The 56,391-nt window shown below is 72.0% G+C and carries 45 protein-coding genes and 1 pseudogene (2 of these 46 only partly in view); 14 read left to right on the top strand and 32 right to left on the bottom strand.

Going from position 1 to position 56,391, the window contains the following annotated elements; all coding sequences use genetic code 11:
• Positions 1–14, bottom strand: partial view of a hypothetical protein gene (locus ACZ6I3_RS26675; RefSeq protein ID WP_469417975.1) — the 5' end (the start) only. It extends 370 nt beyond the left edge of the window; only the first 14 of its 384 coding nucleotides appear in the window; its start codon is at positions 12–14; its stop codon lies off the left edge, out of view.
• A gap of 19 nt (positions 15–33) precedes the next feature.
• The gene (locus ACZ6I3_RS26670) at positions 34–852 is read right to left on the bottom strand and encodes a GAF domain-containing protein (RefSeq protein ID WP_469417973.1); all 819 of its coding nucleotides are present in this window, start codon (positions 850–852) and stop codon (positions 34–36) included.
• A gap of 171 nt (positions 853–1,023) precedes the next feature.
• Here ACZ6I3_RS26670 and ACZ6I3_RS26665 point away from each other — a divergent pair, with 171 nt between their 5' ends.
• Positions 1,024–1,755 (top strand): SIR2 family NAD-dependent protein deacylase, encoded by a 732-nt coding sequence (locus ACZ6I3_RS26665; protein WP_469417972.1) that lies wholly within the window; start codon positions 1,024–1,026, stop codon positions 1,753–1,755.
• Here the strand turns inward: ACZ6I3_RS26665 and ACZ6I3_RS26660 are convergent.
• Positions 1,752–2,234, bottom strand: coding sequence for a methylated-DNA--[protein]-cysteine S-methyltransferase (locus ACZ6I3_RS26660; protein WP_469417970.1), 483 nt, complete (start codon positions 2,232–2,234; stop codon positions 1,752–1,754). The genes ACZ6I3_RS26665 and ACZ6I3_RS26660 overlap by 4 nt on opposite strands.
• 18 nt (positions 2,235–2,252) lie before the next feature.
• Positions 2,253–3,722 carry an AlkA N-terminal domain-containing protein gene (locus tag ACZ6I3_RS26655; RefSeq protein WP_469417969.1) on the bottom strand — a complete coding sequence of 490 codons (1,470 nt, stop codon included), beginning with the start codon at positions 3,720–3,722 and terminating at the stop codon, positions 2,253–2,255.
• A gap of 131 nt (positions 3,723–3,853) precedes the next feature.
• Between ACZ6I3_RS26655 and ACZ6I3_RS26650 the strand changes: the two genes are divergently transcribed.
• Complete coding sequence (locus ACZ6I3_RS26650) at positions 3,854–4,216, top strand: ArsR/SmtB family transcription factor (RefSeq protein WP_189726259.1); 363 nt, start codon at positions 3,854–3,856, stop codon at positions 4,214–4,216.
• 35 nt (positions 4,217–4,251) lie between these two features.
• Here ACZ6I3_RS26650 and ACZ6I3_RS26645 read toward each other — a convergent pair whose 3' ends face one another.
• A complete protein-coding gene (locus tag ACZ6I3_RS26645) occupies positions 4,252–8,148 on the bottom strand; it encodes a glycoside hydrolase family 2 TIM barrel-domain containing protein (RefSeq protein WP_469417967.1) in 3,897 nt (1,298 codons plus the stop codon).
• A gap of 387 nt (positions 8,149–8,535) precedes the next feature.
• Here ACZ6I3_RS26645 and ACZ6I3_RS26640 point away from each other — a divergent pair, with 387 nt between their 5' ends.
• Both ACZ6I3_RS26640 and ACZ6I3_RS26635 read left to right on the top strand, forming a co-directional pair.
• Positions 8,536–10,581, top strand: a complete 2,046-nt coding sequence (locus tag ACZ6I3_RS26640) for a SpoIIE family protein phosphatase (protein ID WP_469417965.1) — start codon at positions 8,536–8,538, stop codon at positions 10,579–10,581.
• Between the two features lie 258 nt (positions 10,582–10,839).
• Positions 10,840–12,504 (top strand): ABC-F family ATP-binding cassette domain-containing protein, encoded by a 1,665-nt coding sequence (locus ACZ6I3_RS26635; protein ID WP_469417963.1) that lies wholly within the window; start codon positions 10,840–10,842, stop codon positions 12,502–12,504.
• 442 nt (positions 12,505–12,946) lie between these two features.
• Here ACZ6I3_RS26635 and ACZ6I3_RS26630 read toward each other — a convergent pair whose 3' ends face one another.
• The 3 genes and pseudogenes from ACZ6I3_RS26630 to ACZ6I3_RS26620 form a co-directional block, all read right to left on the bottom strand.
• The gene (locus ACZ6I3_RS26630) at positions 12,947–13,396 is read right to left on the bottom strand and encodes a DUF7144 family membrane protein (RefSeq protein ID WP_469417962.1); all 450 of its coding nucleotides are present in this window, start codon (positions 13,394–13,396) and stop codon (positions 12,947–12,949) included.
• A gap of 25 nt (positions 13,397–13,421) precedes the next feature.
• Positions 13,422–13,862 (bottom strand): SHOCT domain-containing protein, encoded by a 441-nt coding sequence (locus ACZ6I3_RS26625; RefSeq protein WP_469417961.1) that lies wholly within the window; start codon positions 13,860–13,862, stop codon positions 13,422–13,424.
• A gap of 80 nt (positions 13,863–13,942) precedes the next feature.
• Positions 13,943–14,104 (bottom strand): annotated as a pseudogene (locus ACZ6I3_RS26620) (HdeD family acid-resistance protein); the annotation flags it as partial.
• 139 nt (positions 14,105–14,243) lie between these two features.
• On the opposite strand from ACZ6I3_RS26620, the gene ACZ6I3_RS26615 reads away from it, so the two are divergent.
• Both ACZ6I3_RS26615 and ACZ6I3_RS26610 read left to right on the top strand, forming a co-directional pair.
• Complete coding sequence (locus ACZ6I3_RS26615) at positions 14,244–14,855, top strand: potassium channel family protein (protein ID WP_469417960.1); 612 nt, start codon at positions 14,244–14,246, stop codon at positions 14,853–14,855.
• Positions 14,856–14,858: 3 nt separating this feature from the next.
• The gene (locus ACZ6I3_RS26610; protein WP_469417959.1) at positions 14,859–16,265 is read left to right on the top strand and encodes a DUF2252 domain-containing protein; all 1,407 of its coding nucleotides are present in this window, start codon (positions 14,859–14,861) and stop codon (positions 16,263–16,265) included.
• Positions 16,266–16,317: 52 nt separating this feature from the next.
• Here ACZ6I3_RS26610 and ACZ6I3_RS26605 read toward each other — a convergent pair whose 3' ends face one another.
• The 3 genes from ACZ6I3_RS26605 to ACZ6I3_RS26595 all read right to left on the bottom strand — a co-directional run bounded on the left by ACZ6I3_RS26605 (position 16,318) and on the right by ACZ6I3_RS26595 (position 19,833).
• Complete coding sequence (locus ACZ6I3_RS26605; protein WP_184588589.1) at positions 16,318–16,515, bottom strand: hypothetical protein; 198 nt, start codon at positions 16,513–16,515, stop codon at positions 16,318–16,320.
• A gap of 115 nt (positions 16,516–16,630) precedes the next feature.
• Entirely contained in the window at positions 16,631–17,161 is a 531-nt protein-coding gene (locus tag ACZ6I3_RS26600) for a hypothetical protein (RefSeq protein WP_469417957.1), read from the bottom strand.
• Positions 17,158–19,833: a winged helix-turn-helix domain-containing protein gene (locus tag ACZ6I3_RS26595; protein WP_469417956.1), complete on the bottom strand. Its 2,676-nt coding sequence runs from the start codon at positions 19,831–19,833 to the stop codon at positions 17,158–17,160. The genes ACZ6I3_RS26600 and ACZ6I3_RS26595 overlap by 4 nt, the downstream gene beginning before the upstream one ends.
• A gap of 239 nt (positions 19,834–20,072) precedes the next feature.
• Here ACZ6I3_RS26595 and ACZ6I3_RS26590 point away from each other — a divergent pair, with 239 nt between their 5' ends.
• On the top strand, positions 20,073–20,909 hold the full coding sequence (locus ACZ6I3_RS26590; protein ID WP_469417954.1) for a class II glutamine amidotransferase: 837 nt from the start codon (positions 20,073–20,075) through the stop codon (positions 20,907–20,909).
• A 13-nt stretch (positions 20,910–20,922) separates the two neighbouring features.
• Here the strand turns inward: ACZ6I3_RS26590 and ACZ6I3_RS26585 are convergent, their stop codons facing one another.
• The 4 genes from ACZ6I3_RS26585 to ACZ6I3_RS26570 all read right to left on the bottom strand — a co-directional run bounded on the left by ACZ6I3_RS26585 (position 20,923) and on the right by ACZ6I3_RS26570 (position 25,815).
• Positions 20,923–21,432: an O-acetyl-ADP-ribose deacetylase gene (locus tag ACZ6I3_RS26585; RefSeq protein WP_469417952.1), complete on the bottom strand. Its 510-nt coding sequence runs from the start codon at positions 21,430–21,432 to the stop codon at positions 20,923–20,925.
• Positions 21,429–22,838, bottom strand: coding sequence for a phytoene desaturase family protein (locus ACZ6I3_RS26580; RefSeq protein ID WP_469417950.1), 1,410 nt, complete (start codon positions 22,836–22,838; stop codon positions 21,429–21,431). Before ACZ6I3_RS26580 ends, ACZ6I3_RS26585 begins: the two co-directional genes overlap by 4 nt.
• A gap of 183 nt (positions 22,839–23,021) precedes the next feature.
• Positions 23,022–23,867 carry an inositol monophosphatase family protein gene (locus ACZ6I3_RS26575; protein ID WP_469417948.1) on the bottom strand — a complete coding sequence of 282 codons (846 nt, stop codon included), beginning with the start codon at positions 23,865–23,867 and terminating at the stop codon, positions 23,022–23,024.
• A gap of 121 nt (positions 23,868–23,988) precedes the next feature.
• Entirely contained in the window at positions 23,989–25,815 is a 1,827-nt protein-coding gene (locus ACZ6I3_RS26570; RefSeq protein ID WP_469417946.1) for a gamma-glutamyltransferase family protein, read from the bottom strand.
• Positions 25,816–26,088: 273 nt separating this feature from the next.
• Between ACZ6I3_RS26570 and ACZ6I3_RS26565 the strand changes: the two genes are divergently transcribed.
• The gene (locus ACZ6I3_RS26565) at positions 26,089–26,763 is read left to right on the top strand and encodes a hypothetical protein (protein ID WP_469417944.1); all 675 of its coding nucleotides are present in this window, start codon (positions 26,089–26,091) and stop codon (positions 26,761–26,763) included.
• Between the two features lie 25 nt (positions 26,764–26,788).
• Here ACZ6I3_RS26565 and ACZ6I3_RS26560 read toward each other — a convergent pair whose 3' ends face one another.
• The 9 genes from ACZ6I3_RS26560 to ACZ6I3_RS26520 all read right to left on the bottom strand — a co-directional run bounded on the left by ACZ6I3_RS26560 (position 26,789) and on the right by ACZ6I3_RS26520 (position 37,914).
• Positions 26,789–28,315: an NCS1 family nucleobase:cation symporter-1 gene (locus ACZ6I3_RS26560; RefSeq protein WP_469417943.1), complete on the bottom strand. Its 1,527-nt coding sequence runs from the start codon at positions 28,313–28,315 to the stop codon at positions 26,789–26,791.
• A gap of 142 nt (positions 28,316–28,457) precedes the next feature.
• Positions 28,458–29,480, bottom strand: coding sequence for a TIGR03842 family LLM class F420-dependent oxidoreductase (locus tag ACZ6I3_RS26555; protein WP_469417942.1), 1,023 nt, complete (start codon positions 29,478–29,480; stop codon positions 28,458–28,460).
• Positions 29,481–29,491: 11 nt separating this feature from the next.
• Positions 29,492–30,892, bottom strand: a complete 1,401-nt coding sequence (gene hydA, locus ACZ6I3_RS26550) for a dihydropyrimidinase (RefSeq protein WP_469417940.1) — start codon at positions 30,890–30,892, stop codon at positions 29,492–29,494.
• 64 nt (positions 30,893–30,956) lie between these two features.
• The gene (locus ACZ6I3_RS26545; RefSeq protein WP_382486888.1) at positions 30,957–31,799 is read right to left on the bottom strand and encodes a nitrilase-related carbon-nitrogen hydrolase; all 843 of its coding nucleotides are present in this window, start codon (positions 31,797–31,799) and stop codon (positions 30,957–30,959) included.
• 155 nt (positions 31,800–31,954) lie between these two features.
• Positions 31,955–33,523 carry a PucR family transcriptional regulator gene (locus tag ACZ6I3_RS26540; RefSeq protein ID WP_469417938.1) on the bottom strand — a complete coding sequence of 523 codons (1,569 nt, stop codon included), beginning with the start codon at positions 33,521–33,523 and terminating at the stop codon, positions 31,955–31,957.
• 36 nt (positions 33,524–33,559) lie between these two features.
• On the bottom strand, positions 33,560–34,846 hold the full coding sequence (locus ACZ6I3_RS26535; RefSeq protein ID WP_469417936.1) for an aspartate aminotransferase family protein: 1,287 nt from the start codon (positions 34,844–34,846) through the stop codon (positions 33,560–33,562).
• Positions 34,843–35,685, bottom strand: a complete 843-nt coding sequence (locus tag ACZ6I3_RS26530; RefSeq protein ID WP_469417934.1) for a nitrilase-related carbon-nitrogen hydrolase — start codon at positions 35,683–35,685, stop codon at positions 34,843–34,845. Before ACZ6I3_RS26530 ends, ACZ6I3_RS26535 begins: the two co-directional genes overlap by 4 nt.
• Positions 35,686–35,855: 170 nt before the next feature.
• Positions 35,856–37,550, bottom strand: a complete 1,695-nt coding sequence (locus ACZ6I3_RS26525; protein ID WP_469417932.1) for a hypothetical protein — start codon at positions 37,548–37,550, stop codon at positions 35,856–35,858.
• Positions 37,551–37,662: 112 nt separating this feature from the next.
• A complete protein-coding gene (locus ACZ6I3_RS26520) occupies positions 37,663–37,914 on the bottom strand; it encodes a helix-turn-helix domain-containing protein (protein ID WP_184588664.1) in 252 nt (83 codons plus the stop codon).
• 32 nt (positions 37,915–37,946) lie between these two features.
• Here ACZ6I3_RS26520 and map point away from each other — a divergent pair, with 32 nt between their 5' ends.
• Complete coding sequence (map, locus tag ACZ6I3_RS26515; protein WP_469417931.1) at positions 37,947–38,714, top strand: type I methionyl aminopeptidase; 768 nt, start codon at positions 37,947–37,949, stop codon at positions 38,712–38,714.
• A 188-nt stretch (positions 38,715–38,902) separates the two neighbouring features.
• On the top strand, positions 38,903–41,440 hold the full coding sequence (locus tag ACZ6I3_RS26510; RefSeq protein ID WP_469417930.1) for an ATP-dependent Clp protease ATP-binding subunit: 2,538 nt from the start codon (positions 38,903–38,905) through the stop codon (positions 41,438–41,440).
• 77 nt (positions 41,441–41,517) lie between these two features.
• Here the strand turns inward: ACZ6I3_RS26510 and ggt are convergent, their stop codons facing one another.
• Positions 41,518–43,323 (bottom strand): gamma-glutamyltransferase, encoded by a 1,806-nt coding sequence (gene ggt / locus ACZ6I3_RS26505; RefSeq protein ID WP_469417929.1) that lies wholly within the window; start codon positions 43,321–43,323, stop codon positions 41,518–41,520.
• A 105-nt stretch (positions 43,324–43,428) separates the two neighbouring features.
• Here ggt and ACZ6I3_RS26500 point away from each other — a divergent pair, with 105 nt between their 5' ends.
• Both ACZ6I3_RS26500 and ACZ6I3_RS26495 read left to right on the top strand, forming a co-directional pair.
• Positions 43,429–44,187: a hypothetical protein gene (locus ACZ6I3_RS26500; RefSeq protein WP_469417927.1), complete on the top strand. Its 759-nt coding sequence runs from the start codon at positions 43,429–43,431 to the stop codon at positions 44,185–44,187.
• Positions 44,188–44,303: 116 nt separating this feature from the next.
• The gene (locus ACZ6I3_RS26495) at positions 44,304–45,872 is read left to right on the top strand and encodes a CocE/NonD family hydrolase (protein WP_469417926.1); all 1,569 of its coding nucleotides are present in this window, start codon (positions 44,304–44,306) and stop codon (positions 45,870–45,872) included.
• A gap of 223 nt (positions 45,873–46,095) precedes the next feature.
• On the opposite strand, the gene ACZ6I3_RS26490 is transcribed toward ACZ6I3_RS26495, so the two are convergent.
• Both ACZ6I3_RS26490 and ACZ6I3_RS26485 read right to left on the bottom strand, forming a co-directional pair.
• Positions 46,096–46,839, bottom strand: a complete 744-nt coding sequence (locus tag ACZ6I3_RS26490; protein WP_469417924.1) for an amino acid ABC transporter ATP-binding protein — start codon at positions 46,837–46,839, stop codon at positions 46,096–46,098.
• Between the two features lie 164 nt (positions 46,840–47,003).
• Positions 47,004–47,411, bottom strand: a complete 408-nt coding sequence (locus ACZ6I3_RS26485; protein ID WP_184588678.1) for a DUF6278 family protein — start codon at positions 47,409–47,411, stop codon at positions 47,004–47,006.
• Between the two features lie 180 nt (positions 47,412–47,591).
• On the opposite strand from ACZ6I3_RS26485, the gene ACZ6I3_RS26480 reads away from it, so the two are divergent.
• A complete protein-coding gene (locus tag ACZ6I3_RS26480) occupies positions 47,592–49,361 on the top strand; it encodes an SGNH/GDSL hydrolase family protein (protein ID WP_469417922.1) in 1,770 nt (589 codons plus the stop codon).
• A gap of 26 nt (positions 49,362–49,387) precedes the next feature.
• Here ACZ6I3_RS26480 and ACZ6I3_RS26475 read toward each other — a convergent pair whose 3' ends face one another.
• Genes ACZ6I3_RS26475 through pcaDC form a run of 3 tightly spaced genes read right to left on the bottom strand, consistent with a single transcriptional unit; the run spans position 49,388 to position 52,198 of the window.
• Positions 49,388–50,167: an exodeoxyribonuclease III gene (locus ACZ6I3_RS26475; protein ID WP_469417920.1), complete on the bottom strand. Its 780-nt coding sequence runs from the start codon at positions 50,165–50,167 to the stop codon at positions 49,388–49,390.
• 56 nt (positions 50,168–50,223) lie between these two features.
• The gene (locus ACZ6I3_RS26470) at positions 50,224–50,859 is read right to left on the bottom strand and encodes an MBL fold metallo-hydrolase (RefSeq protein WP_469417918.1); all 636 of its coding nucleotides are present in this window, start codon (positions 50,857–50,859) and stop codon (positions 50,224–50,226) included.
• A gap of 34 nt (positions 50,860–50,893) precedes the next feature.
• Positions 50,894–52,198, bottom strand: coding sequence for a bifunctional 3-oxoadipate enol-lactonase/4-carboxymuconolactone decarboxylase PcaDC (pcaDC, locus tag ACZ6I3_RS26465; RefSeq protein ID WP_469417916.1), 1,305 nt, complete (start codon positions 52,196–52,198; stop codon positions 50,894–50,896).
• Positions 52,199–52,423: 225 nt separating this feature from the next.
• On the opposite strand from pcaDC, the gene ACZ6I3_RS26460 reads away from it, so the two are divergent.
• The gene (locus ACZ6I3_RS26460; RefSeq protein WP_469417914.1) at positions 52,424–52,801 is read left to right on the top strand and encodes a VOC family protein; all 378 of its coding nucleotides are present in this window, start codon (positions 52,424–52,426) and stop codon (positions 52,799–52,801) included.
• 74 nt (positions 52,802–52,875) lie between these two features.
• Here the strand turns inward: ACZ6I3_RS26460 and ACZ6I3_RS26455 are convergent, their stop codons facing one another.
• On the bottom strand, positions 52,876–54,987 hold the full coding sequence (locus ACZ6I3_RS26455) for an acyltransferase family protein (protein ID WP_469417912.1): 2,112 nt from the start codon (positions 54,985–54,987) through the stop codon (positions 52,876–52,878).
• A 170-nt stretch (positions 54,988–55,157) separates the two neighbouring features.
• On the bottom strand, positions 55,158–56,391 hold the 3' portion of the coding sequence (locus ACZ6I3_RS26450) for an SWIM zinc finger family protein (protein ID WP_469417911.1). It continues 962 nt past the right edge of the window; only the last 1,234 of its 2,196 coding nucleotides appear in the window; its start codon lies beyond the right edge, outside the window; it ends in the stop codon at positions 55,158–55,160.

Raw genomic sequence — 56,391 nt, 5'->3', positions numbered from 1 at the left:
CGGGCGGGCATCATCGGTTCTCCCCCTCCTGACCTAGGTCAGCGCCAATGCGGCACCGAGCACGTCAGCCAAGCCCTGCACCAGTCGGACATGATCCACCGTCAGGTCGGTGTCGTTCGGGGCGTCGACTGCCAGCACGCCGAACTCCTTGCCGCCCGCCATCACCGGTACGGCGATGACCGACCGGTAGTCGGTGCTGCCCTGGTCCACCTTGCTGACGAGCCCGGTCGCCGCGCCCGCGTGGTAGGCGCTCCGGGTGTCCAGGATGTCATGCACGAAGTGGCTGCCGGCGGCTCCGTCGATCTTCGCCCGGGGAGCGGAAGGACGGCCCGCCCAGTCGTCGAGTACGAATTCGTGCTGGGCACGGTTGTCCAGACGGTAGTAGGCGCTTCGGGCGGTGGGAAGCCCGGCGGAATCGAGTCGGGCGGTGAGGGTGGCCGCGCCGACGAGTGCGGAGCGGCGGATCGTGGTCGACTCCGTGGAGCGGGTGGTGACCAGGCCCGCGGGCGGCGTCGCGCCGGTGGCGCCGTACGCGGCCGCGTGCTCCTGCGTGAGCCTGCCCAGCGGTTTGGACAACTGGAGCAGGACGTCGTTGTACCAGAGACGGAGCTGCGCCGCCGTCTGACTGGCCTCCTCGCGTGCCTTGACCCGCTCTCTCTCGTTGAGGGCGGTTTCACTCGCGGTGACCAGAACGACCATCAGGGCCAGCGCGGCCCCGGTCCACAACGCTGTGTGCCGGTACTCGCTGTGCTCGTCGCCCGCGACGACCGAGGCGACGAAGGCCCCCGCTGCCAGGAAGCTGGCCAACGTCAACAGGAAGATCTTTAACCAGTACTTGCGGAGCCATGCCATCCCGCCCCATCACCTCGGTCCCGAGTTCGAACGCTGCGCTCCGGGGCGACCGAAGCCGCGCCCGACCTGCACAGACGCCGCGGCGGGTGCGCCGGTTCCCGCCAGGCCCCGAAGGCTTCTCCTGTCGCATATCCGTTCGCCTCGATCGGCCCGGCGTCCTACCCTCGGCTCATGGCCAAGCCTCTAGTCGCCCTCCTCACCGGTGCGGGTATCAGCACCGACTCCGGGATCCCGGACTACCGCGGGCCGAACGGACTGTGGCGGCGGGATCCGGAGGCCGAGAAGCTCGTGACGTACGAGTACTACATGGGCGATCCGGAGATCCGGCGGCGGTCGTGGCAGATGCGGCGCAAGAACCGGACGCTGCAGGCCGAGCCCAACGCCGCCCACCGGGCCATCGCCGACCTGGAGGGGTCGGGAGTACCGGTGCGGGTGATCACACAGAACGTGGACGGGCTGCACCAGCTCGCCGGGATGCCGGCCCGCAAGGTCCTCGAACTGCACGGCACGGCACGGAGTTTCGTGTGCACCGGCTGCCACACCCGCGGCCCGATGCGGGACGCGCTGGCACGGGTCGAGGCCGGTGAGGACGATCCGCCGTGTCTGGAGTGCGGCGGTGTCCTGAAGTCGGCGACGGTGATGTTCGGCGAGCGGCTCGACCCCGTCGTCCTCGGCGAGGCGGCCGCCATCAGCAAGGCCTGCGAGGTGTTCGTCGCCGTCGGCACGAGCCTGAAGGTCCAGCCCGCCGCCGGTCTCGCCGGTGTCGCCGCCGACCACGGAGCCCGTCTGATCATCGTCAACGCCGAGCCGACGCCGTACGACGAGCGAGCCGACGAGATCGTGCGGGAACCCATCGGCACGGCCCTGCCCGAACTGCTGCGCCGCCTCGGCGACGCCGCCTAGAACAGCGCGGACCCGCTCTCGAACTCCAGCAGCCTGCGCTTGCGGTCCAGGCCGCCGCCGTAGCCCGTGAGGCTGCCGTTGGCGCCGAGGACGCGGTGGCAGGGGAGGATGATGCCGACGGGGTTGCGGCCGTTGGCGAGGCCGACCGCCCGGGAGGCGGTGGGGGTGCCGAGGCCGGCGGCGAGTTGGCCGTAGGTGCGGGTCTCGCCGTACGGGATGCGGCTCAGCTGCTCCCAGACGGTGCGCTGGAACGGGGTTCCTGTCAGGCGGAGTTCGACGGTGAACTCCTTGAGGTCGCCCGCGAAGTACGCCTCCAGTTGCTCCTCCGTCTCCGCGAACAGGGTGTCGTCGCGGGTGCCGAAGGTCTCCTCCGGCGGGCGGTGGCGCTGGTCGGTCATGTAGAGGCCGCACAGCACTCCGTCGTCGGCGACGAGGGTGAGGGGGCCGTAGGGGCTGTCGGTCACGGTGTGGTGCTTCATCGAACGTCCTTGTGGTCCTTATACCGGGAGGAAGTTGATCGGGTGGCTGTCCGTCGCCCAGAGGTACTGGACGGCGTAGGCCCGCCAGGGGCGCCAGGCGGCCGCGCGTGCGGTGAGCGCCGCGGGCGTGGACGGCAGGCCGAGTTCCCGGGCGGCGCGGCGGATGCCGAGGTCGGTGGGGAGGAAGGCGTCCGGGTCGCCGAGGGCGCGCATGGCGATGACGTCGGCCGTCCAGGGGCCGAAGCCGGGCAGGGCGAGGAGCTGGGCGCGGCTGCGCGGCCAGTCGCTCTCCACTCCCAGGTGGAGTTCGCCTTCGGCGAGTTGCCGGACCAGGGTGGTGAAGGTGGTGCGGCGGCTGCGCGGCATCGCCAGCGACTCGGGGTCCAGTGCCGCGAGGGCCTCGGGGGCCGGGAAGAGGTGGGTGAGGCCGCCCTCGGGGTCGTCGACCGGTTCGCCGTGCGCGGTGACCAGGCGGGCCGCGTGGGTGCGGGCGGCGGCGGTGGAGACCTGCTGGCCGAGCACGGCCCGGACGGCGAACTCGGCCTCGTCCACCGTGCGCGGGACACGCCGGCCGGGTGCCTTGTCGACCAGCGGCGCGAGGACCGGGTCGGTGCGCAGCTGGTCGTCGATCGCGACCGGGTCGGCGTCCAGGTCGAGCAGGCGGCGGCAGCGGCTGATGGCGACGGTCAGATCGCGCGGGTCGCTGAGGGTGAGGCGGCAGGCGATGTGGTCGGGGGTGGGGGTGAGGGCGACGATGCCGTGGCCGTACGGGAGGCGCAGCGTGCGGCGGTAGGAGCCGTCGCGCCACTCCTCCACCCCGGGTACGGCCGTCGCGGCGAGGTGGCCGAAGAGGTTGTCGGGGTTGAGCGGGGTCCGGAACGGCAGTCGCAGGGCGAGCGCGCCGGGTGTGCTCGTGCCCTGGCGCTTCGGGGCCCGGGTGCGCAGCTCGCTCGGGGACAGGGCGAAGACCTCGCGGACGGTGTCGTTGAAGGTGCGGATCGAGGCGAAGCCGGCGGCGAAGGCGAGCTGCGCCATCGGCAGGGTCGTCGTCTCGATGAGCAGCCGGGCCGTCTGGGCGCGCTGGGCGCGGGCGAGCGCGAGAGGGCCCGCGCCCAGTTCGGCGAGCAGCTGCCGTTCGACCTGCCGGGTGCTGTAGCCGAGCCGGCCGGCGAGGCCCGGCACGCCCTCGCGGTCCACGACGCCGTCGGCGATCAGCCGCATGGCGCGGGCCACCAGGTCGGCGCGCTGGTTCCACTCCGGGGAGCCGGGGCTGGTGTCGGGCCGGCAGCGCTTGCAGGCCCGGAACCCGGCCTGCTGGCAGGCCGCGGCGCTCGGGTGGAAGACCATGTTCTCCGGCTTGGGCGGCACGACCGGGCAGCTGGGACGGCAGTAGATGCGGGTGGTCAGGACGGCCGTGAAGAACCAGCCGTCGAAGCGCGCGTCCTTGGACCGGACGGCGCGTACGCAGCGCTCGGTGTCGGTGTGCATCCCCATCTGCATACGTCCAGCATCGGTCACCACGCGCGGGCGGGTCTGGCGAGAATCCGACATCGACCTGGCCCGACCGGGACAGATGAAGATTCATTCATGTGTTCGTGTGTGCCCGGTACGATGACGTCATGGGTCATGGAGCCGTCACCACCGCGCAGGACGCCGGCGAGCGCGTACGTCTGGACGCGGACAACGTCGCGAAGGTGGCCACCACGCTCCAGGCCCTGTCCACGCCCTCCCGTCTGCTGATCCTCGCGCGCCTGCGGGAAGGCCCGCTGCCCGCCACGGAGTTGGCGGCGGAGGTGGGCATGGAGCAGTCGGCCTGCTCGCACCAGCTGCGGCTGCTGCGCAATCTGGGTCTGGTGGTGGGCGAGCGACAGGGCCGGTCGGTCGTGTACGCGCTGCACGATCACCATGTCGCCGAGCTGCTCGACCAGGCCGTGTACCACGTGGAGCATCTGCGGCTGGGGATCAGCGACACCGCCGACTGAGGCGGCGCCGCTGTCCCACCGTTCGTTCCGTGCGGCTATTCAGCCGCCGTGGGCCGGCGTGAGGCCTCCATCGCCTCGCTCACCCGCGCCAGCGGACGCAGCCGGTAGGTGAACGCGTAGTCGCGGTTCGCGAGCAGCTTGAACTCGTCGTGCGTGTGCGCGCCCCAGCTGTTGTCGCCGCCCACGCCCATCTGGCGGTGGTTGATCCGCAGGACCACCGCGTCCCGCGGGGTGAGCTGGTAGTCGTGGCGGGCGCCGACCGACAGGTCCTCCGGGGTGAAGCGCGAGGCGTTGACCTCGAGCAGCGGCTCGGCGGAGACGAGCAGTCCCCGTCCGCCGCCGTCCGTCAGCGCCGCCCAGCGGACGTCGGTCTTGTTGCCGTTCTCCTGCGGGCGCAGATAGGACGTCCACTGCCCGGAGACGGTGCCGGAGTACAGGCCCACGTCGGTGCTGTTGTTGCGGTCCCACATGTTCTCCTCGGGGCCGCGGCCGTAGTAGTGCAGCCGGTCCAGCCGGCGCGGCAGGAACAGCAGGGTGCCGACCTCGGGGATGTACGGCAGGTTCGAGGCGCCCGGACGCAGGGTGTTGTCGACCTTGATCTCGCCGTTGCCGAAGACCGTGTACGTGGTGGAGTACGTGGACTCCGTGCCGGTGGGCAGCGTGCCGCTGACCGTGACCTCGACGGCCCGGTCGCCCAGGGGCCGCACCCGTACGTCCGTCACCTTCCGCTGCGACCCGGCGTCGCGCCACACCTGGTTGCGGGTGTGGTGGCCGTTGCCCCGGTCGTTGTCGGTGGGCGCCCGCCAGAAGTTCGGGACGGGGCCGGAGGTGATCAGAGACGTGCCGGCCGCCTCGTACGACGTGATGGTGCCGGTGCTCTTGTCGAACGTGACCGAGAAGTTCTTGCCCTTGACCGAGAGGGTCTTGTCCCCGTCCGTGTGGCGCAGGGTGGGCACACTGCCGAGCGGGGCCGGTTTCACGACCGGGCTGCCCGCGTGGAGGGCCAGTTGCTGCTTGGCCACCTCGAAGCCGGCCTTGGCCCACTTGGTGCGTTCCCTGGTGGTGAAGGAGAGCTGGAGGAAGTACTCCGTGCCCGGCTCGGGCTTCGCCGGCAGCCGTACCGGCAGCTTGATGTCCTTGCTGGTCAGCGGTCCGACATCGAGCTGTTCGCGGGTCAGCCGGCCCCGCTGGACGACCTCGCCGTCGGCGACGAGGGACCAACGGCCGTCGAACTCACGGAGGTTGGTGAAGAGGTACTCGTTGGTGAGCTTGACGGCGCCGGGGCCGCCCGAGGCCGGGGCGGCGTTGATGGCCTGGTAGATCTGCTTGACCTCGGCGGACTTGCCCGTGAGACCGCGGTCGGCGGTGATGATGCCGTCACCGGCGAAGGCTCCGTCGTTGGGGTTGTCGCCCCAGTCGCCGCCGTAGGCGTAGAAGGTCTTGTCGCGCGGGCGCTTCTCGGTGAGTCCGGCGGTGGCGGCGTCGAACCAGAACCGCACGCCCTCGTCGCCGGGCTTCCGGCTGTCCGAGGCCAGCTCCGCGGCGCTCAGCGGGCGGGCGTACACGCGAGCGCGCCGGATGGTGCCGCTGAACTCCCGGGTCGGGTTGTCGACGTCGGTGGCGAGCGCCAGGGACGCCGTGTTGTCGCTGGGGCGCCGGGTGGTGGTCCGGGTACCGCGGACCTGGCCGTCGACGTACAGGGTGAGCGTCCCCGCGTCCGCGTCGAAGACACCGGCGATGTGGTGCTCCCTGCCCGTCCAGTCGTCGGGCAGCGCCCAGCTCGCGGTGACCCACTGGCCGCCGCCGTGGATGAAGAACTCCAGCGTCCTGTCTGACTGCTTGAGGGCGTACTGGGTGTCGCCCTTGGCGATGATGGGCTGGTGGTAGCCGGTCACGTGCGGGGTGATCCAGGCCTCCAGCGTGAGGGAGCCGGTGAGGTCGAGGCGGGCGTCGCGGGGGAAGACGGTGCCGCCGGAGACGCCCTTGGCGCGGTCGAAGGTGCCGGCGGGCGCGATGATCTCGCCGCGCAGCGCGCCCGGGCCTGACTCGGTCAGCAGCTTGCGGGTGGGGGTGGGCCAGCGCAGGGCCTGGTCGACGAAGTCCCAGATCCAGCCGCCCTGGAGGACGTCGTGGCGGCGGACGATGTCCCAGTACTTCTTGAAGTTGCCGTTGGAGTTCCCCATGCCGTGGGAGTACTCGATCATCACGTACGGCCGTTTGTCGTTCGTGTCCTTGGCGCGGGCCTCGACGCGCTGCGGGCTGTCGTACATCTCGGAGCGGATGTCGCTGATGCCCGGCCGGTCGTCGCCCTCGTACTGGATGACGCGGGTGGGGTCGTAGCCGCGGATCCAGTCGTACATGGCGTTGAAGGTGGTGCCGCCGCCCGCCTCGTTGCCGAGGGACCAGATGACCACCGAGGCGTGGTTCTTGTCGCGGTGGACCATGTTCTGGGCGCGGACCACGCACGCCTCGGTCCACTCGGGGTGGCCGCTGCCGGGGAACTTGTCGCGGATGCCGTGGGTCTCCAGGTTGGTCTCGTCCACGAGGTACAGGCCGTACTCGTCGGCGAGCTCCAGCCACAGCGGGCTGTTGGGGTAGTGCGAGGTGCGGACGCTGTTGATGTTGAGGCGCTTGATGATCTCGATGTCCTCGATCATCTGGGCCCTGGTGAGCGCCGAGCCGGTGACGGGGTGCATCTCGTGCCGGTTGGTGCCGCGGAAGGACACCGGTTTGCCGTTGATGCGCATCAGGCCGTCCTTGAGCGCGAACTCGCGGAAGCCGACCCGGTGCGAGAGGGTCTCGACCACCTTGCCTGCCGGGTCGCGCAGTCGCAGCACCGCGGTGTAGAGGTCCGGGTGCTCGGCCGACCAGAGTTTCGGCGAGGGGACGGCTCTGGACGCCTCGGCGGTGGCCTCGGCGCCGGCCGGGACGTCGACGGACTGCTGGAGCGGCCGGGACCAGACGGCGTGGCCGCGCGCGTCGTAGAGCTGGGTCTCGACGGTGTAGCGGCCCGCGCCCTCGCCGCCGTAGTCGCGGACGTGCGCGGTGACCTTGAGGTCGGCGGAGGTGTGGTCGTCGCCGAGCGGGGTGTCCAGCTTGAAGTCGCGCAGGTGCACGGAGGGCGTGGAGTACAGGTGGACCGAGCGGAAGATGCCGCTCAGCCGGATCATGTCCTGGTCCTCCAGCCACTCGGCGTCGGAGTAGCGGTACACCTCGACGGCGATCTGGTTGGTGCCCGGCTTGAGGTGGCGGGTGATGTCGTACTCGGCGGAGGTGTAGGAGTCCTCGTGGTAGCCGGCCAGCTCGCCGTTGATCCACACGTAGTGGGCGGACTTGACGCCCTCGAAGTGCAGGAAGGTGCGCCGGCCGGACCAGTTCTCCGGGACGGTGAACGTACGGCGGTACTGGCCGACGGGGTTGTAGCGGGTCGGGGCGGCCGGTGGCTGGGCGTTCTCGCCGCCGCCGTTGGGGCCCCACCAGGGGTAGGTGATGTTGACGTAGATCGGGAAGTCGTAGCCGTGCAGCTGCCAGGCCGAGGGCACGGGGATGGTGTCCCAGCGGGAGTCGTCGACGTCGGTGCGGTAGAAGTCGGTGTCCCGGTCGTCGGGCCGGTCGGCGTAGGCGAACTTCCACTTGCCGTCGAGGCTCTGCCGGTACGGCGAGCGCGTGCGGTCGGCGTCCAGTGCCTGCCCGAGGTCCGCGTACGGCATGAGCGTGGTGTGCGGTGGCTCGGTGCCCACCCGGTACACGGCCAGTCCGTCGTTCCACTCCGGAGGACCGTCCGCCGCCGGGCGCCGGCCGGCCGCGTACGAGGCGGTGGGCGACGCCGAGAGGGCGAGCGCGCCGAGCACGGCGGCGCCCCCTTCGAGCAGACGGCGGCGGCTGACTACGGGACGGTCGGCGGGAGACGGGAGCGGGTGCGGGTGCGGCATGACCGTGGCCTTCCTCGGTTCGACAGGGTGCTGCACGGACTGAGGGCGCGTCAGACGCGATCCTCAACTGCACATCCTTGATGGGTGTTTCTGTTGGGATGCGTGTCAACTGACGGTGACGGAGCAACTGCTGAGCAGGCACACCCTAGGACTCGCACACAATCGAATCAATGACCCCGTCGGACTTTGTGCGGTCCTGATGGTTCAGCCTCCGAGGGAGGCGAGCGGTGCAGGCCGTCCCCTGCGGAAGCCGCGACCGGCTCGCCCGCGATTTTTTGCCATTTCGGCGCGACAGTGTCGCTTCACCGAACGTACTGTGACCTCATCGGACAACCTGTGCAACGGATCTTGGCCGGACCTTTTGCCGCGCCGGAAGGAGCGGCTCGCATGAACGGGTATGCGACCTCGGATCGCGACTCCGTCACGGCCGCGCCCGGCGGACTTCTGGACCTGCTGAAGGTCGCGGCCGTGGTCCTGGACGCGGGCGGGCACATCGCCCTGTGGAGCCCCGAGATCGAGCAACTGCTCGGCTACACCCCGGCGGAGGCCCTGCGCCGGCGCGCCGACACACTCCTGGTCGCGCCCGAGAACCGGACCCGGGGCAGGGAGCTGTTCGCCCAGGTCAGCTCGGGGGCCCGCTGGGCCGGTGTCTTCCCGCTGCGGCACAAGGACGGCACGGACCGCGCGGTGGAGTTCCGCACGATGCGTCTCCTAGACCCCGAAGGGCAGCCCCATCTGCTGGGCCTCGCCACGGACGCGACGACCGTACGGATCGTGGAGCGGGACCTCGCCCTCTCGCACAGCCTCGTCAACCAGACCCCGCTCGGCATCGCCGTCTTCGACAACGACCTGCGCTGGGTCGGGGTCAATCCCGCGCTGGAGCGGATCAACGGCGTGCCCGAGGAGGCCGTGCTGGGGCGCCGGGTCGGCGAGGTGCTGCCCGACCTGGACGTGGCGGCCATCGAGGGCCGGATGCGGCACGTCCTGGAGACCGGCAGACCCCTGCTCGACCAGCAGACCGTCGGCCGTACGGCGGCGGACGTCCAGGACCGCGCGTACTCGGAGTCGTACCACCGCATCGAGGACACCGACGGGCGGGTACTGGGCCTCGCGATGGCCGTTCTGGACGTCACCGAGCGCCAGCAGGCCGCGGCCGAGGTCGCCCAGGCCCGCCAGCATCTGTCGGTGATCGCCGACGCCGGGGTGCGGATCGGCACCACGCTGGACCTCCAGCAGACCGCCCGGGAACTGGCCGACGTGGTGGTGTCGCACCTCGCGGACCTGGCCGCCGTGGACGTGCTGGAGTCCGTCGTGGCCCACGGCACCATCGCGCCGGTGTCGGGCGGCGCGCCCGCCGAGTTCAGGGCGCTGGCCGTCGCGGCCGGCTACCCCACCGACGCCATCCACGCCGCCGACCCGGTCGGCGAGCTCGCCACCTACGGTTCGTCACGGATCATCACGCAGTGCGTCCGCAATGCCCGTCCCGTCCTGGTCGAGCGCGTGGACCCGAAGATGATGCGGCGCATCGCCCGGGACGCGCGGGCCGCCCAGACCCTGCACGAGGCCGGCGCGCATTCCTATCTGGCGGTGCCGCTGATGGCCCGGGGCAAGGTGCTCGGCACGCTCACCCTGTACCGCACGGTCGACGAACGCCCCTTCGACGACCGGGACCGGGTGCTCGCCTCGGAACTCGCGGCGCGTGCCGCCATCTGCATCGACAACGCCCGCCTCTACGGACGCGAGCGCGGCACCGCCCTCACGCTCCAGCGCAGCCTGCTCCCCGCCGCGCCCGCCGAGCAGGAGGGGCTCGACATCGCCGCCCGCTACCGTCCGGCCCTCAGCGAGGTCGGCGGCGACTGGTACGACGTACTGCCGCTGGGCCCGGGGCGCACCGCGCTCGTCGTGGGGGACGTCATGGGCAAGGGCGTCCAGGCCGCGGCGATCATGGGGCAGCTGAGCACGGCGACGCGGGCGCTGGCCCGGCTGGACCTGCCGCCCGCCGAGCTGCTGCGGCACCTCGACGACATCGCCGGCTCGCTCGGCGACGCGATCGCCACGTGCGTGTACGCCGTGTGCGACCTGCGGCGCGGCACCTGCGCCCTGTCCAGCGCGGGGCATCTGCCGCCCGTCCTCGCCGGGGCGGACGGCAGCGCGAAGCTCGTAGACGTGCCGGGCGGTGTACCGCTCGGGGTGGGGGGCGTGGAGTTCGGCACCGTGGAGGTGGAGCTTCCCCCGGGCTCGCTGCTCGCCCTGTACACGGACGGGCTGGTCGAGAAACGCGGGGAGCCGATCGACACCGGGCTCAGCACGCTGACCCACCTCCTGGGGAACGCGGGCCCCAACCTGCAGCGGACCAGCGACAGCCTGCTCAGCGCGCTGAGCCCGGAGCCCGACGACGACGTGGCGCTGCTGCTGGTGCGCACGCGCGTCTGAGCGTTCGCGGCCGAGCTCTCGGGGCTGAGCTCTCGGGGCTGAGTTCTCGCGGGGGCAACTGTTAGCATGTTTGTGTGAGTTACGTTCTCTACCTCTGATCCGGGCCACCGGCTCCGCCCTCGCACGGGGCGCTGAGAGCCGCGACGTCGCCCACGGCCCGCCCTGTTCTGGGCCCGGCCGTCCGTCGGATCCGATGGCCCGCTCGCATCCCCGCCCTTTGCCGGGGGTGAAGTGTGCCTCCTCACGGAGGAAGAGAACGTGACCACCCTTGCTTTGCCTGCCCGCGACCGGGCCCAGCTGACCTGCGCCGCGATCCGCGTCGACCGCGGCGGCCGTACCGTGCTGCACGACGTCGACATGAAGGTCTCCCCCAGGTCACGCTGGGGCGTCGTCGGCGAGAACGGCCGCGGCAAGTCGACCCTGCTGCACGTCCTGGCCGGCCTCCTGGCCCCGGACGAGGGGACCGTGCGCCGCGTGGGCACCCTCGCCCTGGCCGAGCAGGAGATGCCGGCCGAGGACGAGCGCACGGTCGGCGACTTCATCGACTCCCAGCTGGCCGACGCCCGCGCGGCCCTGCGGGAGCTGGACGCCGCGGCGGACGGGCTCGCGGCGGAACGCCCCGGTGCCGAAGGGGCCTACGCCGATGCCCTGGAGGTGGCGCAGGCGCTGGACGCCTGGGACGCCGACCGGCGGGTGGACGTCGCCCTGGACGGACTCGGTGCGGTGAGCGACCGGGCGCGTGCGCTGGCCACGCTGTCCGTCGGCCAGCGCTACCGGATCCGTCTGGCCTGTCTGCTGGGTGCCGAGTACGACTTCCTGCTCCTGGACGAGCCCACCAACCACCTGGACCTGGCGGGACTCGAGTACCTCACCGCCCGGCTGCGCACCCATGCCGGAGGCGTCGTAGTGGTCAGTCACGACCGGGCGCTCCTCGCGGACGTGGCCACCACGATCCTCGATCTCGACCCCACCCGCGACGGCCGGCCGGGCGTGTACGGCGGCGGCTACGCGGGCTATCGCGAGGGGCGGGAGGCCGAACTGGTCCGGTGGGAGGAGGAGTACGAGCAGCAGCGGACCGAGCACGTCCGTCTGAGGCAGGCCCTGTCCGAGGCGCAGAACCGGCTGAGCACCGGCTGGCGCCCGGACAAGGGCACCGGCAAGCATCAGCGCGCGACCCGGGCCGGTGCGCTGGTGCGTTCCGTCCACCGGCGCCAGGACGAACTGGACCGGCACGAGGTGACCGCGCCGGTGCCGCCCCAGCGTTTCTCGCTGCCCGAGCTGCCCGCGCGGCCGGGTGTCGTCCTGCTGCGGGTGGAGGAGGTGACGGTCGGCGGGCGGCTGCACCACTCGACGAGCCTGTCGGTGACGTCCGGCGACCGGCTGGCCGTCACCGGCCCGAACGGGGCGGGCAAGTCGACGCTCCTGTCCGTCCTGGCCGGGCGGCTGGCCCCCGGCTCGGGCCGGGTGCACCGGGCGCGCAGGGTGCGGCTGCGGCTGCTCGGGCAGGAGTCGCCGCGGGCGACGCACCGGCGGGCCCGTGACCTCTACGAGGCGCACACCGCCGGGCTCGTCACGGCGGGCGTGCTGAAGGAGGGAGAGGTGGTGGGGCTCGGCTCGCTGGGCCTGCTCACCTCACGCGACACCGACAAGCCGGTGGCCGAACTGTCGATGGGTCAGCAGCGACGCCTCGACCTGGCCCTGGCCCTCGCGTCCCGCCCCCACGTCCTGCTCCTGGACGAGCCCACCAACCATCTGTCCATCGCCCTGGTCGACGAACTCACCGAAGCGCTGCACTCCACCGAGGCGGCCGTCGTCGTTGCCACCCACGACCGCCAACTGCGACGCGACATCGCGACCTGGCCGCACCTCGCGCTCTCGCAGCGGCGGCCGGCGGGGACGGGGGTGGGTACGACGACCCGCTGACGCACGGCGTCGCGCGGGCGCGGTGCGTGTGGCCCCGGCGGGCGCGGCGCAGCGCGGCTCCGCCTGCCCGAGCAGGCGCGGGCGTGGCCCGGCCGGCACGCCCGAGCGGCTCCGCCTGCCCACGCGGGGCCGCTCGGGCCGGGAGCGTCAAGCCGCACGGCACGAGCCGACGCACCCGCACAGGCGCGACCACCCACCCGAACCGCCAACCCGTCCGCCCAGGCCGGTGCGTCGGCCCACCCGGGCCGATCCACCCGCCCAAGCAGCCCGACGCGGCCGGCAAACCCGAGCAGGTCCGCCAGCCCGAGCCCATCCACCAGCCGGAGCACCAAACCGCAGCGCACAAGCCCACGTATCCGGGCGGGCCCGAAAACCCGCCCGGAGTGCGAGGGCGGCGACCGGGCGGGGGCTCAGCCCGCTGCCCGGGGTGCCGAGAGGGGGCTCACGAATTGCTCGGGGTCTGTTCGAACGGCTCCCAGGCGTCGTCCTTCTTCACCGTGCACAGGGCCCAGATGATGAACCCGGAGATGGCGATCATCACGACCGACCAGACCGGGTAGGACGGCAGGGAGAGGAAGTTGGCGACGATGATGAGTCCGGCGATGCCCACGCCGGCGACGCGTGCCCACGTCGACCCCTGGAACAGCCCCATGCTGACGAGCACGGCGACCGCTCCCAGGACCAGGTGGATCCAGCCCCAGCTCGTGAGGTCGAACGCGAAGACGTAGTTGGGGGTGGAGAGGAACACCTCGTCCTCGGCGATCGCCGCGATACCGCGCATGACGCCCAGGATCCCACCGATCATGAGCATGACGGCCGCGAAGACCATCAGACCGACGGCCCATTCACGTTTCGCCGTCGAGCGCGTGTGCGTAGGGTGTGTGGCGGTCATCCTGCTGCCTCGTTTCTGTCGGGGGCTAGGGTTCCGACGGACCGGAGCCGCTCAGGACCAGCTCCTTCGCCCTGCGGAACTCGTCGTCCGTGATGTCGCCGCGGGCGCGGATCTCGGACAGCCTGGCGAGTTCGTCGACGCTGCTCCCCCGTCCCTCGCCGCCCTTGGCGGTCTCCCGTATGTAGCTGTCGAAGGCCTCCTGCTGAGCGCGGGCCTGGGACACCTCCCGGCGGCCCATGTTCTTGCCGCGCGCGATGACGTAGACGAACACACCGAGGAACGGCAGGACGATGCAGAACACCAGCCAGCCGGTCTTGGCCCAACCGCTCAGTTCGTCGTCACGGAAGATGTCGAAGACGACCCGGAAGAGCAGCACGAACCACATGATCCACAGGAAGAACCACAGCATCGCCCAGAAGGCGCTCAACAACGGAAAGTCGTACGCCAGGTAGGTCTGCGCACTCATGTCACTCCTCCGTCCCGGGCACACGCCCGGCAGCCGTTCCGTGCCGTTCTCAGCGTGCCCATGTCCGGGACGGGGCTGCCTCACCCGGGACGGGTGAGCGTGCCGGTCCCGCGGAGCGCCGCCCGCCTGGCGAAGGCGAGCCCCGCCTCGGCCGGCCCGAGCAGCACGAGCCGCAGACCGAGCAGCCGGGTCAGCGCACGGGCCGACTCCGCCGGCAGGGCCGGCACCACGAAGGTCTCCACGAAATCGTCCGCGATCCAGCGCCGACGCGGCCGGCCTCCCGTGTCCCGCCGCCCGCCGGGTCACCCGCGGCGGGTGATCCGCACCCGGCGCCGTGGCGGTGAGGTGGAGAGCGCACCCGACAGGATCGAGAGACATGAGATGAACGATCCAGCGGCCGCCCGGACCGAGCCCGCCCCTCGGCAGGTGCCGGAGCGGCACCCGCAGCAAGCGGGCCGGAGGCGGCGCGCGAGGGGCGCCGTCCTGGCACGCGCGGCGCTCATCGCGACCGGCCTCATCACCGTCTACTACGTGCTGCCGCTGGACGGGCACAGTACGAACCACACCTCGGCGCTGCTCGCCTGTGGCCTGCTGCTGGTCGTCCTGGTCTTCTGGTGGGAGGTACGGGCCATCACCCACTCGCCCTTCCCCCGGCTGAAGGCCGTCGAGGCCCTGGCCGCCACACTCGTCCTGTTCCTCCTGCTCTTCGCGAGCACCTACTTCCTGCTGGAGCACGCCACCCCGGGTTCCTTCAGCGAGCCGCTGACCAAGACGGACTCCCTGTACTTCACACTCACCACGTTCACCACCGTCGGATACGGCGACATCGTGGCCCGTTCCCAGACAGGACGGGTGCTGACGATGCTCCAGATGATGGGCGGTCTGCTCCTGGTGGGCGTGGCGGCACGGATCCTCGCCGGCGCGGTCCAGGCCGGGCTGCGCAGGCGGGGCGACGAGCAGCCGGAGGACTTCTCCTCACGGCCGGAGGGCTGAGCCATGACCGTAACGAGCCCACTCATGACGTTCCTGTCCCCGGCCGAGCGGGCGGAGTCGGGCCGGGCCGCGCGGCGCCGGGTGCCGCGTTCGTCCCACAGCCGGTTCGAGCCGGGGCCTGAGCGGCCCGACCCGGTCGAGGTGGTGGAGCGCCAGTCGGCCACCCGGGTACAGGAGTTGGTGCCGGTCCGCTACGGCCGCATGCTCGAGTCCCCCTTCCGCTTCTACCGGGGCGCCGCGGCGATCATGGCCGCGGATCTCGGCGCCGCCGCGGACACCGGGCTGTGGGTGCAGCTGTGCGGAGACGCCCATCTGCTCAACTTCCGGCTGCTGGCCTCGCCGGAGCGCCATCTGGTCTTCGACATCAACGACTTCGACGAGACCCTGGCCGGTCCCTTCGAGTGGGACGTCAAGCGGCTGGCGGCCAGCTTCGCCATCGCGGGCCGGGCCAACGGCTTCGACACCGCGGAGCAGAACGCCGCGGTGGAGACGTGCGTACGCGCCTACCGGCGGCGGATGCGGGAGTTCGCCGGCATGCGCACGCTGGACATCTGGTACGCGCAGGACGACGCCGACCACATGCGGGAGCTGATGGCCGCGTCGATGACCAAGGAGGCCAGACGGCGCACCGCCGAGGCCACGGCGAAGGCCCGCACCCGCACCGGCCTCCAGGCCTTCGCGAAGCTCACCGGGCCCACGGCGGAGGGGCGGCGGATCACGCCGGACCCACCGCTGATCACCCCGCTGCGGGATCTGGTCTCCGACTCCTCGCCCGACCAGGAGAAGGAGCTGCTCACCGTCCTGGAAGGCTACGCGGGCAGTCTGTCGTCCGAGCGCCGGCACCTGTTGCGCCGCTACCGCATGGTGGACATCGCCCGCAAGGTGGTGGGGGTCGGCAGTGTCGGCACCCGCTGCTGGATCGTGCTGCTGCTCGGCCGGGACAACGACGATCCCCTGCTGCTCCAGGCCAAGGAGGCACAGCATTCGGTGCTCGCCGCGCAGACCGGCGGGGACAGCTACGACAACCAGGGCCGCCGCGTGGTGGCGGGGCAGCGGCTGATCCAGACGACCAGTGACATCCTCCTGGGCTGGACGCACGCCGTGGGCCTCGACGGACACGAGCGGGACTTCTACGTACGCCAGCTGCGGGACTGGAAGGGCATCGCGCGGGCGGACACCATGGACCCGGCCATGCTCCGCCTGTTCGGGCGGCTGTGCGGGGCGAGCCTGGCACGGGCCCACGCCCGCTCGGGCGACGCGGTCGCCATCGCGGCGTACCTGGGCGGCAGCGACCGGTTCGACCGCGCGCTCGCCGCGTTCGCCCAGTCGTACGCCGATCAGAACGAGCGCGACTTCGCGGCGCTGGGCGCGGCCGCCCGCTCCGGCAGGATCTCCACGACGGTGCTGTGACCCCCTGGCCCCCGCTTGCCCCCTGGCCTCCCGCTCACTCCGGCAACCCCGCTCACTCCGGCAGCTGGCGCATCTCCACGACCCTGAGACCCAGGGACTGGAAGCGGGTCAGCAGTCCGTACAGGTGGGCCTCGTCGATGACGGAGCCGAACAGGACCGTCTGACCGGACATCACCACGTGATCCAGCTCCGGGAAGACCCTGGCCAGCGTCTCCGACATGTGTCCGTCGACACGGATCTCGTAGCGCATGAGCTGCTCTCCCGCGGGGGCGGCGTGGGGCGGGCCGTACACGCCCTTCCCTTGCGATGGTCCGCCCCGGCGCGCCGTCCGCCCTCACCCGGCGCAGGTGAACCTGCGGCACACCTCACTCCTTCAGGACGATCTTGAGGATGATGATCAGCAGACCGAGCAGCAGGTTCACCGAGGCGGAGACGGCCATCTGCTTGCCCGAGGCGCCGGCCCGGGCCGCGGCGGCCAGCGACCAGCCGACCTGCCCGGCCACCGCCACGGAGAGCGCCAGCCACAGGGTGCCGGGCATGTCCAGGGGCAGCAGCGGGCTGATCGCCACGGCTGCGGCGGGCGGGACGGCGGCCTCCAGGATCGGCCACTCCTCGCGGCACACCTGCAGCACGGCCCGGCGGCCCACGGCCCCCTGCGCCAGCCGCGCCCCGAACAGCTGCGCGTGCACGTGCGCGAGCCAGAACACCGCACCGGTCAGCAGCAACAGCGCCACGAGTTCCACCCGGGGCAGCGCACTCAGGGTTCCGACGCCGATCACCACGGAGGCGGCGAGCATGGAGCCGTAGACACCGCCGGTGTAGTCGGCGCGGGAGCGCCGCTCGGCACCGTGTGCCCGCGGTGCGGCGCCAGGGGACGTCGTCGGGGACCCGCTCACAGGAGCCGCCGTTCGCGCGCCCGGCGGACGGCGTCGCCGCGGCGGGTGACCGCGAGCTTGCGGTAGATGCTCTTGAGGTGGGTCTTCACCGTGTTCACGGACACGTGGAGGTCCGCGGCGATCTCCTCCGTCGACATCATCTCGGCCACGCGCCGCAGCACGTCGCGCTCGCGGGCGCTCAGCTCCTCGACGGCGAGGTCCGCGGCTTCGTCGGGTGGGGCGAGCCCGGGGGCGCGGTAGCGGCCGGCGCCCGGCAGGAGCCAGCCGGCGGCCAGTTCCCGGGGCCGGCCGGTGCTCAGCAGCGGCCGGATCCAGGGGCCGGCTTCCAGGAACGGGCGGCGCAGCCGCTCGCGCCGGCCGTCCAGGAGTGCCCGGGCGACCAGGCGACGGGCGGTGGTGGGGTCCCCGGTGTCGAGGGCGGCCCGGGCGCGTACCAGCGTGGCGCGGACGGTCACCGCGGGGCCGGGCCGGTCGTTCTCCGGGGCGCTGTCCAGCAGGTCGAGCGCGCCTTCGGGGTGGCCCGCCGCGAGCCGGACGCGGGCCGCCTCGACGGCACACGCCCTCCGATGGTGCGCCACTTCTTCCATGGCCTGCCGGGCCTGCTCGGCATTCCCCTCGGCCAGATGGGCGGCGGACGCGAGCAGGGCGGCGTGGTCCTCCACCCAGGGTGAGCTCACGGCCGCCGGGACGGTCGCGTCCGCCGCTGCCGCCAGCGCGGCCCGGGCGTCCCCCCGGGCCAGGAACAGCCGCCCTCGGGTGAGCGTCCGGCCGGCCCGCACCACCGGGTCGTCGACGAGCGGGTGGGAGACGGCCGCTTCGTCGAGGAGTGCCTGCGCCTCGTCGAGTTCGTCGCGGTCGATGAGGACAGCGGCCAGGACCAGCGGGCCGATGCCGGACCGGGAGCGCTGCGGGAGGCTGTACCGCTCCGCCTGGCCCGCCGCCGCGAGGGCCTTGTGCTCGGCCGGGCCGAGCCAGCCGTTGAGGTAGTCGATCAGTGCCAGGTGGCCGAGGGCTTCCCAGCGGGGCAGTGCCGTAGCCGCTCCGTCGGGAGTTCCGGCTACCGCCGACAGGGCGGTGCGGGCGTCGTCGAAGCGCCCGGCCCACAGGCGGGCGGAGCCCAGGTGGGTGAGGAGGAGGGCGGTGAGTTCCGGGTGCTCGTCCAGGAGCTGCCCGGGGACCTCCCGCCGGAGGAGCCTCGCCTGCTCTGCGGCGCGCTCCGCTCTGTCGGGAGAGCCGGTCAGCCGGGCCGCCAGGGCTTCCAGGAGGGCACAGCCGAGCCGCACCGGGGCGGCAGCGGCTCCGTCCCGGCCCAGTTCCCGCTCGGCCCGGCGCAGATGGGCCAGGCCGTGGTCGAGATCGCGCCGGCCCAGCTCGCGGGCGGCGCGTACGAGGTCGGGAGCCGGTCCCGTGGCCTCCGGGCTCATCCGTGCGAACAGGGCGGACAGCTCCTCGGAGCGCAGCCCGGTGAAGAGCTGCCCGATGGCGAGATCGTCGACCACGGCGCGGGCGGTGAACTCCCAGTCGTCCGCGGCGGCACCCTGGACGAGCGCGTCGGGCAGGGCTCCGGAACGCCGCAGCCACTGCGCGGCCCGGCTGCGCAGCTCCGGCTCCAGGCCGGGGAAGCGCTCCCTCAGGTGGGCGCGGAGGATCTCCGCGAACAGCGGGTGCAGGGTGTACCAGGAGTGCCCGAGGTAGTGGACGAACGCGTTCTCGCGCTGCAGCGCGGCCAGGATCGGCTCCGCGTCGGTGCGCAGCGTCAGCGCGTTCACCAGGTCGGGGCAGCAGCGGTCCAGGACACTGATGCGCAGCAGCAGGTCCTGGGTGCCGGGTGTCTGCCGGTCGAGCACCTCCGCCAGCAGGAAGTCGGCGACCGTGCTGTGGTCGGCCTCGAACTGCTTCAGATAGGCGTGGGGGTCGGTGCCCTGCCGGGCGGCCAGGGCGCACAGCCGGAGCCCCGCGGCCCAGCCCTGGGTGCGTTCCACCAGGGCCTCTACGGCGCCGGCCCGCAGGTGCAGTCCGTGCCGCGACAGCAGTTCATGGGCCTCCTCGGAGGTGAAGGCCAGCTCGGCGTTCCGGATCTCCGTGAGCTCGCCCGACGCCCGGTAGCGGTGCAGCGGCAGCAGGGGTTCCGTGCGGGAGACCAGGACCAGGCGCATGCCTCGTCCGGCGTGGTGCAGGACGAACTGCAACTGCTCCGCGATCTCGGGGGAGGTCACCCGGTCGAACTCGTCGAGTACGACGACGGTGGTGTGGTCCCGGCGCTCCAGGTCGGCGGCCAGGCAGGTCAGGGTCCGCCGGTCCACGTGGGCCGCCTCCGCCGGGCAGCCGACGTCGCCGGTCACCGGTACGCCCGCGGCACGCAGTGCCTCCAGCAGATACGCCCAGAAGATCCCGGGAGCCTGGTCGACGGTGTCGGTCGTGAGCCAGGCGACCGGTTCCGTCAGGCCGGCGGCCCAGTCGGCGACCAGGAGGGTCTTGCCGGCGCCCGCCGCCCCGTTGACCAGCGTCAGCGGTGTCCCGAGGGCCTGGTCGAGATGGCGGACCAGGCGGGCGCGGCGCAGGAACGTGTCAGGCCGCTTCGGCAGGGCGAACCGGGTGCGCAGCAGCGGATCGCCCGTGGGGTCGACCCCCTCGGACGCTGGTTCCGCACCGGTCTCCTCGGTCACGGCCATGGAGCCCACCTTGTTCGCCGTCCGACGGATCACAAGCAGCGCTCGTACCCCCCAGGATCTCAAGCTTCACCCCCCTGCGCACGCCCACGGCCCGGCCGTGACCGGCCTCGGCGGCCGCCGCGCGACCACCCGCGGCGGGGGATGCGCCCACGGGGCGGCCGGGTTTCGCTGAGGTCCACGCGCACCACCTACGCAGCCGTGCGGGACGGCCCGGACGGCTCGGAACGGGGGTATCGACCATGTGCCGCTGGCTCGCCTACTCGGGCACCCCAGTGCTGCTCGACGACGTCCTCTACCGGCCGCAGCACTCGCTGATCGACCAGAGCCTGCACGCGCGGATGGGTGTCGAGACCACCAACGGGGACGGCTTCGGGATCGGCTGGTACGCGTGGCATCTGCGCACGCCCGCCGTCATCCGCGACACCGGTCCGGCCTGGAGCAACCGCAATCTGCGGGAGATCGCCGACCACGTCCGCTCGTCGCTGTTCTTCGCCCATGTGCGCGCCTCCACCGGGACGACCGTGCAGCAGACCAACTGCCATCCCTTCCGCCACGGACGCTGGCTGTGGATGCACAACGGGGCGATCTCCGGGTTCCACGACCTGCGCCGGGACCTCATGCTGGCCGTGGACCCGGCGCTGTTCCCGGCGCTGGAGGGCACGACGGACTCCGAGGTGATGTTCCACGTGGCCCTGACCTTCGGGCTCGACGGCGACCCGCCGGGCGCGGTGGCCCGGATGGCGGGGCTCGTCGAGCGCTTGGGGCACGAGCACGGGGTGCCGCAGCCGCTGCAGATGACGATCGCGGTGACCGACGGCGAACGAGTGTGGTTCTTCCGGTACTCCAGCGGCGGGGACTCGCGGTCGCTGTACTACAGCAGCCGGGTGGACGACGTGCGTGCCCTCCACCCCGACCTCGCGTTCCTGAGGCACGTCTCCGAGGAGACGCGGCTGGTCGTGTCGGAGCCGCTGGGCGATCTGCCCGGTGCCTGGAACGCCGTACCGGAGAGCAGCTACGGCGTCATCCAGCCTGGCCGGGACCAACTGCTGCGGGACTTCGAACCCGAGCCGGTCTGAGTGCGCGAAGGCCTCAGCGGAGCTGTGCGGCGAACGCCTCGTACGCCGGCGCGTCGAAGAGGACGAAGCGGACCTCCTCGACGTCGGTCGGTGCCGCGCGCACCGTGTCCACCGCGATACGGGCGGCGTCGCGCATCGGATAGCGGTAGACGCCGGTGGAGATCGCCGGGAAGGCGACGGTACGGGCGCCGAGTTCGTCGGCGACGCGGAGGGACTCGCGGTAGCAGGAGGCGAGGAGGTCCGAGCGGTCCTCGGTGGCGCTGTACACGGGGCCGACCGTGTGGATCACCCAGCGGGCGTCCAGGTCGCCCGCGGTGGTGGCGACGGCCTGCCCTGTGGGGAGGCCTTTGCCGTAGTGCGAGGCGCGGAGCTTTCGGCAGTCCTCGAGGATCGCGGGGCCGCCGCGCCGGTGGATCGCTCCGTCGACCCCTCCCCCGCCCAGCAGGGAGGAGCTGGCCGCGTTGACGATGGCGTCGACGCTCTCGCGGGTGATGTCGCCCCGGACCAGTTCGATGGTGGTCATGACTGCCTCAGCCGCCTCCACACGGCCTTCGCCGCGTTGTGCCCCGACATGCCGTGCACCCCGGGGCCCGGCGGGGTCGCCGACGAGCAGATGAAGACGGCCGGATGGGGGGTGTGGTACGGGAACGGGGTCACCTTGGGGCGCAGCAGGAGCTGGAGTCCGGAGACCGCGCCGGAGGCGATGTCGCCGCCGACGTAGTTGGCGTTGCGGGCGGCGAGTTCGGGCGGGCCGGCGGTGGCCCGGGCCAGCACTCGGTCGCGGAACCCCGGTGCGAAGCGCTCCAGTTGGCGCTCGATGGCGTCGGTGAGGTCGCCGGTCCAGCCGTGCGGGACATGGCCGTAGGCCCAGAAGACGTGCTTGCCCGCCGGGGCCCGGGTGGGGTCGACGACGCTCGGCTGGACCGTGATCAGGAACGGCTTGTCGGGGGCCCGGTCCTCCCGGGACGCCGCGCGCAGTGCGGTGCCGATCTCCGCGCTGTTCGCGCCGATCTGGACCGTGCCGGCGACGCGGGCCTCCTTCGCGGTCCACGGCACGGGGCCGTCCAGCGCGTAGTCGACCTTGAAGACGCCCGGCCCGTAACGGTAGTCGGCGTAGTAGTCGCCGAAGCCGGCGATGCGGGCCAGGGCGGTGGGCGAGGTGTCGAAGACGTACGCCCGGGCCGGGGGCAGGTCGTCGAGGCGCTTGACCTCGTAGTCGGTGTGGACGCTGCCGCCGAGGTCCCGCAGATAGGCGGCGAGGGCGTCGGAGAGAGTCTGGGAACCGCCGCGGGCGACGGGCCAGCCGCGGGCGTGCGCCGCGAGGGCGAAGACCAGGCCGACGGCGCCGGTGGCGAAGCCGCCGAGCGGTGCCATGACATGCGCGACGAGCCCGGCGAACAGCGTCCTGGCCGGTTCGTCGCGGAAGCGGCGCGTCAGCAGGGTCGACGGGGGCAGGCCGACGAGACCGAAGCGGGCGAGGGTGACCGGGTCGCGGGGCAGCGCGGTGAGCGGCAGGGACATGAAGTCCCGGGCCAGGGTGTCCCACTTGGGCAGGAAGGGCTCGACGAGCCTGCGGTACGCCCCGGCGTCGCGCGGCCCGAAGGAGGCGGCCGTCTCGCCCACCGACCGGGACAGCACGGCCGCCGTGCCGTCCGGGAAGGGGTGCGCCATGGGCAGCTCGGCGTGCAGCCACTCCAGGCCGTACCGCTCCAGCGGCAGGGCGCGGAACGCCGGTGAGTTGATGCCGAGCGGGTGCGCCGCTGAGCACGGGTCGTGCCGGAATCCGGGCAGGGTGAGTTCCTCGGTGCGGGCTCCGCCGCCCACGGTGCCCCGGGCCTCGAAGACGGCGACGGAGAAGCCGCGGCGGGCCAGCTCCACGGCCGCGGTCAGTCCGTTCGGCCCCGCACCCACTACGACGGCATCGAGCATCGACCGCACCTCGGACCCCTTCGTCAGCCGACGGCCACTGAGGATCAGGATATGCCCGGGGACTGACAGTCACCGGCCGCGGGTGATTTCTGGCCCGGAGAATGCCTGGAGAACGCCTGGAGGATGCCCGGAGGACGCCTGGAGCGCCGTTTCGGGCGACGGTGTGTGCACGGTCGGTGACCGTCAGGCTCCGCTCGACAGCAGTCCCGCCACGTGGCGGGCCGTGGTCGCGTCGCGGGCCGCGGTGAAGGGGAGGTCGTTGCCGCCCGTGATGCGGAACGGCTCGCCCGTGCGGGTCAGGTGGGTGCCGCCCGCCTCCTCGACCAGGAGCAGCCCGGCGGCGTGGTCCCAAGCCGCTTCCCAGGAGAAGGCGGTGGCGTCCGACTCGCCCCGGGCGATGGCGAGATACTCCAGTCCGGCCGAGCCGCACGGGCGCGGTGCCACGCCCTCGGTACGCAGGCCGAGCAGGGCGTGCTTCTGTTCGTCCGTCGTGTAGTCGGGGTGGGAGGTGGCCACGCGGAGGTCCCGGCCGGGCTCCGGCACACCGGCGAACAGCCGCTCGCCGTCGAGGTAGGCGCCCTTGCCGCGCTGGGCGGTGGCGAACTGCTCGCGGGCGGGGGCGTAGGTCCAGGAGGCGAGGACGGTGCCGCCGTGCGCCAGCGCGACCAGGGTGCAGAACCCGGCGTCGCCGTGCACGAACTGCCGTGTCCCGTCGACCGGGTCGACGATCCAGACCGGGGCGTCGCCGCATATCGCCTCGTACGACGCCGGGTTGGCGTGCACCGCCTCCTCGCCCACCACGACCGAGCCGGGCAGCAGGTCGACCAGGACGTCGGTCAGATACAGCTCGGCCTTGCGGTCGGCGTCCGTCACCAGGTCGTGCGGGCCGCTCTTCTCGTCGACCTCGTGCGCGGCGAGCCGGCGCCAGCGCGGCATGATCTCGGTGGCGGCCGCCTTGCGGATCGCCTCCTCGACGTCGGGGGCGTGCTGTGCGAGAAACTCTTCGATGGTTTCGTTGCTGTCGATCACCCCTCCATGACAACACGTGTCACTGACAATCCCCACCCTCCGGGTGCACCGCGGATGGCATCACGATGAACGATGGACAGCGCCGGGTCCGTGCGGGCCGCACGGCGACGGGCCCGCCGGATCACCGTCCGACCGCGTATCCCTGCATGCCGCGGGGGTTCGCCGCCGCCGACAGGACGCCGGTCTCCGGGTCCCGCGCGACCGCGCACAGCCGGCCCTCCGACCAGGGGCCGCCGACGGTCACCTCGTGGCCGCGCCGCCGCAGGTCCGCCACTGTCTCCGGGTCGAAGCGGGACTCCACGGTGACGCTCCCCGGGCGCATGCCGCGCGGGTAGAAGGAGCCGGGGAAGCTGTCGTTGTGCCAGTTGGGGGCGTCGATCGCGCCCTGCAGGTCGGGGCCGCCGCGGACCCGGGCGCGCAGCGCGACCGCGAGGAAGAAGTGCAGCTGCCACTGGTCCTGCTGGTCTCCGCCCGGGGTGCCGAACGCCATGACGGGCACGCCCTCGCGCAGGGCGATCGAGGGCGTCAGCGTGGTGCGGGGGCGGCGGCCGGGGGTGAGGGAGTTGGGCAGGCCATCCTCCAGCCAGGTCATCTGGAGCCGGGTGCCGAGCGGGAAGCCCAGTTCGGGCACGACGGGGTTGGACTGGAGCCAGCCGCCGCTGGGCGTGGCGGAGACCATGTTGCCCCAGCGGTCGACGACGTCGAGGTGGCAGGTGTCGCCCCGGGTGGTCCCGTCGGCGAGGACCTCCGGTTCGCCCGGCACGGGGGACGCCGGGCTCTTGGCGACGGTCGGTTCGCCGGCGCCCAGGGCGTCGAAGCCCTCCTGGGCGGCGGCCGCCACGCGCGCGTGCGCGCACAGCCTCGGAGTACGTCCGCCGGGGCTGCCGGGCCGCAGATCGTGGTCGGACCGCTCGCCGACGAGGGCACGCCGGGCCTCGTTGTACCCGTCGGACAGCAGGTCGTCGAGCGGCACCTCGGCGGCGTCCCCGTACCAGGCCTCCCGGTCGGCCATGGCGAGCTTGCAGCCCTCTACCAGGAGGTGGACGTAGTCGGCCGAGCCGTACCGGGGCAGCTCGGGCGGGAGCAGGGCGAGCTGCTGGAGGAGGACCGGGCCCTGGCTCCAGGGGCCGGGCTTGCACACGGTCCAGCCGTTCCAGTCGTACGTCACCGGCGTCTCGTAGGTCGCGGACCAGGCGGCGAGGTCGGTGGCCGTGAGGGTGCCGGTGTGGTGGGTGCCGCTGGTGTCCAGGGTGGGGCGCGCGGCCTGTCGTACGAGGGCCTCGGCGATGAATCCGGTGCGCCACACCTGCCGTGCGGCCTCGATCCGGGCCTCCCGGCCGCCGGCCCCGGCGGTCTCGGCGAGCAGCCGCTTCCAGGTGGCGGCGAGCGCGGGGTTGGCGAAGAGCTCGCCCGGCCGCGGCGCCTTCCCGCCGGGCAGGTACACCTCGGCCGACGAGGTCCACTCCGTCTCGAACAGCTCGCGCACGGTCTCGACGGTCTCCCCGACACGCTCCACGGGCGCGTGCCCGTGCTCGGCGTACCCGATGGCGTACTTCAGGACGTCGGCGAGGGACTTGGTGCCGTGGTCGCGCAGCAGCACCATCCAGGCGTCGAACGCGCCCGGCACGGCGGCGGCGAGCGGCCCGGTGCCGGGCACGAGGTCCAGGCCGAGGCCCCGGTAGTGCGCGACGGTCGCCCCGGCCGGTGCGACGCCCTGCCCGCACAGCACCCGCACCTCGCCGCCGGCCGGCGCCAGCAGGATCGGCACCTCGCCGGCCGGGCCGTTGAGATGCGGCTCCACGACATGCAGCACGAACGCGCCCGCCACGGCCGCGTCATAGGCGTTGCCGCCGTCCTCCAGCACGGCCATCGCCGACTGCGAGGCGAGCCAGTGGGTGGAGGACACCATGCCGAAGGTGCCCTGGAGGGTCGGGCGGGACGTGAACATACGGGCTGTCACCTCTCCTGGTCGTCCACCACCCGTCCCCTCCCCCTGTCGTGGCCTCGCCAAAACTCCGGCACCCTACGTGCTCGTTCGGCCAGGGCAAATCCCCCATCCAACACTGAACCAATCGAAACCACGACAGCGGACAGTGAGGCACCGTCACCACGTGAGCACGGAGCGAGTTCGCACTTCCACCCCACAGGGAGTCGTGTGACACTGTCGTCCGTCCGCCGTGCGGGCCACCTCCGCACCGTCTGTCCCCCACAGAAGGGCGCCGTGCGTTCCCTACCTCTGCCCCTGGCCCTGACCGCACGCCTGTCTCCGGTGGTCGTGCTCGCGATCATGGGCTGGTCTCTGTCGTCCGGTCCGCTCGCCGCGCCGCAGGACGCCGAGCACACCTCGGCCGAAGAGAAGACCGAGACCCAGTCCGCGTCCGGCCCGTCGTCGGAGACGGTGTCGAAGGCGTACTCGGCCGCGCCGGCGCCGTGCGAGAGCGTCGCCGAGAAGACGGTCGAGTCGCTGGTGCCGGGCGCCAAGAAGGCCGGGAAAGAGATCCCGTCCACGGACTCGAAGCTGCGCCGCACCTGCTCCTGGAACGCGCTCGAGGGGTACGACTACCGCTGGCTCGACGTGTCCTACGAGGTCATGGAGTCGGACGAGGCGGCGCAGAAGGCCTACAAGAAGCACACCGAGGAGAAGAGCGGCGGCGGCGCCGTCCCCGGCCTCGGCGACACCGCGTACTCCATCGTCAACCTCGCCACCGAGGACAAGCAGGAGACCCGCGAGGGCCAGGTGTTCGTCAGCGCGTCCAACGCCCTGGTGACCATCACGTACAACGGCAGTGACTTCGAGTCGAAGAAGGCGCCCAGTACGGACACGATCAACAAGGGCGCCATCAAGGCCGCCAAGGAGGCGGTGGCCGCGCTGGAGGCCGAGGGCGGCAAGGGCTGATCGCCCTCCAGCGCACCCACCCGGGTCAGACCGTGGTGCGGTGCCGGCCTCGCAACGCCATCAGCGCCAGGTACAGCACCATCGACGTGCCCAGGCCCACCGCCCAGCCGTAGTCGGCCAGGCCGGCCAGCGCGGGGATCGGGCGGCCGTCGACCAACGGCCTGAAGCTCGCGCCGCCGACGGCGAGGATGCCGCCGGCCGCGAAGGCGACGACGGCCCGCCAGTTCCAGCCGCCCTCGTACCAGTAGCGGCCGCCCGTGCGGTACAGGTCGGCCAGGTCCAGCCGGGCGCGGCGCAGGATCCAGTAGTCGGCGATGAGGATGCCCGCGACGGTGCCGAGCAGTCCGCCGACCAGGCCGAGCCAGGTGAAGATGTAGCCCTGCGGGTCGGAGTACAGCTTCCACGGGAAGATCAGCACGCCGAGGACGCAGGTGGCGAGGGCGCCGGCCCGGAAACTGATCCTGCGGGGCGCGATGTTGGAGAAGTCGAAGGCCGGTGAGACCAGGTTGGCCGCGACATTGACGGACAGGGTCGCCACCAGGACCGTGACCAGCGCGAAGAGCAGGCCCACCGTGCTGTCCGTCTTGGCGGCGAGCTGTACCGGGTCCCAGATCGCCTCACCGTAGACGGCTTGCGAACCCGAGGTGACCATCACGGACAGGAAGGCGAAGAGCGTCATGGTCGTCGGCAGGCCGAGCGCCTGGCCCCGGGTCTGCGCCTTCTGGCTCTTGCCGTAGCGGGTGAAGTCGGGGATGTTCAGCGACAGCGTGGACCAGAAGCCGATCATGCCCATCAGGGCGGGTGCGAAGAGCTTCCAGAAGTCGGCGCCCCAGCCGAGCTTGGAGGGCTGGTCGAACAGCGGACCGAAGCCGCCCGCCTTGTCACTCATCCACCACAGCATCACGAACGCGCCGACGAGCACGAAGGGCGCCGCCCAGTTCTCGAAGCGGCGGATCGTCTCCATGCCCCGGTAGATGATGACGACCTGCAGCGCCCAGAAGATCGCGAACGACAGCCACATGGTCCAGGCGTAGCCGCCGACCTTCGCGGCGTCCGTCCAGCCCGTGCCGATGAGCTTGCCGGCGAGGAAGTAGATGGCCTCGCCGCCGATCCAGGTCTGGATGCCGAACCAGCCGCAAGCCACCAACGCCCGCACCACGGCGGGCAGGTTGGCCCCGCGGATGCCGAAGGAGGCACGGGCGAAGACCGGGAAGGGTATGCCGTACTTCGGTCCGGCGTGCCCGGTCAGCAGCATCGGTATCAGCACGATGACGTTGGCCAGGGCGATGGTGAGCACCGCCTGCTTCCAGTCCATGCCGACGGCTATGAGCCCGGAGGCCAGGGTCCAGGAGGCCGTGTTGTGGGCCATGCCGACCCACAGCGCGGAGAAGTTGTACGTGGTCCAGGTGCGCTTCTCGACGGGGACCGGCAGCAGGTCCTCGTTGGCGTAGGGACCGGTCGGTGCGGGGGCGCCCGGGGCGATCTCCACCCGGCCGTCGGCGAGGGTGACTTGCGAGGTCGGCGGTGGGGCCGTGGGGGCGGTATCGGTCATGTGCCAGGCCAATCAGGGGAGGTGGGACGGGAAAGGCCATGCGGGTGACGCCGATGGGGGGTGCGCTCGGGAGCGTCCTGGGCCCCCTTCCCGGGCCGCCGGGAAGGGGGAGTTCGAGGAGTGGTGGTGCCGGGCGGGTGCGTCAGGAGTTGACGGCCGGGATGACCCGCGTCCCGTACGCGTCGATCACGGCCTCCTGCGCGTCGTGCATGTCGTAGACGGCGAACTGGTCCACGCCCAGCGCGCGCAGCGCGTTCAGCTTCTCGATGTGCCGCTCGGGCGGGCCGATCAGGCAGAACCGGTCGACGATCTCGTCGGGCACGAACTGGGTGTCGGGGTTTCCGCTGCGCCCGTGGTGGGAGTAGTCGTAGCCCTGGCGGGCCTTGATGTAGTCGGTGAGCTCCTCGGGCACCTGGGAGGAGTGCTCGCCGTACTTGGAGACCAGGTCGGCGACGTGGTTGCCGACCATGCCGCCGAACCACCGGCACTGCTCCCGCGCGTGGGCGAGCGCCTCGGGCGAGTCGTCCTCGGTGACATAGGCGGGGGCGGCCACGCAGATGGTCACCGCGTCGGGGTCCCGGCCGGCGGCGACGGCCGCGTCCTTCACGGCCTTGACCATGTACTCGGTGAGATACAGGTCGGCCAGCTGGAGGATGAAGCCGTCCGCCTCCTCGCCGGTCATCTTCAGGGCCTTGGGGCCGTACGCAGCCATCCACACGGGCAGTTCGGCACCCGGCTGGATCCACGGGAAGCGGACGACGGTTCCGCCGCCGAGATCGGCCTCCTGGCCACTGCCCAGGGCCCGGATGACCTGCATGGCCTCGCTGATCCGGGCCAGGGTGTTGGGCTTGCGGCCGGCCACGCGCATCGCGGAGTCGCCGCGGCCGATGCCGCAGACCGTGCGGTTGCCGAACATGTCGTTGAGGGTGGCGAAGGTGGAGGCGGTGACCTCCCAGGTACGGGTGCCGGGGTTGGTCACCATCGGCCCGACCTTCAGCCGGGTCGTGTTGGCCAGGATCTGGCTGTAGATCACGAACGGTTCCTGCCACAGCACGGCGGAGTCGAAGGTCCAGCCGTACGAGAAGCCGTTGCGTTCCGCGCGCTTCATCAGGCTGACGACCCGCGACGCGGGCGGGTCCGTCTGCAGGACGAGTCCGAAGTCCATCCGCACTACTCCTAATTGAGGTACTGACAGGTGGAACGCGGGGTGAAGACGCCGTGCCCGGCGTGTCCGGTGTACTCCCGCTCGGTGATGACGAGTTCGCCGCGCGAGAGGACCGTCTCGACCCGGCCGGTGGTGCGTTTGCCCTCGTACGCCGAGTAGTCGACGTTCATGTGGTGGGTCTCGGCCGACATGACCTGCTCGGCGTGCGGGTCGTAGATGACGACGTCGGCGTCGGCGCCCGGCGCGATGGTGCCCTTCTTCGGGTACATGCCGAACATCCGGGCCGGGGAGGCGCAGGCGATCTCGATCCAGCGGCGGCGGGAGATGTGCCCGTCGAGGACGGCCTGGTGGAGCAGGTCCATGCGGTTCTCGACGCCCGGGAGGCCGTTGGGGATCTTGGAGAAGTCGCCGCGGCCGAGGTCCTTCTGGCCCGTGAAGCAGAAGGGGCAGTGGTCCGTGGAGACGACCTGGAGGTCGTTGGTGCGCAGGCCCCGCCACAGCGCCGCCTGGTGCTCCCGGGGCCTGAGCGGTGTGCTGCACACGTACTTGGCGCCCTCGAAGTCCGGCTCGGCGAGGTTGTCCGTGGACAGGAACAGGTACTGCGGGCAGGTCTCGCCGAAGACGGGCAGCCCCTCGTCGCGGGCCCGGGCCAGCTCGGTGACCGCCTCCGTCGCCGAGACGTGCACGACGTACAGGGGCGCGCCGGCCACCTGCGCGAGCTTGATGGCCCGGTGGGTGGCCTCGGCCTCCAGCAGGGCCTTGCGGACCTCGCCGTGGTAGCGCGGGTCGGTCTCGCCGCGGGCCAGCGCCTGTTCGACCAGGACGTCGATCGCGATGCCGTTCTCGGCGTGCATCATGATCAGGCCGCCGTTGTCGGCGGAGCGCTGCATGGCGCGCAGGATCTGGCCGTCGTCGCTGTAGAAGACGCCCGGGTAGGCCATGAACTGCTTGAAGGAGGTGACGCCCTCCTCCACCAGGTGGTCCATCTCCTTGAGCGTGTGCTCGTTGACGTCGGAGACGATCATGTGGAAGCCGTAGTCGATGGCGCAGTTGCCGTCGGCCTTGGCGTGCCAGGTGTCCAGGCCCTCGCGGAGGCTGTGACCGACGCTCTGCACGGCGAAGTCGACGATCGTCGTCGTGCCGCCCCAGGCGGCGGCGCGGGTGCCGGTCTCGAAGGTGTCGGAGGCGAAGGTGCCGCCGAAGGGCAGTTCCATGTGGGTGTGGGCGTCGACGCCGCCGGGGATGACGTACTTTCCGGTGGCGTCGATCGTGCGGTCTGCTGTGAAGGCTTCGGCGGCGGGTGTCCCCGTGGCTGCGAGGGCGGCGATGCGGCCGTCCTCGATCAGGACGTCGGCGTGGATCTCGTCGGATGCGGTGATTACCAGGCCGCCGCGAATGACTGTACGGCTCATCGGTCGCTCCTCGCGGTGTGCACGTGACGGTTGTGTGTGGCTGGTCGCGCAGTTCCCCGCGCCCCTAGGGGGCCGTCAGCGGGCTGTACGTTCCAGGCGCCCGGTCCCTGTAGAACTGCCAGCGGTCGCGGACCTCGCGGAGTTTGGCCATGTCCAGGTCGCGGACGACCAGTTCGGGCTCCTTGTCGCTCGCGACCTCGCCGACGAACTGGGCCTCCGGGTCCACGAAGTACGAGGTGCCGTAGAAGTCGTTGTCGCCGTACTCCTCGACGCCCACCCGGTTGATCGCGCCGATGAAGTACTCGTTGGCTACGGCCGCCGCCGGCTGTTCCAGCTGCCACAGATAGGCCGACAGGCCGCGCGAGGTGGCGGAGGGGTTGAAGACGATCTCGGCGCCCGCGAGGCCGAGGGCGCGCCAGCCCTCCGGGAAGTGGCGGTCGTAGCAGATGTAGACGCCGACCTTGCCCACGGCGGTCTCGAAGACCGGCCAGCCGCTGTTGCCGGGGCGGAAGTAGAACTTCTCCCAGAAGCCGCGCACCTGGGGGATGTGGGTCTTGCGGTACTTGCCGAGGTAGGAGCCGTCCGCGTCGATCACGGCGGCGGTGTTGTAGAGGACGCCGGGCTGCTCCTCCTCGTACATCGGCAGCACCAGGACGATGCCGAGTTCCTTCGCGAGTGCCTGGAAGCGCCGGACGATGGGGCCCTCGGGGATCTGCTCGGCGTACTCGTAGAAGGCCGGGTCCTGGACCTGGCAGAAGTACGGTCCGTAGAACAGCTCCTGGAAGCACAGGACTTGAGCACCCTGCGCGGCGGCGTCGCGGGCCGCCTGCTCGTGGACCTGGATCATCGATTCCTTGTCGCCCGTCCAGGCGGTCTGGAAGACGGCGGCACGGATCACTCTGCTCATCGGGACCTCCGGTCGCTCGGTGTGCCGTGAGCCTAGGAAGTCGCGCAGTCGTCTTTGAGTTGCACCGTGTCACGTCTGAGGGCGTGCGGCGTGCCACCGTGTCATGCTGCCGTGGGTCCATGTTTCACCGCCGTTTTCCCAGGTGGTCACAGGTTTCACTGCTGTTGCGCGTCGTGCGCGAGGAGGGCGATGTGCACCGAGGCGGCCTGCTCGAAGTCGTCGAGGTCCACCCCGAGACGGCCCTGTATCGCCTCCAGACGGCGGTACAGGGCCGGGCGGGAGACGTGGTGGAGCTGGGCCGTGCGGGACTTGTTGCGGCCGGTGGCGAGGTAGGTGCGCAGGACGGACAGCAGGTCCTCGTCGGTCTCGCACAGCAGCCCGTCCAGCTCCCGCTCCGCGAAGGACTGCACCTGTGGATCGTCCCGCAGGAGACGGATCAGCCCGCGAAGGTGGACGTCCTTCAGGCGGACGACCGGCGGGAGGTCGAGGGCGGCCGCCGAGTCGGCGACCGCGTCCGCGACGTGCCGGGCCTCGCGCAGTCCCGCGGGTACGTCGTCCCAGACGGCCCGGGGGTCGGCGGCGGCGACGATCGTGCGGGCCACCGACCCCGGCTCGGTCCGCAGCCTGGTCGCGAAGTGCGCGGCGAGGGCGTCGGCGTCCTGGTCGCGGGCGAGGCTGAGCAGTACGGCGGTGGCGCCGTCGGCGAGTTCGGCGACCAGGCCGGGCAGGCCCAGCAGCCGCAGCAGCCGGTCGAGCCGGCCGGTGTCGCCGTCGCGGACGACCAGCGGCACGAAGGTCCGTCGGTTGACGGGCAGTCCGGCGGCACGGGCCCGGGGCAGCAGTTGCCGTGCCGGTACGACACCGCTGACCAGGTCGGTCAGCAGGCTCTGCGCCGACTGCTCCTCCCAGGAGCACGCTGCCGTGCCGCCGAGCATGCGGTGCAGGACGAGGGCCTCGGCGGCGCGGTCGGCCAGCAGCCGTCCGGTGGCGGTGCCGCCGCGGTAGCCGCACAGCACGATGCGGCCCCAGCGCTCCCCGCGTCCGCCCAGTTCGGCCCGGATCCAGCCGTCGCCCTCGGTGCCTCCGGCCTGGCGGGCGATGCGTTCCCAGTCGCGCAGGACGTCGTCGACCGCGGGCCGCTCCCCCGCCGTGCCGAGGACGCGGTGGGCGAGGTTGGTGACGACGACCGGGCAGCCGCTGTGCCGGGCGACCTCGTCGAGCAGGCGTTGCAGCGGGGCGCCCGCGGTGATGAGGGCGGTGAGTTCGGTACGTACGGCCTCGGAGAGGCTGACGGCGGCGAACTTGCGCCGCACGAGCCGTGACTGGACCTCCTCGGTCAGCTCGGCGAAGGGGAAGGGCCGGTGCAGGACGACCATCGGCAGCCCGCACCGCTCGGCCGCCCGGCGCATCACGTCCGGCGCGGCGGGGAAGGCGCGGCCGAGTCCGAGGACGACGGCGGCGGCCTCCGCGCGGTGCAGGGACCGGACGTACTCGGCCTGCTTGTCCTCGTCACCGGCGAGCAGCACTCCGGTGGTGAGGACCATCTCGCCGCCGCTGAGCATCACACCGACGTCGGCGGCCTCGGCGACGTGCACCCAGCGCACCGGCCGGTCCAGGTGGCTCGCCCCGGCCACCACCTCGGGCTCCCCGGCGAGCACCCGCTCCAGGGTGAGGACCTGCCGGACCGACAGGGCGGGTTCCCAGGTGTCCGGGGTGGTGGCCATGGCGACTTCCCTTGCGTCAGTTGCCTCAGTGCGCTGCTACCGGATGCTCCGCAGAGCGTTCTCGAGGATCTCGGCGCCTTCCTCGGCCTCCGCGACGTTGAGCGACAGCGGTGGGGCGACGCGCAGAGAGCTGGTGTTGTGGCCGCCGCCCTTGCCGATCAGCAGCCCGCCCTCGCGGGCCGCCTCCAGGACGGCCGCGGCGGCCTGGGGATCGGCCTCGTCGGTGCCGGGCCTGGTCACCTCGATGCCGATCATCAGCCCGCGCCCGCGCACCTCGCGTACGGCCGGCACCTGCGCGGCGGCGGACCGCAGCCGCTCGATGAGCAGGCCGCCGACCCGCCGCGCGTTGCCCTGGAGGTCGTGTTCCACGAGGTAGTTGAGGTTGGCGAGGCCCGCCGCCATGGTGATCTGGGTGCCGCCGAACGTGGAGATGCTGTTGGAGTCCAGGCAGTTCATGATCTCGGAGCGGGCGACGACTCCGCCGATGGACATGCCGTTGCCGATGCCCTTGGCGAAGGTCATGATGTCCGGCGGTCCGTTGCGCCCGTGGGCCTGCCAGCCCCAGAAGTGTTCGCCGGTGCGGCCCCAGCCGGTCTGCACCTCGTCGGCGATCCACAGGATGCCGCGCTCGTTCAGCACCTCGCGGAAGGCGGCGTACAGCCCGTCCGGTGGTGAGGTGAAGCCGCCGACGCCCTGGATGGGTTCGGCGATCAGCGCGGCCGGCGGGCGAGTGTGGCCGAGCATGTCCTTGAGGTCCTCGACGCAGGCCGCGATGAACTCGGCGTCGCTCAGGGCGGCGTAGGGCCCTCGGGTGCGCACGCCGCCGTGGACGTAGAGCGTCTGCAGCGGGGAGAGCGAGGTCGGGGACCAGCCGCTGTTGCCGGTGATGCCGACCGAGCTGAAGGAGCGGCCGTGGTAGCTGTTGCGCATCGCCAGGACCGTGTTGCTGCGCCGGTACGTGGTGGCCAGCAGCAGGGCGGTGTCGTTGGCCTCGGTGCCGGAGGTGGTGAAGAAGACCCGGGCGTCCGGGATGCCGCTCAACTGGGCCACTCGCTCGGCGAGTTCGACCATCGGCCGGTTGAGGTACAGGGTCGAGGAGTGGATGATCCGCGCGGCCTGCTCGCTCACCGCCTTGGTGATCTCGGGCAGCGCGTGGGCGGTCATCGTGGTGAGGATGCCGCCGAAGAAGTCGAGGTACCGGTTGCCCTGGGCGTCCCAGACGTGGCGGCCCTCGCCGTGGGTGATCTCGAGGGGCTCCTCGTAGTAGAGGGCGAGCCAGTCGGGGAGCACGCGCCGGTGGCGGCCCAGCAGGTCGTCGGTCACGGCCGCACCAGCCCTTCGTAGGCGTCGGGGCGGCGGTCGCGGTAGAAGGCCCACTGCTGCCGCACCTCCTCGACGAGGCCGAGGTCCAGGTCGCGGATGACGAGTTCCTCCTTGCTGTCGCTGGCGACGTCGCCGACGAACTGTCCGCGCGGGTCGACGAAGTACGACGTCCCGTAGAAGTCGTTGTCGCCGTACTCCTCCTGGCCGACGCGGTTGATCGCGGCGACGAAGTACTCGTTGGCGACGGCCGCGGCGGGCTGCTCGAGACGCCACAGGTGGGACGACAGGCCCCGGTGGGTGGCGGACGGGTTGTAGACCAGCTGGGCGCCCTTCAGGCCGAGCTCGCGCCAGCCCTCCGGGAAGTGGCGGTCGTAGCAGATGTAGACGCCGACCTTGCCGACGGCGGTGTCGAAGACGGGCCAGCCGAGGTTGCCGGGTTTGAAGTAGTACTTCTCCCAGAAGCCCTTGACCTGCGGGATGTGGTGCTTGCGGTACTTGCCGAGGTAGCTGCCGTCGGAGTCGATCACGGCCGCGGTGTTGTAGTAGAAGCCGGACTGCTCGACCTCGAACACGGGCACGACGATCACCATGCCGGTCTCGCGTGCGAGGGCCTGCATACGCTGGACGGTCGGGCCGTCCGGGACGGGTTCGGCCCAGCGGTAGTGCTCGGGCTCCTGGACCTGGCAGAAGTAGGGGCTGTTGAAGACTTCCTGGAAGCCGATGATCTTCGCGCCCCGGCGAGCCGCCTCGCGGGCGTGCTCCTCGTGTTTCGCCACCATGGACTCGGTGTCGCCGGTCCAGGTGGCCTGGACCAGAGCGGCACGTACGACGTTGGCCATGAGCTGCTCCTTCGACGCGACGTCTGCGTCTCTACGCCCGTAGAAGCGGACAGTAGAGCCACGAACGTAAGCCTCCGGCTCGGGCTTGCCAAGACCATCGTCCCCAACCCGCTGGGCGGAGCGCGATTCGCACTCCTGTGGGTGAGTCGCCCGGGGCCCGGCGGCGCCGGTCAGGCGGCGAACCCGGCGACCCGGAGCGCGTGCACGAGATCCCAGCGGCGCTCGTCCGACACGCCCTGGGCGGCCTCCAGCAGCAGCGGTACGAGGCGCCCCGGGTCGGGCTCGGCGCTGCGGGCGGCCTCTTCCGGGGTGCGGGCCCGCACATACGCGTCGAGCAGCGCGCGCACCTCGCGGTGACGTCCCTCGGCGGCCAGTCCGAGGACGGCCGCACCGACCTCGGCCGGCGGCCGGGCGACACCCTGCCGCAGGATCTGCTGCCCGTCCCCCACCCGCCCGGCCGCACTCAGCGCGTCCGCCGCGGCGACCAGGCGCCCAGCGGGCAGCGAGGCGGCCTCCCACAGCAGGGTCTGCCAGTCCGCGCCCAGCCCGGCCCGTTCCAGCTCGCCCGCGAGCAGCGGGAACCGGGCGGGGGCCGAGGAGGTGAGCTCGACCAGCAGCACGTGCGCCTCCCCGCTGCGCCCCTCGGCACGCAGCCGCGCCAGCGCCTCGACGGTCCGCGCGACCTCCGTCCGGTCCGCCGCGCCGCCTTCCGCACCCTGCGGCTGCACGACGTGCCGGGCCGCGGCTTCCTCGGCGGCCCCGGCGAAACGCGCGCCGCGCCGGGTGCGGCCGGTGGCGGGGGCGGGTTCCGGAAGCGTCGGTACGGCGGCGGGCGGCACGACCACGGGCGCGGCCTCCTCCTCGTCCATCCCGGCGAAACGGGCGCTGCCGCGCCGACGTTTGCGCTGCTTGGGGGCGGGCTGCTGGGAGACGGTGGGCTCCGGGGCGGGGCTGGGCGCCGGGGCCGGGGCGGCGAAGGTTCCGGGCGTGCCGCCCGCGACGGCTTCCCGGGGCGCGGCCCGGCCTGTCTGATGCTCGTGCGCAGGGCGCACCGGCTCCGGGCCGGCCGACGCATGCCGGCTGTCGTGCCGGCCGGCATCATCGACCGCGCCGGACGCCGACCGGGCGGGGCGCCACGGCATGGCGGGCGCCCCAGGGTCGTACGGCCCGCCCGGGGCACTCTGAGCCCGGGGAGCCACCCCGGCCGCAGGCCCGTCGCCGTACGCACGAGCGGCCCCGGCACCTCCCCCGTCGCCGAACGCCCCCGGCGCGTCCACCGGTGCCCCCGCGCTCCTCGCACCCGGGACACCCCCCGGCGCGACACCGCGCCCCTCGAAGAAGGCGGCATCGCCGCGGTCGTGGCGGTCCAGGCGGGACATCCGGTCGCGCAGCTCCGCGCAGCGGGCCGTCGCGCGTTCGTGGTCGTCGTGGGCCCAGGCGAGGTCGAGGCGGAGGGCGTCGGCCTGCTGACGGGTGGAGGCCGAGGCCAGGCGGCGGGTCAGGTCGGCCTGGCGTTCGGCGGCGTATCTCTGCTCGCGGAGCATGACGTCCAGCCGGTCCCCGAGGGCGTCGCGGCCGCCTGGCCGGGCATCGTACGCGGTGAGCGCGGCGGCATGCAGGGACCGGGCGCGTTCCGTCTCCGGGCCCGCGCCCCCGGGGCCGTACTGCCCGGCGAGGTCCTGGAGGAGCGCCTCCACCACGTCCCAGGGCGGCATCTCCTGCCCGTCGAGGCAGGCCCGCATGCCCTCCGGGTCGCGCTGCCAGAACACCGCGAGCCAGCCGCCGGACGGGTCGAGGCGTGCCACCAGACCGTCCAGGTAGTTCGCGAACTCCCGGACCCTGCCCGGGAGTTGATCCGCTGCCATCGCTCAACTCCCGCCTGACCGGAGCGCTCCGCCCCGTAGGCAACACCAGTCGTGTTACGGGAGTGCTACGGGGAGTTTTCGCGCACGACGCGGGAGCCTCAGTGCCAGGTCGTCAGACCGGTGCAGGCACGCACCGCTCCGCCACTTCGTCCATGGACAGCCCGAGCACGCCGGCCAGCGCGGCCACCGTGAAGAAGGCGGGCGTGGGGGCCCGACCGGTCTCGATCTTCCGGAGGGTCTCGGCGGAGATGCCCGCGTTCGCGGCGATCTCCGTCATGCTCCGGCCGCCACGCGCCTCACGCAGCAGCCGGCCCAGCCGTTCGCCGCGTTCGCGCTCTTCGGGGGTGAGAGGGGTGCGCACCATGCCCCCATTCTAATACCGGTATAGTAATTGGCATGGTGGAACTCAAGACCGACACATCGATCGACGCCATGTACGAAGCGGGCCAGGTCGTCGGCCGTGCCCTGACGGCCGCGCACAAGGCCGCCGACGTGGGCGTCTCCCTGCTGGAACTGGACGAGGTGGCACACGACGTGCTGCGCGAGGCGGGCGCGACCTCACCCTTCCTGGGGTACCGGCCCTCCTTCGCCCCGACCCCCTTCCCCGCCGTCCTGTGCGCCTCGGTCAACGACGCGATCGTGCACGGCGTCCCGGACCGCTACCGACTGCGCGACGGCGACCTCGTGTCCCTGGACTTCGGCGCCGAACTGGGCGGCTGGGTCGGCGACTCGGCCCTCAGCTTCGTCGTCGGCACCCCGCGCGAGGCCGATCTGCGCCTGGTCGAGACCGCCGAGCGGGCCCTCGCGGCGGGGATCGAGGCGGCCGTCGTGGGCAACCGCATCGGCGACATCGCCCATGCGATCGGCACGGTGTGCCGCAGCGCCGGCTACGGCATCCCGGACGGCTTCGGCGGCCACGGCATCGGCCGCCGTATGCACGAGGACCCCGGGGTTCCGAACGAGGGCCGGCCGGGACGGGGCATGCGCCTGCGGCACGGCATGGTGCTGGCGATCGAGCCCATGGTCATCGGAGGCGGAACGGACGGCTACCACGCGGCTCCGGACGGCTGGACGCTGAAGACGAACGACGGCTCCCGCGCGGCCCACGCGGAGCACACGGTGGCGATCACGGACTCCGGACCGAGGATCCTGACCGCGCGCTGAACCACGCCCGAGGGTCCGGATCCTCCGGAAATACCCCGAAGGTGCCCGCTGCCGACGATCGTGCGAAGGTGTTCTACGAGCGCGCCCCAGGTGTAACCGGCTGCCACCCGGGTTACCCGACCCCGGCACGTCGACCAGCGAGGGCGTCCCCCCGCGCGGGCGCCGGGGACGCCGGGAACGGAAGGCCCATGAGCAGCGGCTTCACCAGCCCGGAGGGCGGCTACGGCTCGGACCCCTTCGGAGAATTCCTCGCACGCTTCTTCGGCGGACCGCGTCCGGGTCCCCGGCAGATCGACCTCGGACGGCTGCTCAGCCAGCCGGCCCGGGAGCTCGTCCGCGGCGCCGCCCAGTACGCCGCCGAGCACGGCAGCCGGGACCTCGACACGGAGCATCTGCTGCGGGCGGCGCTCGGCACCGAGCCCACCCGGACCCTGCTCAGCAAGGCCGGGGCCGATCCCGACTCGCTGGCGTCGGAGATCGACGACCGGTCGGGCCCGGCCCAGCACGGCCCGGAGGACGCGCCGCCACCGACCACGCTGTCCCTGACCCCGGCCGCCAAACGGGCCCTGCTGGACGCGCACGACATGGCCCGGGCCCGCGGCTACGGCTACATCGGCCCGGAGCATGTACTCAGCGCCCTGGCCTCGAACCCGGACTCGGCCGCCGGGCACATCCTGAACGCGGCCCGCTTCGCGCCGTCCACCCCGCCCGAGGCGCCCGAGGTCCCCCAGGCCGAGCGGCCGCGCCCGACGAACACGCCGACCCTGGACAAGTACGGCCGCGACCTCACCGAACTGGCCCGGCAGGGCCGTATCGACCCGGTGATCGGCCGGGACGGGGAGATCGAGCAGACGGTCGAGGTCCTCTCCCGCCGCGGCAAGAACAACCCGGTGCTGATCGGTGACGCGGGCGTCGGCAAGACCGCCGTCGTGGAGGGGCTGGCGCAGCGCATCTCAGAAGGGGACGTGCCCGACATCCTGATCGGGCGCCGCGTGGTCGCCCTGGACCTGACGGGCGTGGTCGCGGGCACCCGCTACCGGGGTGACTTCGAGGAGCGGATGAACAACATCGTCGGCGAGATCCGCGCCCACTCCGAGCAGTTGATCATCTTCATCGACGAGCTGCACACGGTCGTGGGCGCCGGTTCCGGTGGCGGCGACGGCAGTTCGATGGACGCCGGCAACATCCTCAAGCCGGCCCTCGCCCGCGGCGAGCTGCACATCGTGGGCGCCACCACCCTGGAGGAGTACCGCCGGATCGAGAAGGACGCGGCGCTGGCCCGCCGCTTCCAGCCGATCATGGTCCCGGAGCCGACCCCCGCGGACACGATCGAGATCCTGCGTGGCCTGCGGGACCGCTACGAGGCCCACCACCAGGTCCGCTACACCGACGAGGCGCTGGTCGCGGCCGTGGAGCTGTCCGACCGCTATCTCACCGACCGCCGTCTGCCGGACAAGGCCATCGACCTGATCGACCAGGCCGGTGCCCGGGTGCGGCTGCGGGCCCGGACCAAGGGCACGGACGTACGGGCCCTGGAGCGGGAGCTTGAGCAGCTGACCCTGGACAAGGACCAGGCGGTCGCGGACGAGCAGTACGAGCAGGCCACCCAGTTGCGTGACCGGATCCTGGACGTGAAGCAGCGGATCGCCCAGGCCGGTGGCGACAGCGAGATCGACGAGGGCCAGGACCTCGTCGTCGAGGCCGAGTCGATCGCCGAGGTGGTGTCCCGGCAGACCGGCATCCCGGTCAGCAGCCTCACCCAGGAGGAGAAGGACCGGCTGCTGGGCCTGGAGGAGCATCTGCACCAGCGGGTGGTCGGCCAGGACGAGGCCGTGCGGGTCGTCTCCGACGCGGTGCTGCGCTCCCGCGCCGGCCTGGCCAGCCCGGACCGGCCGATCGGCAGCTTCCTCTTCCTCGGCCCGACCGGCGTGGGCAAGACCGAACTGGCCCGGGCGCTCGCCGAGTCGCTGTTCGGCAGCGAGGACCGCATGGTCCGCCTCGACATGAGCGAGTACCAGGAGCGGCACACCGTCAGCCGTCTGATCGGCGCCCCGCCCGGCTACGTCGGCCACGAGGAGGCCGGCCAGCTCACCGAGGTCGTCCGCCGCCACCCGTACTCGCTCCTGCTGCTGGACGAGGTCGAGAAGGCCCACCCGGACGTCTTCAACATCCTGCTCCAGGTCCTCGACGACGGCCGGCTGACCGACTCGCAGGGCCGCACGGTGGACTTCACCAACACCGTCATCACGATGACCAGCAATCTCGGCTCCGAGGCGATCACCCGCCGCGGCGGCGCGCTGGGCTTCGCGTCAGGCGGCGACGACGCGGACGAGGAGGCCCGGCGCGAACAGATCCTGCGCCCGCTGCGCGAGCACTTCCGCCCCGAGTTCCTCAACCGCATCGACGAGATCGTCGTCTTCCGCCAGCTGACCACGGAACAGCTGCGCCGGATCACCAACCTCCTGCTGGACCGCACCCGTTCCCTCGTACACGACAAGGGCATCACGGTGACCTTCACCGACCGAGCGGTGGAATGGCTGGCCGACCACGGCTACCAGCCGGAGTACGGCGCCCGCCCGCTCCGCCGCACGATCCAGCGCGAGGTGGACAACGAACTGTCCCGACTGCTGCTGGACGGCAGGGTGCCGGAGGGTGGCCAGGTCACGGTGGACACGGCGGACAACCGCCTGACGTTCCAAACGGAGAGTTCAGCAGCGCCCTCTTAAGGGGCGCGGGGCTGAATCGATGTGCGGCTCCGCCGCGTGAGCGCGACCAGCCCCCACGCACCCGCGGACGAAACCCCTCAGCGAACCGGCCGCACCACCATCGCCGATCCCCCACCCCGCCGCACGGTCTCAGCGGCTGCCAGCCACTTCCCGTCCGGCAGCCGCTGCACACCCGTAGCCGCCCCGATCTCCGGATTCACCTTGAAGGAATGCCCGATCGCCTCAAGCCGCTTCCTCAACTCGGCGTTGTCGTACAACCCCGGCTCCAGCTCGGTCTGCGCGGCGTTCCGCTGACTCGCCCGGGGCGCGGCGATCGCGTCGACGAGCGGCAACCCCCGGTCGACCAACCCGGTCAGCGTCTGCAGAACAGTCGTGATGATCGTCGCCCCACCCGGCGACCCCAGCGCCACCACCGGCTTGTCATGCCGGTCGAGCACGATCGTCGGCGAGATCGACGACCGGGGCCGCTTCCCCGGCCCGGGCATGTTCGGGTCGTGCACGGCCGGGTTCGCCGGCGTGAAGGAGAAGTCCGTCAGCTCGTTGTTGAGGATGAACCCCCGCCCCGGCACGGTGATCCCGCTGCCACCGGTCTGCTCGATGGTGAGGGTGTAGGCGACGACGTTGCCCCACTTGTCGGCCACCGTCAGATGCGTCGTGCTGTCACCTTCGTACGTCGTCGGAGCGGCCTTGCCACCGGAGCCGCACCGCTCGGGATGACGCGGATCGCCCGGCGGCACCGGGCTGGAGAGCACGGCGTCGTCCTTGATCAGGCACTCGCGCGAGTCGGCGAACCGCTGCGACAGCAGTTCCTTCGTCGGCACGTCCTCGAACGCGGGGTCGCCCACCCAGCGTCCCCGGTCCGCGAACGCGATCCGGCTCGCCTCGATGAAGCGGTGCAGGTACTTCGCCTTGCTCGCCTTCGACAGATCGGTCCGCTCCAGGATGTTGAGCGCCTCGCCGACCGTCGTGCCGCCCGAGGACGACGGCGCCATGGAGTAGACGCCGAGGCCGCGGTACGAGGTCTTGGTGGGTGCCTGGAGCTTGGTCCGGTAGGCGGCCAGGTCCTTGACGGACAGGTCGCCGGGGCGGGCCTTCCAGCCGGAGGCCGGGTCGACGGGCGGCTTGCCGACCGTGTCGACGATCTCCCGGCCGAGGCCGCCGCGGTAGAGCGCGCCGACGCCCTTGCTCCCCAGCTCGGCGTAGGTGCGGGCGAGGCCGGGGTTCTTGAAGGTGGAGCCGACGACCGGGAGCCGCCCGCCGGGCAGGAACAGCTCGGCGGTGTCCGGGAAGTAGCGGAAGCGGGTCTCGTTGGACGCCGTCTGCGAGCGGAAGGTCTCGTCGACCGTGAAACCGTCGCGCGCCAGCCGCTCGGCCGGCTTCAGGACGCTCGCGAGCCGCTTGCTGCCCCACTGGTCCAGCGCCGTCTGCCAGGTGGCGGGCGTGCCGGGTGTGCCGACGCTCAGGCCGCTGCTGACGGCCTCGGCGAACGGGATGGGCTTGCCGTTCTCGGTGAAGAGGTTCTTGTCGGCGGAGAGCGGAGCGGTCTCGCGGCCGTCGATGGTGCGCACCTTGCGGGACTTGGCGTCGTAGTGGACGAAGTAGCCGCCCCCGCCGATGCCGGCGGAGTAGGGCTCGGTGACGCCGAGCGCGGCGGCTGTGGCAACGGCCGCGTCGACGGCGTTGCCGCCCTTGCGCAGGACCTCGATCCCGGCGGCCGAGGCGTCCGGATCGACGCTGGAGACAGCGCCGCCGTAGCCGACGGCCAGGGGAGTTTTCTCAGCGGCGGTGGTCTGCGCGACGGGTGGCGCCGACGCCCCCATCGACACCACCACGGCGGCCGAAACCGCCAGGACCGTCAGATTCCGTGCGACAGGGCGACGCATCCGCACCTCCAGTCAAAGGCCGTCCGCGCAGCTTAATTCATCGCCATGGTCGCGTCAGGCACGCGTGGAAGACCGGTGCGTCGACGCCCGCTAGCATGCGCGCCCATGACTGACGACGTGCGCAACATAGTCCTGGGTGTGGTCGCGGCGGGGATCAGCGCCGCGCTGGGCTGGGTGACCCGCACCTACCTGTGGAAGCGCAAGCTCCGCCGGAAGCAGTCCTTCTTCGGGCTGCCCGACAACTCCGAATCGCTGCTGGTGGTGAACCGGGGCGCCGGGGGATCCGAGTTCGCGGTGATGCGCTACGACGTGTTCGCCCTCCTCGAACTCGCCGCGCTGATCAAGGACTGCAACGCCCACGCCCAGATACTGCCGCACGACACGGCACGTCAGGGCTTCGGCGAGCGGACGGAGTTCTGTGTCGGCGGCCCCGCCTCCAACCGCCGCATGGCGGCCCATCTGTCCTCCCTGCTCCCCGGGGTGCGGGTGAACGTGGACTCCGAACCGGGGCCGGACCGGGGATCGTTCCAGATCGGCTCCGAGCGCTACCGTGTGGACAACGGCAAAGAGGAGTACGCGCTGCTCGCCCGGCTGACCGCCGAGCGAAGCCAGAACACCCGGCCGGTCTACCTCTTCTGCGGCCAGACCTCGATCACCAACCAGGCCACCACCCGCTACCTCGCCCGCAACCACGAGAAACTGGCCCGCAAGTACGGCAACAGCTCCTTCGCGCTGCTGCTGAAGGTGATCAACTCACAGGCGTACGGCCCGGACGTCGTCGAACTGGTCGAGGACGTGACGCGGGCGGCTCAGACTCCACTGCCCGCCGCCGCGACTCCACGCAATACCCACCGGGCCTCCTGAAGTCCTCCACTCCTCAACAATCGTTACTGGCACGTAACTTACCGACGGGTTACCACTGGTAAGGGTGCGAGGTTACCGTCTGGTCACTTTGCACTTACACGAGTGAGGAGTGACCCGTGGGACACACCCGCAAGGCCCTGCGCACCACTGCCGTAGGCGCCGTCTCGGCCACCCTGGTCGCCGGCACAGCCCTCGGGCTCGCCCCCACCGCGCAGGCGGCGCCGAACCCCGTCCGCTTCGTCGACATCACCGGCGACGGCGGCACCGTCCTCAAGGCCAACGTCGTCACCCCGGCGGGCGCCGACGGCACGCACCGCTACCCGCTGCTCGTCATGCCCACGAGCTGGGGCCTGCCCCAGATCGAGTATCTGGCCCAGGCACAGAAACTCGCCGACTCCGGGTACGTCGTGGTCACGTACAACGTGCGCGGCTTCTGGCAGTCGGGCGGCGAGATAGAAGTAGCGGGTCCACCCGACATCGCCGACGCCTCGAAGGTCATCGACTGGGCCATCGCCAACACCCCCTCCGACGCCGGGCACATCGGCATGGCGGGCGTCTCCTACGGCGCCGGCATCAGCCTGCTCACCGCCGCCCAGGACAAGCGGGTCAAGGCGGTCGCCTCGCTGAGCGGCTGGGCCGACCTGATCGACTCCATCTACGCCGGACGCACCCAGCACCTCCAGGCCTCCGCCCTGCTGGACGGCGCGAGCATCGTCACGGGCCGCCAGAGCGCCGAACTCCGGCAGACCTTCGACGACTTCTACGCCTCCAACCTGGCGAAGGAGCCGGAGCTGATCGCCTGGGGGAAGAAACGTTCCGCTGCGACCTATGTCGACCAGATCAACAAGAACGGCGCGGCGATCATGCTCGCCAACGCCTGGGGCGACACGATCTTCCCGCCCAACCAGTACGCCGACTTCTACGAGAAGCTGACCGGCCCGAAGCGGCTGGAAATGCGGCCCGGAGACCACGCCACCGCCGAGCTGACCGGCCTGTTCGGGCTGCCCAACGACGTGTGGAAGGACACCACGCGCTGGTTCGACCACTACCTCAGGGGCGAGGACAACGCCATCGACCGTGAGCAGCCCGTCCAGCTCAAGTCCCGTTCCTCGGGCGACTACGAGGGCTACCCGGACTGGAAGTCGGTCGCCGCGACCGACCGGAAGATCGCTCTCGCGGGCACGACCACGATCCGCGCGAACGTGAACTCGGGGGCGGACGGCGGAGTCGTCTTCCTGTCCAGCATCCTCGACCAGGTGGCCCAGCTGCCCCCGATGGCCTCGATCCCGCTGCTCCCCCGCCGCTGGGCCGCAGTGTGGCAGTCGGAGAAGTACGCCGCAGCCCAACAGGTGCGCGGGACTGCCAAGTTGCACACGACGCTCACCCCGACCAAGGAGAGCGGCACCCTCGTCGCCTACCTCTACGACGTGGGGCCGCTCGGCCTCGGCAAGCTGGTCTCCAACGCGCCGTACACCTTCCACGGGCGCACCCCCGGAAAGCCGTTCGGCGTCGACCTGGAGCTGTACTCCACGGCCTACGACGTCCCGGCCGGGCATCGCCTCGCCCTGGTCGTCGACACGGTCGACCCGCTCTACATCGAGCACAACCCGTCCGGCGCGCAGCTGACCTTCTCCTCGCCTGCGAACGACCCGTCGTACGTGTCGGTCCCGCTGCGCGAGCAGTGATCTCCGGCTGCCGCCGGACGGGCCTGGCCGATGTGAACCGCCACCCCCGTGGCCGGAAGGGCCGTGGGGGCCACACCCGGCGGGAACGTCCCGCGGACCGGGCGGGCGGTCTCCTCACCCCTGACGGGATCGGCGGATTTCGGCGAAGTCCCCCTCTCCGACAGGGATGAAGGGCACATCGTAGTCGAGGTCCGATCCGATGAGCCGTCCGGCGCCTGCCCCTTCAGTGCTTGAGGATCTTGGAGAGGAAGTCCTTGGCGCGGTCACTGGTGGGGTTGGTGAAGAACTCGTCAGGGGTGCGGTCCTCGACGATTCCGCCGTCGGCCATGAAGACGACGCGGTTGGCGGCCGAGCGGGCGAAGCCCATCTCGTGCGTGACGACGATCATGGTCATGCCGTCGCGGGCCAGTTGCTTCATGACCTCCAGCACCTCGTTGATCATCTCCGGGTCGAGGGCCGAGGTCGGCTCGTCGAAGAGCATCGCCTTGGGCTCCATGGCCAGGGCACGGGCGATGGCCACGCGCTGCTGCTGTCCGCCGGAGAGCTGCGCCGGGTACTTGTCCGCCTGGTTGGCGACGCCGACCCGGTCGAGGAGTTCACGGGAGCGCTTGTCGGCGTCCTCCTTCCGGCGCCCGCGGACCTTGATCTGCCCCAGGGAGACGTTCTGCAGGACGGTCTTGTGGGCGAAGAGGTTGAACGACTGGAAGACCATGCCGACGTCGGCGCGCAGCCGGGCCAGGGGCTTGCCCTCCTCGGGCAGCGGCTGTCCGTCGAGGACGATCGTCCCCGACTCGATGGTCTCCAGCCGGTTGATCGCCCGGCACAGTGTCGACTTGCCCGACCCCGAGGGGCCGATGACCACGACCACCTCCCCCTTGCCGACGGTGAGGTTGATGTCCCGCAGGACATGCAGCTCCCCGAAGTGCTTGTTGACGTCACGCAGCTCGATCAGCGGATCTACGGCCATACTCAGCCCTACTCACTCTCAGCTGTGTCGTGGTTGCCGCAACGTATCCAGGCAAGATCAGACTTGTCGGGCGACACGCACTTTTCGATCATTAGCCGTATTTACATCGCACTTTGGCTCAAAGGGTGCGGTCATGGGTACGGTCATCGGTGCAGTCATGGGCCTCACGCCTCCGCGACCTCCGCGTACAGCTGCGACAGCTCGGGCACGCCGTACGCGGCCCACTCGTGCCCGGAGTCCACGACGTCGAACTCCCTGCCGGAGGTGAGCCGCACGACGGGCTGGCCGTCGGAACGGATCTCCCAGGCGGCTCCCGGCACGGTGCGCACGATGACGGTGCCCAGGTAGAGCCCGGCGTCGTTGCCGAGCCAAGCCAGGGTCTCCTCGTCGTCCCGCCAGCGCGGCAGCAGCTGGTCCAGCGCCTCCAGCGAGGCCGCCGAGTCGTCCAGCCGGACCCCCGCCCGGGACGCCTGGGAACGGAGCAGTTCGCACTCGGCGAGCAGGTCCGCGATGCCCGCGGGGTCGGGGAACCCGACCTTCTGGCGCCGGTTGCCCAGGAAAGGGATGTTCATACGTCCAGCGTGTCATTCGTACCGCCGTACGCACCACAGGCGCGCGGGTCTTCGCTGACGGTCGAGTTCACGCCGAGTTCGCGCATGGCGCGTTGACGAGTCCCTGTTGTCTCCCTAGCTTCACCGTGCGTCTCGCGTGTCTCGTATGTCTCGTGTATCGATGAGCGGGAGGAGTCGGCCGTGCGCCGATCTGTCCGGGGGATCCTGGTCGTCCTGACCCTGTGCGGGTCGTTGCTGTCGACGGTGTCGGCAGGGCCCGTAGGTGCCGCCGAGGAGAGACAGGCCGCGCCGGTCCCGCTTGAGCGGCTGTTCGACAACATCGCCGTCAGCGACGACAGCCGGCCCGCGGCGGCCGACTTCGACGGCGCCGGTGCCTCCCTGTCGGCGCGGGACCTCACGGCCGCGGGCTGGGCTCCCGGCCGCACCCTGACCGTCCAGGGAGCCCGGCTGACCTGGCCGCGACGGGCGCCGGGCGAGCCGGACAACGTCCGCGCCGCCGGACAGGACGTCCGCGTCACGGGGCGCGGCGACGCCCTCGCCTTCCTGGTGGCGGGCACGGCCGGCACGGAGGCGGGCGGCCCGGGCACGGTCACGTACGCGAACGGCACCCGCTCCGGCTACCGGCTGACCGCGCCCGACTGGCGCACCGGGCCGCTCGCGACGAAGGCGGTGGCCCTGCCGCACATCAACACGCCCGGCGGGCAACTCGCCGAGCAGGCCCGCCTGTACGTCGTGACGGTGCCGCTGACGCCGGGGCGCGAGCTCGCCTCGGTCCGGCTGCCGCGCGCCGCCGGACTGCACGTCTTCGCGGTGTCGGTACGGACCTCCACACAGGGCTGGACGGGCAGCTGGACGACGTCGACGGGCGGCTACGCGGCCGTGGGGCCCTGGACGGACCGGACGCTGCGGCTGGTGGTGCGCACGTCGGCGGGCGGGCCCCGGGTGCGGATGCGGTTCGACAACACGTTCGCGGCGGCCCCGGTGCGGATCGGCGGCGCGACGGTCGCCGTGCAGGCCTCGGGCGCGGCGGCACTCGGGACGCCGGTGCCGCTGTCCTTCGCCGGTGAGGAAAGCGTGGAGATCCCGGCCGGGGCGCAGGCGTACAGCGATCCGCTGGGCTTCGCGGTGCCGGCGGACGCCAATCTGCTGGTCAGCTTCCATCTGCCGGGCCCGGTGCCGGCGGCGCCCCTGCACCGGCTCGCGCAGCAGCGGTCCTACGTCAGCGAGCCCGGCGACCACGCGGCGGACGCCAGCGCCGGGGCGTACACCTCGGTGATCACCAGCTGGCCGCTGCTCGCCGGGGTCGACGTGAGCGGCGGGCCCGGGTCGGTGGTGCTGCTCGGGGACTCGATCACCGACGGCGACAAGTCCACGGTGGACGCGAACCGACGGTGGCCGAACGTGCTGGCCGGCCGGCTGCTGCGGCAGAGCGCCGTGCCGCGCTACGGGGTGCTGAACCAGGGCGTCTCGGGCAACCGCGTGGTCACCGACCGGTATCCCGGCGACGGGGTGTCCACGGACACGGCCGGGGTGAGCGCCCTGCACCGGTTCGACCGGGACGTCCTCGCCCAGCCGTCGGCCCGTACCGCGATCGTCTTCGAGGGCGTCAACGACGTGCGCTGGGGCACCTCGGCGGAGCAGGTGATCGCGGGGCTGCGGGAGCTGGCGGCGCGCGGGCACGCCCGGGGCCTCAGGATGCTCGCGGCGACGATCCTGCCGTGCGAGGGCGAGACGCGGTGCACAGCAGCCGTCGACGCCGAGCGGGTCGCGGTGAACGAGTGGATCCGCGAGGGCGGGGTCTTCGACGGGGTGCTCGACTTCGACGCCGTCGTACGCGACCCGGCCGACCCCTCTCGGATCCTGCCCGCGTACGACAGCGGCGACCACCTGCATCCCGGGGACGCGGGTCTTGCGGCGCTGGCGGAGTCGGTGGACCTGCGGCTGCTGTGAGCCGGCCGCCTCGCGGCCGCCGTGGGCTACACGTCCAGGTCGACCACGACCGGGGCGTGGTCCGACGCGCCCTTGCCCTTGCGCTCCTCGCGGTCCACGTACGCGTCCTTGACCGCGTTCGTGAACGGCGCGTTGGCGTACACCAGGTCGATGCGCATGCCGCGGTTCTTCGGGAAGCAGAGCTGGCGGTAGTCCCAGTACGTGAACGGGTGCTCGTACTTCAGGGGCCGCGGGACCACGTCCGACAGACCCGCCTCGCGCAGGGAGGCCAGGGCGGCGCGCTCGGCGGCGGTGACGTGGGTCGCGCCCTCGAAGGCCGCGCGGTCGTGGACGTCGTCGTCCGTCGGCGCCACGTTGTAGTCGCCCATCACCGCGAACGGGCGGCCGCCGGCCGCGTCACCGGCGACGGCGGCCTTGAGGGCCTCGAACCACTGGAGCTTGTAGGCGTAGTGCGGGTGGTCCACCTCGCGGCCGTTCGGCACGTACACCGACCAGACGCGGAGCGGGCCGCAGGTCGCCGAGATGGCGCGGGGCTCCACCGAGCCGTCGAACCCGGGGTCGCCGGGCAGGCCCTTGACGACGTCCTCGATGCCGACGCGGGAGAGCACCGCCACGCCGTTCCACCGGCCGGTCGCGTGGACCGCCGACTCGTAGCCCAGCTCGCGCAGCTGCTCCGCGGGGAACTGCTCCTCGGCGACCTTGGCCTCCTGGAGGCACAGCACGTCCGTGCCGCTGCTCTCCAGCCAGGCCAGGAGCCTCGGCAGGCGGGCTGTGATCGAGTTCACGTTCCAGGTCGCGATGCGCATGTCCCACAACCTACCCGGAGGGTCTGACAACGCCGCCCGGGCCTCAGAGGCCGGCCTCAGAGGTCGGCCGACGCCCCGGGGGTGAGCCGCAGGTGCTCGGCCCCGCCGAGGCCGCCGATCTGGTGGTCGTAGATCGGGCGGGCGATATCGGTGAGGTAGGCGTCGTGGATGTCGTAGGCGCGCTGCGGGGCGAGCTCGCGGACGTAGTCGATGACCTCGGAGATCTTGCTCCACGGCGCCATGACCGGGAGCATCAGCGTCTCCACCGGGTGGTCGGGGACGGTGAGGGCGTCGCCGGGGTGGAAGACCTTGCCGCCGTCGACGAGGTAGCCGACGTTGGTGATGCGCGGGATGTCCGGGTGGATCACCGCGTGGAGTTCGCCGTGGACCTGGACGTCGAAGCCCGCGGCGCTGAAGGTGTCGCCGTGGCCGACGGTGTGGACCCGGCCGGGGAAGGCGGACGAGATCTTCTCCGCGACCGACTTCAGGGTCCAGATCCGCGCGGCCGGGTTGCTCTCCATCGCGGCGCGCAGCCGGTGCTCGTCGAAGTGGTCGGGGTGCTCGTGGGTGACGAGGATCGCGTCCGCGCCGAGCGCGGCGTCCTCCTCGCTGAACCCGCCGGGGTCCAGGACGAGGGTCCGGCCGTCCTTCTCCAGGCGGACGCAGGCGTGCGACATCTTCGTGAGCTTCATGAGTCCATCCTGCCCCTCCGGGTCGCGCCCGCCCTCACTCCTGGGGCGTGGTCTCCTCGCGGATGACCTGCTGGGCGACCTTGAACGCGCTGTTGGCGGCCGGGACGCCGCAGTAGACGGCCGCCTGGAGCAGTACTTCCTTGATCTCGCCCGGGGTGAGGCCGTTGCGCAGGGCGGCCCGGGTGTGGAAGGCCAGCTCGTCCAGGTGGCCGCCGGCGACCAGGGCGGTGAGGGTGACGGAGCTGCGGGTGCGCCGGTCGAGCCCGGGGCGGTCCCAGATCTCGCCCCAGGCGTAGCGGGTGATGAACTCCTGGAAGTCCCCGGAGAACTCGTCGGCCTGCGCCAGCGCCCGGTCGACGTGCGCGTCGCCCAGCACCTCACGGCGGACCTTGAGCCCGGCGTCGTAGGGATCGGGGCGCCCCTGCGCCTGGGGGGCCACTACCGGGGCGATCTCGGCGACGGGCCCGGTCTGGAGGGGCTGCTGCGGTACCGGGGACAGGGCCGGCTTGACGGCGGCCGCGGGCAGGGCCGTATGGCCGGTGGAGGTGTCGAAGCCCGGCTGCCAGGCGGTGGAGAAGTGCCGCACCAGGAGGTCGGTGACCGCGGCGGGCTGCTCCACCGGCACCAGGTGGGAGGCGCCGGGGACGACGGCGAGGCGGGCGTCCGGGATGCCGGCGACCAGGGTTCGGGCCTCGGCGGGGCCGGTGACCTGGTCGTCCGAGCCGACGAGGACCAGGGTCGGCACACCGACGCGGCCGAGTTCGGCCCGGACGTCGAACGAGGCGAGCGCCTCGCAGGCGGCGATGTAGCAGCCGGGGTCGGTGGTGCGGACCATCTGCACGGCCCACTCGGTGATCGCGGGCTGCGCGGCGGCGAACCCGCCGGTGAACCAGCGCTCGGGCGAGGTGCGGGCGATGGGGTCGAGGCCGTTCGAGCGGACGATCACGCCTCTCTGCCGGAACTCGTCGGCGGAGCCGAAGCGGGGCGAGGTCGCGATCAGCGCCAGGGAGGCGAGCCGCTCGGGGTGGCGCAGGGCCAGCTGGATGCCGACCGCGCCGCCGAGCGCGCAGCCCGCGTAGCCGAAGCGCTGCACGCCGAGCCCTTCGAGCGTGTTCAGCAGCCGTGTGGTGAGGTCGTCGACCGAGCCCGCCGGGTACGCGGGCGCGCCGCCGTGTCCCGGCAGGTCGAACCGGAAGACCCGCCAGTGCTTGATCAGCTCGGGGATCTGGCGGTCCCACATGTGCCAGGTCGTTCCGAGCGACGGACCCAGGATCAGGACAGGCGCGTCTTCTGGCCCGTCAAAGCGGTATTGAAGGGTGTTGGTCGTACTCTCACTCACCCGACTCACGCTCCCACATCTCACGATTTCTCACGTACCTGGGGCGCAACCCCATGCAAGCCGTCCCACTTTGTGGCGGCTCCGCGAAGATCTTCGGCATCCGGCTTCACGTCCCACCGCCCGGTGGCCGCCTCGTCCCCCGGCCAGGCGCGTGAGGCACGACGCGCGTGCATCGTACCGAGGCACCGTGGACCGGTGCGGGGTAGAGCTCTATCCTTGGCCCGCATGATCGCCAAGCTGCAGTGTGTGGTGCTGGACTGTGCCGATGTCGATGAGCTGTCCCGGTTCTACCAGTCGCTGCTCGGCGGCGTGGTGAACCAGCCGGATCCGCGCTGGTCGCTCGGCGACGACTGGGCGACGCTCCACACCGACGACGGGCTCGTGCTGGCCTTCCAGCGGGTGGAGGACTACCGGCCACCGCAATGGGCGGATCCGGACCGGCCCCAGCAGTTCCACCTCGACCTGGGGGTCAAGGATCTGGACCAGGCTCAGGCGGACGTCCTCGATCTGGGCGCCACGGTGCTCGATGAGGAGGACACCGGGCGGAGCTGGCGCGTCTTCGCGGATCCGGCGGGTCACCCGTTCTGCCTCGTCAGGCACTGACGCCGAGCCCACCTGCCCAGGCGCACATCAGGGGTTCCGGAAGACACCGGTGAACGCACGGTCGCCCCGTGGGTTCAGGGGGCGTCCACGAGGCGATCCAGTGCGGGCGCCAGGACCGGGGCGAGCGCATCGGCGTAGGCCTCCGAGAGGTGGCTGTCGTCGCGGTAGACGGCGGTGTCGGCTACGACCACGGGGCAGATGCCGGTGCGAGGGGCGCAGAGCCAGGGGGTGGGGTCGATGACCGTGGTGGCCGTGGTGGATGCGGCGGCGCGGAGGGCGGTACCGCGGGTCGCGTCGTGGATCGCGTCCGGCAAGTGGTCGGCGCAGGCGCGTAGTTGCAGGGAGTTCCTGGCGGCGCAGTCGATCGGGTCGCCCTTGGGCCATGGAGTGTCGAGCAGGGCGGCGACCCGGACGCCGGAGGCGCCCAGGGTGCGGAAGGTGCGCTCGAAGCCGGTGGTCCACTGGTGGAGGGGGTCGCCGGCGGGGCGGGCCGGGTCTCCGGCGTCCGAGGAGGAGACGACGACCAGGTCGGGGCGGAGGGTCCCGATCCTCGCCATGGCGTGGGAGCGCCAGGTGTCGCAGGCGGTGTACGGCTTGTGGCCGCTGGTGATGGTCACGTCGGCGACCTTGCAGGAGGCCTTCGTCAGCGAGACCAGCTTCCAGCCTCGCGCGGTCGCGAGCCGCTGCAGGGCCGGGAACCACTGGGCCGCATGGGAGTCGCCGAAGAGGACGACCGTACGGGAGGAGGTCCGGTCGCCGTAGACACAGGGCCGGGTGCCGGTGGCGGCGTGGTCGACGTGGCAGCCGTCCCGGTAGACCGCGGAGCGGGAGGACTTCACCTTCGGCAGGGGCGGCGCGAGGTTGCTCGGCAGGGCGGTGGGGGACGACGCCAGGAGTTCGGTGAGACGCTCCTGCGGAGCAGGTGAATCGGAGAGAGCCCGCGCCAGCGCGGGCGCGGGGCCGCCCACCTCGATCGTCGGTGGGACCGCCGTCGCCGTCAGGGACAGCGCCGACGCGGCGGCCGACAGCGCGGCCCCGAGCACCAGGGCACGGCGGGGCCGCCTGCGGAAGGCCCGGTGGAAGCGGACCGGGTTCTCGACGAGGCGCAGGGTCAGCCACGCCAGGCCCAGCGCCGCCGCGGACAGCCCGAGCGCGAGCGGCACGCCGGCGGTACCGTCGGCGCGGCCCAGCGCCGCCGGGGCTATAACGAGGAGCGGCCAGTGCCACAGGTACCAGCCGTACGAGAGTCCGCCGAGCCACACCAACGGTCGCCGCCCCAGCAACCATCCCGCGCCGCGTGCGGTGGGCGCGCAGCCGCCGGCCAGGACGAGCACGGTACCGGCGACCGGCAGGAGAGCGTGGTAGCCCGGGAAGGGTGTCTCGTCGTCGTACCAGACCGCTGCCAGCGTGACGCAGGCCAGGCCGAGCCAGGTCAGCGGGGCCGCGAGGGCGGCGGGTATCCTCTCCAGCCGGCCGGTGCCCAGTGCCAGGAGCGCGCCGGCACCCAGTTCCCAGGCCCGGGTGAGGGAGCCGAAGTACGCCCAGGGCGCCGAGGAGTTCGTCATGAGGACGCCCGCCGCGAACGACCCCAGGCACAGTACGCCGAGCGGTACCGCGACCAGTCGGCGCCGGCCGCGGGCGAGCCGCCAGGTGAGCAGCAGGAGCAGCGGCCACACCAGGTAGAACTGCTCCTCCACGGCGAGCGACCAGAAGTGCTGGAACGGCGACGGCGGGCTGTTCTGGGCGAGATAGTCCGTACCGGCCGCCGCCAGCCGGAAGTTGACCGCGTACAGCGCGCTGGCGAGGGCGTCGCCCGCGTACTCGGCGAGCCGCGCCTTCGACAGGAACAGCCACGCCCCGCCCAGCGTGACGGCGATGACCAGGGACGCCACGGGAAGCAGCCGCAGTGCCCGGCGGGCGTAGAAGGAACGGACCGATACCCGGCCGGTGAGGGAGAGTTCGCGCAGCAGCAGCGAAGTGATGAGAAAACCGGAGATCACGAAGAAGACGTCGACACCGACGTAGCCGCCACTCACCTGGGAGACGCCGGCGTGGGCGAGCACCACGAGCCCGACCGCCACCGCGCGCAGCCCCTGGATGTCGAGCCGCAGGACGTGGCCTCGGGAGGGTACGGATCTGCCGCTCGCCGGGACGGTACGTATCTCGGCGGACGTGATGCTCGACATCGGGTGACTCCTCGGGCGACCGACTTGCTTCACCAAGAAGATCGGTCCGGCCGCCTCACCCGGTTCCACTGTCGGCGCCCCCACTTCGCCTCAGACGCGAAGGTTCAACCGTTCGAAACCATCGGTTCACCCCGTTCAGCCCGCGGACACGGGACTTCGAGGGTGGGCCCTCAGAGGTCGCCCGGCAGGCCGAGGCCCGTCAGCGCGCCCACGGGGTCCAGGTCGGGGGTGCCTCTCGGCCACCAGTCGTCGTGGCCCGGTTCGGACTCGTAGGCGTACCACAGGCCGTCGCGGCCCAGGCGGAGCTGGACGTGGCCGTGGGGGTGGGTGAGGTGGTTGCGGCCGGGGCGGAAGGCGGGCAGGTCCGCGGCGAGGAGGAGGGGACGGGCGCGGTCGAACCGGCCGGCCGGCGGGTCCCACGGCTCCTCCAGTACGGCGAGGCCCTCCAGTCCGCCCTGACGCCAGGCGGCGACCGCGCGGGCCAGCTCGGACGGTGTGCGGCCCGCCGCGGAGGCGAGGGAGGAGTAGAGCGCCCGGGTGCCCGCGGTGAGCCCCGAGCCGGGGCGGGCCGCGGCCAGGCGGACCGCGTCCTGCCAGAGGGTCAACCGCCCGACCGGGTCACGGCCGGTGGCGAGCAGGGCGTGCGCCCGGGCGGCCGCGTCCGTGGCCAGTTGGTCCAGCGCGAAGGGGTCCGGGCCGCCGGGGGACGCCGGGTAGGCCGGTGGCTGCTCGGGGTGCGCGGGCGTGGGCAGCGGCACCGGCAGGGGCGGGAGGGCGCGTGGCATGAGGGCGTCTGCGGCCCGTACGCCGGGGAGAGGCTCCGGTTCCTTGTCCTGGGCGGCACGCGCCGCGCGGGTGGCGCTCAGCCGGGACAGCGCCTCGAGCAGGTCCCGTTCGCCCCGGCCGCGCAGCAGGAGCAGGACGAAGGGGTCGGCGTCGAGCAGCCGGGCCGTCTGGTAGCAGAGGGCGGCGGCGTGCTTGCAGGGGTGGCCCCGGTCGGGGCAGCTGCACCGCGGTTCCAGCTCACCGGGGCCGGGCAGCAGGGACACGCCGCAGTCCGCGAGGGAGTGGGGCATCTCCTTGTCGAGGAGCGCCGCGATATGCCCGGGCCGGTCGACGGCGGCGTCCAGGAACCGCTCCCAGTCGGCTGCGTCGAGCGTGCGCAGCCGCACCTGCACGCGGTACGGGCGCGGGCGGCTGCCCTGTACGTACGCCAGCACCAGTCCGGGCGTCACGGTGATGGCGTCGACATTCCCCTGCCCCGCGTATCCGCGCCCGCGCTCCAGCCGTTTGGCGTCCAGGGCGCCCTGCTCCAGGGCGGCGACCCAGGCGTTTCCCCACCAGCTCTCGGCGAATCCCCTGCCGTCGGGCTCCCGGGGCGGGAAGGCCGGGAAGGTACGGCGG

The sequence above is a fragment of the Streptomyces sp. NPDC041940 genome, from assembly GCF_055589465.1.
The sequence above is the reverse complement of the archived record's forward strand: the minus strand, read 5'-3'. Positions and strand labels throughout refer to the sequence as shown.

Excerpts from the sequence above, each read along its gene's own strand:
- ACZ6I3_RS26610 (WP_469417959.1), top strand. The coding sequence starts at position 14,859 with ATGACCGTAACGAGCCCACTCATGACGTTCCTGTCCCCGGCCGAGCGG.
- ACZ6I3_RS26605 (WP_184588589.1), bottom strand. The coding sequence starts at position 16,515 with ATGCGCTACGAGATCCGTGTCGACGGACACATGTCGGAGACGCTGGCC.
- ACZ6I3_RS26560 (WP_469417943.1), bottom strand. The coding sequence starts at position 28,315 with ATGACCGATACCGCCCCCACGGCCCCACCGCCGACCTCGCAAGTCACC.
- ACZ6I3_RS26585 (WP_469417952.1), bottom strand. The coding sequence starts at position 21,432 with ATGACCACCATCGAACTGGTCCGGGGCGACATCACCCGCGAGAGCGTC.
- ACZ6I3_RS26660 (WP_469417970.1), bottom strand. The coding sequence starts at position 2,234 with ATGAAGCACCACACCGTGACCGACAGCCCCTACGGCCCCCTCACCCTC.
- ACZ6I3_RS26470 (WP_469417918.1), bottom strand. The coding sequence starts at position 50,859 with ATGAAGCTCACGAAGATGTCGCACGCCTGCGTCCGCCTGGAGAAGGAC.
- ACZ6I3_RS26580 (WP_469417950.1), bottom strand. The coding sequence starts at position 22,838 with ATGCTCGATGCCGTCGTAGTGGGTGCGGGGCCGAACGGACTGACCGCG.
- ACZ6I3_RS26475 (WP_469417920.1), bottom strand. The coding sequence starts at position 50,167 with ATGCGCATCGCGACCTGGAACGTGAACTCGATCACAGCCCGCCTGCCG.
- ACZ6I3_RS26665 (WP_469417972.1), top strand. The coding sequence starts at position 1,024 with ATGGCCAAGCCTCTAGTCGCCCTCCTCACCGGTGCGGGTATCAGCACC.
- ACZ6I3_RS26525 (WP_469417932.1), bottom strand. The coding sequence starts at position 37,550 with ATGGCAGCGGATCAACTCCCGGGCAGGGTCCGGGAGTTCGCGAACTAC.
- ACZ6I3_RS26570 (WP_469417946.1), bottom strand. The coding sequence starts at position 25,815 with ATGTTCACGTCCCGCCCGACCCTCCAGGGCACCTTCGGCATGGTGTCC.
- map (WP_469417931.1), top strand. The coding sequence starts at position 37,947 with ATGGTGGAACTCAAGACCGACACATCGATCGACGCCATGTACGAAGCG.
- ggt (WP_469417929.1), bottom strand. The coding sequence starts at position 43,323 with ATGCGTCGCCCTGTCGCACGGAATCTGACGGTCCTGGCGGTTTCGGCC.
- hydA (WP_469417940.1), bottom strand. The coding sequence starts at position 30,892 with ATGAGCCGTACAGTCATTCGCGGCGGCCTGGTAATCACCGCATCCGAC.
- ACZ6I3_RS26640 (WP_469417965.1), top strand. The coding sequence starts at position 8,536 with ATGAACGGGTATGCGACCTCGGATCGCGACTCCGTCACGGCCGCGCCC.
- ACZ6I3_RS26590 (WP_469417954.1), top strand. The coding sequence starts at position 20,073 with ATGTGCCGCTGGCTCGCCTACTCGGGCACCCCAGTGCTGCTCGACGAC.
- ACZ6I3_RS26670 (WP_469417973.1), bottom strand. The coding sequence starts at position 852 with ATGGCATGGCTCCGCAAGTACTGGTTAAAGATCTTCCTGTTGACGTTG.
- ACZ6I3_RS26630 (WP_469417962.1), bottom strand. The coding sequence starts at position 13,396 with ATGACCGCCACACACCCTACGCACACGCGCTCGACGGCGAAACGTGAA.
- ACZ6I3_RS26615 (WP_469417960.1), top strand. The coding sequence starts at position 14,244 with ATGAACGATCCAGCGGCCGCCCGGACCGAGCCCGCCCCTCGGCAGGTG.
- ACZ6I3_RS26460 (WP_469417914.1), top strand. The coding sequence starts at position 52,424 with ATGATCGCCAAGCTGCAGTGTGTGGTGCTGGACTGTGCCGATGTCGAT.
- ACZ6I3_RS26650 (WP_189726259.1), top strand. The coding sequence starts at position 3,854 with ATGGGTCATGGAGCCGTCACCACCGCGCAGGACGCCGGCGAGCGCGTA.
- ACZ6I3_RS26555 (WP_469417942.1), bottom strand. The coding sequence starts at position 29,480 with ATGGACTTCGGACTCGTCCTGCAGACGGACCCGCCCGCGTCGCGGGTC.
- ACZ6I3_RS26500 (WP_469417927.1), top strand. The coding sequence starts at position 43,429 with ATGACTGACGACGTGCGCAACATAGTCCTGGGTGTGGTCGCGGCGGGG.
- ACZ6I3_RS26540 (WP_469417938.1), bottom strand. The coding sequence starts at position 33,523 with ATGGCCACCACCCCGGACACCTGGGAACCCGCCCTGTCGGTCCGGCAG.
- ACZ6I3_RS26490 (WP_469417924.1), bottom strand. The coding sequence starts at position 46,839 with ATGGCCGTAGATCCGCTGATCGAGCTGCGTGACGTCAACAAGCACTTC.
- ACZ6I3_RS26520 (WP_184588664.1), bottom strand. The coding sequence starts at position 37,914 with ATGGTGCGCACCCCTCTCACCCCCGAAGAGCGCGAACGCGGCGAACGG.
- ACZ6I3_RS26655 (WP_469417969.1), bottom strand. The coding sequence starts at position 3,722 with ATGCACACCGACACCGAGCGCTGCGTACGCGCCGTCCGGTCCAAGGAC.
- ACZ6I3_RS26485 (WP_184588678.1), bottom strand. The coding sequence starts at position 47,411 with ATGAACATCCCTTTCCTGGGCAACCGGCGCCAGAAGGTCGGGTTCCCC.
- ACZ6I3_RS26510 (WP_469417930.1), top strand. The coding sequence starts at position 38,903 with ATGAGCAGCGGCTTCACCAGCCCGGAGGGCGGCTACGGCTCGGACCCC.
- ACZ6I3_RS26530 (WP_469417934.1), bottom strand. The coding sequence starts at position 35,685 with ATGGCCAACGTCGTACGTGCCGCTCTGGTCCAGGCCACCTGGACCGGC.
- ACZ6I3_RS26645 (WP_469417967.1), bottom strand. The coding sequence starts at position 8,148 with ATGCCGCACCCGCACCCGCTCCCGTCTCCCGCCGACCGTCCCGTAGTC.
- ACZ6I3_RS26545 (WP_382486888.1), bottom strand. The coding sequence starts at position 31,799 with ATGAGCAGAGTGATCCGTGCCGCCGTCTTCCAGACCGCCTGGACGGGC.
- ACZ6I3_RS26595 (WP_469417956.1), bottom strand. The coding sequence starts at position 19,833 with ATGGCCGTGACCGAGGAGACCGGTGCGGAACCAGCGTCCGAGGGGGTC.
- ACZ6I3_RS26455 (WP_469417912.1), bottom strand. The coding sequence starts at position 54,987 with ATGTCGAGCATCACGTCCGCCGAGATACGTACCGTCCCGGCGAGCGGC.
- ACZ6I3_RS26625 (WP_469417961.1), bottom strand. The coding sequence starts at position 13,862 with ATGAGTGCGCAGACCTACCTGGCGTACGACTTTCCGTTGTTGAGCGCC.